The 46,800-nt window shown below is 56.7% G+C and carries 43 protein-coding genes; 16 read left to right on the plus strand and 27 right to left on the minus strand.

Going from position 1 to position 46,800, the window contains the following annotated elements:
* On the minus strand, nt 1-1,337 hold a 1,337-nt coding region (locus VEV40_RS19105; protein WP_414637859.1), incomplete at its 3' end, for a glycoside hydrolase family 3 protein.
* 272 nt (nt 1,338-1,609) lie between these two features.
* Between VEV40_RS19105 and VEV40_RS19110 the strand changes: the two genes are divergently transcribed.
* A complete protein-coding gene (locus VEV40_RS19110; RefSeq protein ID WP_324834654.1) occupies nt 1,610-4,024 on the plus strand; it encodes an ABC transporter permease in 2,415 nt (804 codons plus the stop codon).
* Nucleotides 4,025-4,101: 77 nt separating this feature from the next.
* On the opposite strand, the gene VEV40_RS19115 is transcribed toward VEV40_RS19110, so the two are convergent.
* From VEV40_RS19115 to VEV40_RS19125, 3 genes are read right to left on the minus strand one after another with little or no spacing between them, the layout of a single operon-like run.
* Nucleotides 4,102-5,229 (minus strand): hypothetical protein, encoded by a 1,128-nt coding sequence (locus tag VEV40_RS19115; RefSeq protein ID WP_324834655.1) that lies wholly within the window; start codon nt 5,227-5,229, stop codon nt 4,102-4,104.
* Nucleotides 5,230-5,266: 37 nt separating this feature from the next.
* Nucleotides 5,267-5,563 carry a hypothetical protein gene (locus VEV40_RS19120; RefSeq protein WP_324834657.1) on the minus strand — a complete coding sequence of 99 codons (297 nt, stop codon included), beginning with the start codon at nt 5,561-5,563 and terminating at the stop codon, nt 5,267-5,269.
* A 41-nt stretch (nt 5,564-5,604) separates the two neighbouring features.
* Nucleotides 5,605-6,357, minus strand: a complete 753-nt coding sequence (locus VEV40_RS19125) for an endo-1,4-beta-xylanase (protein WP_324834658.1) — start codon at nt 6,355-6,357, stop codon at nt 5,605-5,607.
* A 250-nt stretch (nt 6,358-6,607) separates the two neighbouring features.
* Here VEV40_RS19125 and VEV40_RS19130 point away from each other — a divergent pair, with 250 nt between their 5' ends.
* The 7 genes from VEV40_RS19130 to VEV40_RS19160 are packed head-to-tail and all read left to right on the plus strand — an operon-like array spanning nt 6,608 to nt 13,119.
* Nucleotides 6,608-7,804, plus strand: coding sequence for a type II secretion system F family protein (locus tag VEV40_RS19130; protein WP_324834660.1), 1,197 nt, complete (start codon nt 6,608-6,610; stop codon nt 7,802-7,804).
* A gap of 10 nt (nt 7,805-7,814) precedes the next feature.
* Complete coding sequence (locus VEV40_RS19135) at nt 7,815-9,440, plus strand: GspE/PulE family protein (protein ID WP_324834662.1); 1,626 nt, start codon at nt 7,815-7,817, stop codon at nt 9,438-9,440.
* Nucleotides 9,440-10,321: a hypothetical protein gene (locus VEV40_RS19140; RefSeq protein ID WP_324834664.1), complete on the plus strand. Its 882-nt coding sequence runs from the start codon at nt 9,440-9,442 to the stop codon at nt 10,319-10,321. Before VEV40_RS19135 ends, VEV40_RS19140 begins: the two co-directional genes overlap by 1 nt.
* On the plus strand, nt 10,321-10,983 hold the full coding sequence (locus tag VEV40_RS19145) for a fimbrial assembly protein (RefSeq protein ID WP_324834665.1): 663 nt from the start codon (nt 10,321-10,323) through the stop codon (nt 10,981-10,983). Before VEV40_RS19140 ends, VEV40_RS19145 begins: the two co-directional genes overlap by 1 nt.
* Complete coding sequence (locus tag VEV40_RS19150; protein ID WP_324834666.1) at nt 10,980-11,609, plus strand: GspMb/PilO family protein; 630 nt, start codon at nt 10,980-10,982, stop codon at nt 11,607-11,609. The genes VEV40_RS19145 and VEV40_RS19150 overlap by 4 nt, the downstream gene beginning before the upstream one ends.
* Nucleotides 11,606-12,226, plus strand: coding sequence for a hypothetical protein (locus VEV40_RS19155; protein ID WP_324834667.1), 621 nt, complete (start codon nt 11,606-11,608; stop codon nt 12,224-12,226). Before VEV40_RS19150 ends, VEV40_RS19155 begins: the two co-directional genes overlap by 4 nt.
* A 5-nt stretch (nt 12,227-12,231) precedes the next feature.
* Nucleotides 12,232-13,119 carry a type II secretion system protein gene (locus tag VEV40_RS19160; RefSeq protein ID WP_324834668.1) on the plus strand — a complete coding sequence of 296 codons (888 nt, stop codon included), beginning with the start codon at nt 12,232-12,234 and terminating at the stop codon, nt 13,117-13,119.
* A 46-nt stretch (nt 13,120-13,165) separates the two neighbouring features.
* On the opposite strand, the gene VEV40_RS19165 is transcribed toward VEV40_RS19160, so the two are convergent.
* Nucleotides 13,166-13,540: an iron-sulfur cluster assembly accessory protein gene (locus VEV40_RS19165; protein WP_324834669.1), complete on the minus strand. Its 375-nt coding sequence runs from the start codon at nt 13,538-13,540 to the stop codon at nt 13,166-13,168.
* A gap of 123 nt (nt 13,541-13,663) precedes the next feature.
* Complete coding sequence (locus VEV40_RS19170; RefSeq protein ID WP_324834670.1) at nt 13,664-14,125, minus strand: helix-hairpin-helix domain-containing protein; 462 nt, start codon at nt 14,123-14,125, stop codon at nt 13,664-13,666.
* A 215-nt stretch (nt 14,126-14,340) separates the two neighbouring features.
* On the opposite strand from VEV40_RS19170, the gene VEV40_RS19175 reads away from it, so the two are divergent.
* The gene (locus VEV40_RS19175) at nt 14,341-14,604 is read left to right on the plus strand and encodes a hypothetical protein (RefSeq protein WP_324834671.1); all 264 of its coding nucleotides are present in this window, start codon (nt 14,341-14,343) and stop codon (nt 14,602-14,604) included.
* 38 nt (nt 14,605-14,642) lie between these two features.
* Here VEV40_RS19175 and VEV40_RS19180 read toward each other — a convergent pair whose 3' ends face one another.
* The 6 genes from VEV40_RS19180 to phoU all read right to left on the minus strand — a co-directional run bounded on the left by VEV40_RS19180 (nt 14,643) and on the right by phoU (nt 21,349).
* Entirely contained in the window at nt 14,643-15,248 is a 606-nt protein-coding gene (locus VEV40_RS19180) for a YceI family protein (protein ID WP_324834672.1), read from the minus strand.
* Nucleotides 15,245-16,393, minus strand: a complete 1,149-nt coding sequence (locus tag VEV40_RS19185; RefSeq protein ID WP_324834673.1) for an NAD(P)/FAD-dependent oxidoreductase — start codon at nt 16,391-16,393, stop codon at nt 15,245-15,247. The genes VEV40_RS19180 and VEV40_RS19185 overlap by 4 nt, the downstream gene beginning before the upstream one ends.
* A gap of 6 nt (nt 16,394-16,399) precedes the next feature.
* Complete coding sequence (locus tag VEV40_RS19190; protein WP_324834674.1) at nt 16,400-17,449, minus strand: type III polyketide synthase; 1,050 nt, start codon at nt 17,447-17,449, stop codon at nt 16,400-16,402.
* A gap of 157 nt (nt 17,450-17,606) precedes the next feature.
* Nucleotides 17,607-18,953: an aspartate aminotransferase family protein gene (locus VEV40_RS19195; protein ID WP_324834675.1), complete on the minus strand. Its 1,347-nt coding sequence runs from the start codon at nt 18,951-18,953 to the stop codon at nt 17,607-17,609.
* A 196-nt stretch (nt 18,954-19,149) separates the two neighbouring features.
* Nucleotides 19,150-20,472 (minus strand): aspartate aminotransferase family protein, encoded by a 1,323-nt coding sequence (locus tag VEV40_RS19200; RefSeq protein ID WP_324834676.1) that lies wholly within the window; start codon nt 20,470-20,472, stop codon nt 19,150-19,152.
* A 205-nt stretch (nt 20,473-20,677) separates the two neighbouring features.
* On the minus strand, nt 20,678-21,349 hold the full coding sequence (gene phoU / locus VEV40_RS19205) for a phosphate signaling complex protein PhoU (protein ID WP_324834677.1): 672 nt from the start codon (nt 21,347-21,349) through the stop codon (nt 20,678-20,680).
* Between the two features lie 467 nt (nt 21,350-21,816).
* Here phoU and VEV40_RS19210 point away from each other — a divergent pair, with 467 nt between their 5' ends.
* On the plus strand, nt 21,817-22,437 hold the full coding sequence (locus tag VEV40_RS19210; protein WP_324834678.1) for a YceI family protein: 621 nt from the start codon (nt 21,817-21,819) through the stop codon (nt 22,435-22,437).
* A 123-nt stretch (nt 22,438-22,560) separates the two neighbouring features.
* On the opposite strand, the gene VEV40_RS19215 is transcribed toward VEV40_RS19210, so the two are convergent.
* The 5 genes from VEV40_RS19215 to VEV40_RS19235 all read right to left on the minus strand — a co-directional run bounded on the left by VEV40_RS19215 (nt 22,561) and on the right by VEV40_RS19235 (nt 28,649).
* Nucleotides 22,561-23,514, minus strand: coding sequence for an alpha/beta hydrolase (locus tag VEV40_RS19215; RefSeq protein ID WP_324834679.1), 954 nt, complete (start codon nt 23,512-23,514; stop codon nt 22,561-22,563).
* 136 nt (nt 23,515-23,650) lie between these two features.
* Entirely contained in the window at nt 23,651-23,956 is a 306-nt protein-coding gene (locus VEV40_RS19220; protein WP_324834680.1) for a carboxymuconolactone decarboxylase family protein, read from the minus strand.
* Nucleotides 23,957-24,205: 249 nt separating this feature from the next.
* The gene (locus tag VEV40_RS19225) at nt 24,206-24,988 is read right to left on the minus strand and encodes an SDR family NAD(P)-dependent oxidoreductase (protein WP_324834681.1); all 783 of its coding nucleotides are present in this window, start codon (nt 24,986-24,988) and stop codon (nt 24,206-24,208) included.
* A 71-nt stretch (nt 24,989-25,059) separates the two neighbouring features.
* Nucleotides 25,060-25,752 carry a VOC family protein gene (locus VEV40_RS19230; protein ID WP_324834682.1) on the minus strand — a complete coding sequence of 231 codons (693 nt, stop codon included), beginning with the start codon at nt 25,750-25,752 and terminating at the stop codon, nt 25,060-25,062.
* Between the two features lie 809 nt (nt 25,753-26,561).
* Nucleotides 26,562-28,649: a PQQ-binding-like beta-propeller repeat protein gene (locus tag VEV40_RS19235; protein ID WP_324834683.1), complete on the minus strand. Its 2,088-nt coding sequence runs from the start codon at nt 28,647-28,649 to the stop codon at nt 26,562-26,564.
* Nucleotides 28,650-28,830: 181 nt separating this feature from the next.
* On the opposite strand from VEV40_RS19235, the gene VEV40_RS19240 reads away from it, so the two are divergent.
* The gene (locus VEV40_RS19240; RefSeq protein ID WP_324834684.1) at nt 28,831-29,250 is read left to right on the plus strand and encodes a cytochrome c; all 420 of its coding nucleotides are present in this window, start codon (nt 28,831-28,833) and stop codon (nt 29,248-29,250) included.
* On the opposite strand, the gene VEV40_RS19245 is transcribed toward VEV40_RS19240, so the two are convergent.
* The 9 genes from VEV40_RS19245 to VEV40_RS19285 all read right to left on the minus strand — a co-directional run bounded on the left by VEV40_RS19245 (nt 29,247) and on the right by VEV40_RS19285 (nt 39,772).
* Nucleotides 29,247-30,233 (minus strand): aldo/keto reductase, encoded by a 987-nt coding sequence (locus VEV40_RS19245; RefSeq protein WP_324834685.1) that lies wholly within the window; start codon nt 30,231-30,233, stop codon nt 29,247-29,249. The genes VEV40_RS19240 and VEV40_RS19245 overlap by 4 nt on opposite strands.
* A 41-nt stretch (nt 30,234-30,274) precedes the next feature.
* Nucleotides 30,275-31,321 (minus strand): aminopeptidase, encoded by a 1,047-nt coding sequence (locus VEV40_RS19250; protein WP_324834686.1) that lies wholly within the window; start codon nt 31,319-31,321, stop codon nt 30,275-30,277.
* Between the two features lie 69 nt (nt 31,322-31,390).
* Nucleotides 31,391-32,992, minus strand: a complete 1,602-nt coding sequence (locus VEV40_RS19255) for a tannase/feruloyl esterase family alpha/beta hydrolase (RefSeq protein WP_324834687.1) — start codon at nt 32,990-32,992, stop codon at nt 31,391-31,393.
* A 49-nt stretch (nt 32,993-33,041) separates the two neighbouring features.
* On the minus strand, nt 33,042-34,082 hold the full coding sequence (locus tag VEV40_RS19260; protein WP_324834688.1) for a glycosyl hydrolase family 18 protein: 1,041 nt from the start codon (nt 34,080-34,082) through the stop codon (nt 33,042-33,044).
* A 235-nt stretch (nt 34,083-34,317) separates the two neighbouring features.
* The gene (locus VEV40_RS19265) at nt 34,318-35,430 is read right to left on the minus strand and encodes a carboxylate-amine ligase (RefSeq protein WP_324834689.1); all 1,113 of its coding nucleotides are present in this window, start codon (nt 35,428-35,430) and stop codon (nt 34,318-34,320) included.
* Nucleotides 35,431-35,558: 128 nt separating this feature from the next.
* Entirely contained in the window at nt 35,559-36,563 is a 1,005-nt protein-coding gene (locus tag VEV40_RS19270) for a hypothetical protein (protein WP_324834690.1), read from the minus strand.
* Nucleotides 36,564-36,675: 112 nt separating this feature from the next.
* Entirely contained in the window at nt 36,676-38,001 is a 1,326-nt protein-coding gene (locus VEV40_RS19275) for a TROVE domain-containing protein (RefSeq protein WP_324834691.1), read from the minus strand.
* An 89-nt stretch (nt 38,002-38,090) separates the two neighbouring features.
* Nucleotides 38,091-38,405, minus strand: coding sequence for a hypothetical protein (locus VEV40_RS19280; RefSeq protein WP_324834693.1), 315 nt, complete (start codon nt 38,403-38,405; stop codon nt 38,091-38,093).
* Between the two features lie 656 nt (nt 38,406-39,061).
* A complete protein-coding gene (locus VEV40_RS19285) occupies nt 39,062-39,772 on the minus strand; it encodes an esterase family protein (protein WP_324834694.1) in 711 nt (236 codons plus the stop codon).
* 57 nt (nt 39,773-39,829) lie between these two features.
* On the opposite strand from VEV40_RS19285, the gene VEV40_RS19290 reads away from it, so the two are divergent.
* From VEV40_RS19290 to VEV40_RS19310, 5 genes are read left to right on the plus strand one after another with little or no spacing between them, the layout of a single operon-like run.
* Nucleotides 39,830-40,705 carry an alpha/beta hydrolase gene (locus tag VEV40_RS19290; protein ID WP_324834695.1) on the plus strand — a complete coding sequence of 292 codons (876 nt, stop codon included), beginning with the start codon at nt 39,830-39,832 and terminating at the stop codon, nt 40,703-40,705.
* A 59-nt stretch (nt 40,706-40,764) separates the two neighbouring features.
* Nucleotides 40,765-42,204, plus strand: a complete 1,440-nt coding sequence (locus VEV40_RS19295) for a TolC family protein (RefSeq protein ID WP_324834696.1) — start codon at nt 40,765-40,767, stop codon at nt 42,202-42,204.
* Nucleotides 42,201-42,506, plus strand: coding sequence for a YtcA family lipoprotein (locus VEV40_RS19300; protein WP_324834697.1), 306 nt, complete (start codon nt 42,201-42,203; stop codon nt 42,504-42,506). The genes VEV40_RS19295 and VEV40_RS19300 overlap by 4 nt, the downstream gene beginning before the upstream one ends.
* 11 nt (nt 42,507-42,517) lie before the next feature.
* The gene (locus tag VEV40_RS19305) at nt 42,518-43,753 is read left to right on the plus strand and encodes a biotin/lipoyl-binding protein (RefSeq protein ID WP_324834698.1); all 1,236 of its coding nucleotides are present in this window, start codon (nt 42,518-42,520) and stop codon (nt 43,751-43,753) included.
* A gap of 2 nt (nt 43,754-43,755) precedes the next feature.
* Entirely contained in the window at nt 43,756-45,882 is a 2,127-nt protein-coding gene (locus tag VEV40_RS19310) for an FUSC family protein (RefSeq protein ID WP_324834700.1), read from the plus strand.
* Between the two features lie 673 nt (nt 45,883-46,555).
* Here VEV40_RS19310 and VEV40_RS19315 read toward each other — a convergent pair.
* The coding region (locus VEV40_RS19315) for a LytTR family DNA-binding domain-containing protein (RefSeq protein WP_324834702.1) at nt 46,556-46,800 on the minus strand (245 nt) is incomplete at its 5' end.

The following is a 46,800-nucleotide window of genomic DNA, read 5'->3' on the forward strand; positions in this document are numbered from 1 at the left end:
GCCTTCAGCGCCTTCAGCGGCGAGGTCGGAAACCAGATGTGATCCTGCCAATGCGTCGCGCCCTGGCCCGGAGGCATGATCGCATTTCCTCCCGGCGGATCTACCTGCGCCGAGCCGCCTCCGGAAATCATTCCCACATCCGCATGGCCGCCGATCACCGCAATCGACTTTACCTTCGCTCCAAGCGGCAGAATCCCCTTGTCATTTTTCAGCAGGACAATGCTCTGCTCTTCAATATGCTGGGCCACGTCGAAGCCATGCCGCACATCGACCACGCTTTTCTCCACGGGATAGTCAACGATGCCCGACAGAAACTCGCCATAGAGGACGCGTCGCGCGTGGTCGTCAATCTCCGACATGGGAACGCGTCCTGCTTCGACGGCTTCCTTCAACTTCGGGCCAAAGTAGTGGTCCATCGGCTCCTCGTTGTCCAGCCCCGCAGCGGAAGCTTTCTCTGTGCTGTGCGTGCCGCCCCAGTCGGAAAGTACGAAGCCCTTAAAACCCCACTCTCCTTTCAGCACATCGGTGAGCGTGTACTTGTTCTCACACGCGAAGTCGCCGTTGATGCGGTTGTAGGAGCACATCACCGCTGCAGGATTGGCAATCTTGATGCCGATGTGAAACGCCAGCAGGTCGCTCTCCTGCAAGGCGCGCTTCGAAATGATTGCGTTCACAATGTTGCGGCCTGTTTCCTGGTCGTTCACCGCATAGTGCTTGATGTCGCCAATTACGTGCTGCGCCTGCTCGCACTTCATCAGGTTGCCGACCATCGTTCCGGCTAGCAGCGGGTCCTCGCCCATATATTCAAATGTGCGTCCGTTGCGCGGCTCGCGTGTCAGGTTCACGCCGCCACCGAGCGTCATGTTGTAGCCCTGCGCCCGCAGCTCGCTCCCTATGACTGCCCCATAATCGCAGGCAGCTTCCGGATTCCAGCTCGAGGCCGCTCCTGCATTTGAAGGCAGCGCGGTCGAGTACCGCCCGTTTTCACCGCTGCTGCGCACGCCATACGCCGCGTCAGACATATAGATGTTCGGAATGCCCAGCCGCGGAACGCCTACCGTCATGCCCGCGCCGCCGTTGGACAGATATGTCAGCGGCGTCTGCCAGTTGGGCACATGCGCCATGCCCGTTCCGTGCAGCAGGGCAATCTTCTCATCGAGCGTCATCTGCTTCAGCACCAGATCGGCGCGCTCGTCCGGCGACAGGCTCTTATTCATCCACGGACGGTCTGCGACGGTCTGTCCGCCATTTCCCTCTTGCGCCATCGCCACGCCCGCCGGCAACAGCAGCGCTATCAATCCCGCCGCGAGCGGCAGGCTTTTTCTAAGCACACCCATCCCCATTGCTTCCCCTCAAATTTCCAATTGCGCGCTCATACTAAAGTCACAGAAACACAACCGTCAAGCTCAAACGATTTACTTAATGATTTTTCTGGAAATGGCTTAAATTACATTGAAGTCAACCGATTGCCTTAAATCATTGTCACATTGATTAAGAATTAAACCCAGTCTCGACCTCAGAAAACCCACCCAAAAAGGCTCTTTCGTCAAGCGCAGCAAACGAAGGATACGCTACTATCGTCCTGCAAATAGCACCCGAGATCGTATTTATGCAAATCTTTCAGGATCTCCGTTATGCCGTGCGCCAGTTGCGCAAGAACCCTGGCTTTGCTCTCACAGCTATCCTGACCCTCGCTCTCGGCATCGGTGCCACCACCGCCGTCTTCAGCGTGGCCTACGGCGTCCTCATCGATCCGTTCCCCTACAAGGATGTCCACACCCTCGCCACGCCGAAACTATGTTCCTCTCAATGGACTCGTTGTGGTTGGGATGTCTACAGGCCTGAGCAGTTCAATGAAATAGTTCAAAAGACCGATATCTTCAGTGGAGTGACCGCCTCCACCATCAGCGACGTAGCGCTCACCGGCGGCTCCGAGCCGCAGCGTCTGCGCGGGAATTACATCACGCCTAATACCTTCGATGTCCTGGGTGTTCAGCCTATCCTCGGCCGCGCCTCTGCCGAAAGCGATGTGCAGCCCGGTCATGGTGAAGTCGCGCTTCTCAGTTATCGCTACTGGCAGGCCCATTTCGGAGGCAGCCCGTCAGTGCTGGGGCGCGTGCTCGATTTCAACGGACATCCTCGCACCATCATCGGCGTCATGCCGCCGCGCTTTCTGTGGCGCGGTGGCAATGTCTACCTGCCCATCGAAATGACCAATAGCGATGAGATACAGGGCCAGAGCTATTTCACCCTTGTTGGGCGGCTGAAGCCGGGCGTGACCGACGCCCAGGCTTCAGCCGAACTGCAACCGGTCTTCAATGATCTGGCAAGAACGGAGCCGCAGCGCTTTCCAAAGGACCTCCGCATTGGTGGCGTGATGCCTTTTGACCAGATGTTCCAATCCGGCCTTTCGAGCACACTTTATCTCTTGCTCGGCTCGGTTGCCGTCCTGCTGCTCATTGCCTGCGTCAATGTCTCCAGCCTGCTGCTCGCCCGCGCCGTCAACCGTGAGCACGAATTCGTCGTCCGCTCCGCCATCGGCGCCACGCGCCTGCGTCTCGTCCGTTACGCTCTCACCGAATCTCTGTTGCTCGCGCTGGTCGCCATGCCTGTAGCTCTGGCCTTCGCGTATGCAGGATTGCAGGCCACTCTACGCATCGTCCCTACTGAAACCATCCCTGATGAAGCCGTTGTCACCATGAACATTCCAGTCCTGCTTGTCTCGATTGGGATAGCCCTTCTTACGGTCATCCTCTTTGGGCTGGCCCCCGCATGGCACAGCGCCAATCCGCGTCTTGCCGCGGCCCTTAGCAGCGTGCGCTCTTCCGGAAGCCGCGCTCAACGCCGCCTTTTGAGCGGCTTCGTCGTGACAGAAATAGCATTGTCGCTGGCACTCCTGACGCTTGCGGGGCTTATGGTGCGCTCTCTCATCGCTGTCGAGAGTATTCCCCTTCCATTTTCGCCAGACCATACACTGACCATGCGCATCCCGCTCACTGAACAGCGCTATCCCACGCCTGAGAGCCACATCCGTTTCTACCGTGAATTGCTTTCTCGCGTCACCGCGATCCCCGGTATTAGAGCTGCAAGCCCGGACTCGAACACACCATTCCTGGGCATCTGGGGCGCCCAGGTGCAGGTTCCCGGCAAGCCTGAAGACAAACGCATCGTCGCGCTGCATCTTGTGAGCCCTGAATACCTGGCCATGTCAGCACGTCATCTCACACAAGGCCATTTCATTGATGATCGCGAAATCGCTGATAAGGCACACGAGGCCGTGGTCACAGAAGACTTTGTCAAACGATATTTCAATGGCGAGAATGTGCTTGGACGGGTCGTACATTTACCCGAACTAAAAAGCGATAAACAATTCGGCCTCAATGACGACGCTTTCACTATCGTTGGAGTGGTCAACAATATGCCCCTCTTCACTATCTCCCGTGTTCTACCTCATATTTTTCTGCCCTACTCCGTGTTTCCCTTGATGGACACGCTGCTGATCTCCACAGACATGCCAGCAGCCAATCTCGCAAATCCCGTCCGCAAGGCCGTTTATTCCATTGACAAAGACCAGCCCGTTACTGACCTCTTCACTCTGCGCCAGCTTCTCGACATGTATGGATACGCCAGTCCACGCTTCGCTCTCGCGCTCTTCGGGACCTTCGCCGCCGCGGCTCTACTGCTCTCGCTTGTCGGCGTCTATGGAGTGCTCTCCTTCGTCACCTCGCAACGCACGCAGGAAATCGGCATCCGCATGGCGTTAGGCGCGAATCGCGGCAACGTCATGTGGATGGTCCTCCGTCAGGCCTGCATGCTCGCCCTGCTGGGCGTCGCCATAGGACTCCCGCTCGCATTCTTCGCCGGACGCTTCGCCAAAGACGAACTCATCCGCACCTCGCAGCACGATCCGGTCACACTCATCATCGCGATCTGCATCCTGCCGCTGCTTGCCGTCGCCGGAACCCTGCTCCCCGCACGCCGGGCCGCCGCCATCGATCCGGCAAAAGCCCTACGCGCGGAGTAACAAGATTCAAGCGCAGTGAGGAATTTCGATTACGTTCCTTTCATTGGTACAGGGTCACTTCGCTCAGAATGACAAATTTATTTATGCGGCGGTAGTGTCCCTAACTTGGCGATGCGGCCTTTCGGGCCGACGATCCAGGGCAGGCTGAGGGCGTTCCAGTTGCCATTGTCGAGCGGCTGCCAGTTTTTGCCGTCGTCATAGCTGATGTCGCTTCCGTTGGTTCCGGCGGCGATCCATGCCTTGGCGTCCGCGTCCCAGGCTACGGCAGAGCGGTAGCCGTGCGGCGGCTTTTCGGCTGCAGTCCAGTGTTGGCCTCCGTCGGCGGTCCAGGCTGCGGTTCCGGCGGATTCGTTGGGCTTGGTATAGTCACCTCCTACGGCCATGCCATGTTGTGAGTCGCGGAAGGCGAGGGAGAAGACGCCGGAGGCATCTGCGCCGCTAGCGAGTGGCACAGCTATATAACGACTGATCGATGGATCTAGCCCGGGCAAAGGTCCTGCACAGTCGCACATAATTTCCGGTTGAGAGATTGGTCCGGAGAACTTGGCGATATAGACGTGTGCACCGCTCTTGCCTCCTGTACCGAACCAGACCGCGTCTCCAAAGATTGCAAGCGATGAATTACTGGCGGCGAAGGCTCCTGTTCCATCGGCTACCCAAATACTGCCTTCTAGCGCCGGGTCTTGTATCCATGTCTTTCCCCCGTCAAGCGTTTTCAAAATTGTGAGCGCCAAGTCGCTTCTTCCGTTTTTATTTCGAACGGCTACAGGGTCGCCTAACAGGATTCCGCGACCGCGTGTGGTGAACACTATCGCGTCCCAGAAACCGTTCTTGTCCGGGTTGGTATAGAGCAGCGTCCAGTGGGAGCAGCCGTCGGTGGTTTTGTAGAGACGGGACTCATCGCCGGGGCCACTGGACATGACGATGGCTGTATTCGCATCCCAGGCCCAGATGCCGCGGAAGTCAAGTTTTTCGGCTCCGGGAGGCATCCCGCAGCTTTGCCACATATAGCCACTGTCCTCGGTGCGCAGGACCGTGCCATTGGTTCCGCTGGCCCAGGCGACTCCACCGCCTACGGCGTGGATGCCACGCAGACTGGCAGTGGTTCCGCTCGACTGCATCTCCCATGGGCCAGATTTCTCAACCTGACCTTGGGCGAGAACCGAAAGAAGAGAGACGGCAGCCAGGATGGCGAGGGCTTTCATGCCAGCAAGAATACGCGATTTCTATCTGATTCTTCGGTTAATGCCCTCTGTTGAAGTTCATGGGGGTCGTGAATGTGCCGGTATCGTAGGTTGCCGAGCTCCAGGGCACACTCAACTTAAATTGAGCAAGAGGATTGCAGCCGACAATGCTGATAGAGAAGGATTCGCTGGCAGATCCGCCTGCCGCTATGTCGCCCAGGGCAAACGGGTAGCTGCCCGGCGGCGTGATCGCCGGAGCGCATGAAGGGCCAGAAACCTGCGTGAGCGTAAACCCGTTGATCTGGGTCGAGTAAACCGGACCCACAGTTCCGTTGGTCGCCTTCAAGGTGACCACGCGCGTATCGCGCTCCCCGGCCGTGGCAGAGACTGAGAATTTCAGCCCATAGCCGGGTAGCTGTGTTGGATCGACAATTCCACAGTAAGCTGGCTTGGTCTGCAGTCCCATATCGAAGGGCAGTGGATAGTCGGTGCGGGCGACCGGGAAGCCGTCGAGCCAGGTATCGTCGTCCGCCATTCCCAGAAGGTGACGGCCTGGAGCTTACCGCTTAACTGTCGAAATGCGTCGAAGTACCTTTTATAGAGCCAGCCCTGCTCGGCCAATACCGACGGCGGAATGTTGTTGCCATAGTTTGAGGTGTTGTCGCCCGCGTTGTAGACGCTCATGTCCAACTCCGTGACCTGCTGATCAATGCCGGGGAAATTTGCGGCCACGGTGTTGATGGCGTTGACCATCGCATCGACGGACGGGTAGTTGATGGCATTGTGCATCTCATGGCCGACACCGTCGATGGGAATGCCACGCGCGCGCAGATCGCCGACTACCTGCACGAGGCAGGCCAGGCGATTGGGATCGGCAGTGCTGTAGTCATTGATAAACAGCAAGGTGCCGGGAGGCGCGTACTGTCGGGCCGCTTTCAGGGCGACGTCGATGTAGCTCTTGCCGAGCACCTGATAGAACGGGCCGTGCGCGAGGCAATCGGGCTGCGAGGGGTCGAGTGGCTCGTTGACCACGTCCCACACATAGACCTTGTTGCCGAAATGCAGCACCTCGTTCTGGATGTGCTCCTGAATGTTGGCGGTGACTACAGCCTGATTTGCAGGAGAGTTTGTGCCGTCGCCAAAATGCATAGGACGGAGTCTGCGCGCCGGTGGCCCAAACGAGGTTGTGCCCGCGGATGCGCAGGCTGTAGTTTAGCTGGTTTGAGCGAAAACCCGCTTCATCGCGTCTCATTCATTAGCGCTGATTAGAGAGAATGTGCGAGGGGCCTGGTTTTCGGGGGGATTTCCGGGCTCCTCAGGGATCTGCTAACACAATCGGGACGGCGGCGCTGTCCGCCCTGATAGTGTTAGCACACCCTAGCTGATATCGTGGAAGAGAATGGCAGAGTTTGTCGTCAAGCTGGCTGATGAACGCGGGCGCGTGCAGGAACAAATCCAGTCCGCCGCGTCCGCCGAAGAGTTGCGCCAGCGCTTCTCCCAGGCAGGCTACTATGTTTACTCGGTTAAGCCCCGCGGTATCACGGGCGGACGAAAGAAGGCAAAACTCGAAACATTTCTTATCTTTAACCAGCAATTTCTGACACTCGTCCGCGCTGGACTGCCGATTCTCAGCTCGCTAGAAATGCTGGCCAAAAACCAGAAAAATCCCGCGTTTTCGGCGCAATTGCAGAACGTTGCTGCACGGGTACGGACCGGCGAATCCATCTCGAGTGCCTTCGATGCCCAGGGCGGATTCCCGCTCATCTATACGACAACGCTGCTTGCTGGCGAGCGCAGTGGCAACCTCGAAGAAGTACTTGGAAGATACCTGTCTTTCCAGCGAGTTTCATTGGCCTTTCGCAAGAAGCTACAGGCTTCTTTGATCTATCCAGCGCTGCTGATTACGCTGGTCTTCGGCCTCTTCATCTTCCTCATCACCTTCGTCGTCCCCCGCTTCGCCCTGCTTTACGATCAGATCGGCACGAAACTCCCATCCATCACGCTCTTCCTGCTCGCCCTCGGCAAAGGCGCACAGCGCTACATCCTTTACGTCCTGCCCGTTTTCGCCCTCATCGCCTACCTCGCCTACCGCTGGAGCAAGACCGAAGCCGGCTCTGACCGCATTGACGGCGTCCGCATCCGCCTTCCCCTTTTCGGCAAGATCTGGCTGAAGTACCAGGTAGCCCTCTTTGCCCGTACGCTCTCAACCCTACTCACCGGCGGCTTGCCGCTGGTGCCGTCGCTCGAAACCGCCGCGCGCTCCATCGCAAGCAAACGTATTGCGAAGGCGGTATTCTCATCGGTAGACAGTGTCCGCGAGGGCAAAAGTCTCGCTCGCAGTCTCGAAAACACAAAGGTCTTTCCGGAACTTTCAACGGAAATGATTGATGTTGGCGAGTCAACTGGCGCGCTGCCGCAGATGCTGAACTCAGTCGCTGAATTTTTCGAGGAAGACGTCCAGACCGCGCTGACCGCATCGCTCGCCCTGATTGAGCCCGCGATTCTGATCGTGATGGGCGTCGTAGTCGTCATCATTCTCATCGCGCTCTATCTGCCTATCTTCTCGCTCAGCCAGGCAGGCACGTTCTCGCGATAAAGGATTTCTCATGTCACAGGCGCCAGCATTCATTCCGGTCGAGCAGGACGAGACATCGCGTGCGCAAGCGTTGGCTGCACGCTACCGCTGCGAGTTTGTCGACCTCAAGAACTTCCGCATCCAGCACGATCTCTTCCGCACCGTGCCGGTCGACATGATGTTCCGCTACAACTTCGTGCCGCTGGAGCAGCAGGAAGACCGCCTCGTCATCGCCGTCAGCGACCCCAGCCGCCTGATGGTGCTCGACGAAATCTCCAGCCTCCTCGGCCAGCGCATTTCGGCCCGCGTAGCCACGCTCTCGCAGATTACCGACCTGCTCAAGAAGACAGAGCAATCGCAACGCGTCCTCGACGAAGCATCCGAGGGCCTGACATTTGACGTTCTCACTGGCGAAGACAACGCCGATGAAAACATTTCGATCGAAAAGCTGACCTCTGAAGAAGACATCAGCCCGATCATCCGCCTCGTTGATACCACCATCTTTACTGCGCTTGAGCGCCGCGCCTCCGACATCCACATCGAAACCTATGATGATTCAGTGCTGGTGAAATACCGCATCGACGGCGTGCTGCAACAGGCCATGGCTCCCATCGCGCGCGAGCATCACTCAACCATCCTCTCCCGCATCAAGGTCATGAGCGAGCTCGACATTGCCGAGCGACGCGTTCCGCAGGACGGACGCTTCCGTGTACGCTACAAGAACCGGCTTATCGACTTCCGCGTCTCTATCATGCCAACCGTGCATGGCGAAAATGCGGTGCTCCGTGTGCTCGATAAAGAATCGATGAGTGAGAAGTTCCGCAAGCTCACGCTCGACGTGGTCGGCTTCGCTGATGACGATCTGCGTCGCTTCCGGCGCTATATCCGTGAGCCTTACGGCATGGTGCTGGTCACGGGCCCCACTGGTTCCGGGAAAACAACCACCCTCTATGCCGCGCTTAACGAAATCAAGAGCGACGAAGACAAGATCATCACCATTGAAGACCCGGTTGAATACCAGATTCGCGGTATCACTCAGATTCCGGTGAATGAGAAGAAGGGCTTGACCTTCGCGCGCGGTCTGCGCTCCATCCTGCGCCATGATCCTGACAAAATTTTGGTCGGCGAAATCCGCGACCAGGAGACAGCGCAGATCGCTATCAACTCTGCGCTGACTGGACACCTCGTTTTCACCACCGTCCATGCCAACAATGTCTTCGACGTGCTCGGACGCTTCCTCAACATGGGTGTCGAGCCCTACAACTTTATTTCTGCGCTCAACTGCATCCTGGCGCAGCGCCTTGTCCGCACCATTTGCGAATACTGCGTGCGCCGTGTGAAGCACGATGAGGAAACGCTGCTCGGCGGCGGCCTTGATCTTGCTGAGTGGCGTAATTTTGATTTCCGCGAAGGCGCAGGCTGCATCGAATGCGGCGGTACCGGCTATCGCGGGCGAACAGCGATCCACGAACTGCTCGACCTTAGCGATCCGATCCGCGAGATGATCCTCGACAAGAAACCCAGCTCAGAGGTTCGCAAGCTCGCCGCAAAGGAAGGCATGCAATTCCTCCGCGAGTCGGCGCTTGACCGCGTCCGGCGCGGGCTGACGACGCTGAAAGAAATCAACAAGGTTACATTCATCGAGGCAACGCGATAGTGGCATTCAATCTTTTTATGCCCGTAACACACCAGCGTCCGCGCCTGGCCTGTGAACTTACGCCCGACGGCGTTGTGGCTGCGCGTCTTATCGATCCGGAACAGACAGCGGCGTCCTTTGCTCCGCTTTTTGCGGGAACGCTCATTCCCAGCCTGAAGACGCCGAACATCATCGACCAGGCCGCTATAGTGGCTGCATTGAAGCGGGCGCTTGACGCGGTGGAAGCTCGAGATAAGCGCTTGACCCTGATCGTCCCCGACGCGGCTGCGCGCGTGCTATTGCTCGATTTCGATACGCTGCCTGCCAAACCGGCTGAAGCGCTGCCCATCGTGCGGTTCCGCCTGCGCAAGCTCATTCCCTTTGAAGTGGATGAGGCTGCGGTCAGCTACCAGATCATGCAACAAAGCCCGACAGAAACACGCGTGCTGGTGACAGCGATGCCGAATGCCGTTCTCGCCGAGTACGAGGAGGCCGTACGGCTCGGCGGATACGAACCGGGCGTCGTACTCACCAGCACCCTGGGCACGCTCGCGGCGCTCATGCAGCCTGACCCTGCTTTACTGGTCAACCTCAACGGCAATTCAGTAACAACCGCGATCACGCGTGGCGACGAACTGCTGTTGCATCGCAGCGTTGAGCTGCCTGTTCAGGAAACGCTGCGCGAAGACGAGCTTCGTCATGCCGTTTCTGTATCAGTAGCTTATTTTGAAGACACGCTCGCCTTCGTACCCGATATTATCTTTTATGCTGGCCCCGGCGGCGCAGTGGAACTGACCCGTGTGCTGGGTCTGGTACAGTTTCGCGTGCGCGACCTTGTTTCCAATGGAAACGCAGTGCCTAAAGGGCTAGTGGCGGCAGTCACAGGAGCGCTCGCAAACTAATGCGCGTCACGGTCAATGTCGCTACCCGTCCTTTCGTTGAGCTGCGTCCCATATACAGACGGCTTCGCGCCTGGATGGTTCTCCTTTTCCTGCTGGCGATTCCTCTGTGGTACGTTGCGCGCAACGAGCAGAAGAAAGCCGACGCAGCTACCGCTCGCGTACGCCAGATGCAGGTCAATGTGCAGAAGATGCAGAACCAGCAGCAAGACTATCAGGGTCTAATGCGCCAGCCGCAGAATGCCGCCGTGCTGACGCAATCTGATTTTTTGAACGATCTCTTCCGCCGCAAAGCGTTTTCGTGGACGGCAACTCTGACGGATCTGGAAACCGTTCTGCCTGCGGGTGTGCAGGTAATGAGCATCGATCCGCAGGTCGCGCCAGACGGCCATGTCACCATACGCATGCGTGTCAGCGGCGAGCGCCAACGGGCCATTGAGGTAGTCAAGAACCTAGAAAGCTCCAAACACTTCGCCTCCCCGCGCCTTGCCGGAGAAGCTCTTGCATCTTCGAGCAACGGTAACCAGCAGGCAACGCCAGTCAACGCGTCAGATAATGTGAACTTTGACATCCTTGCCGACTATCGACCCCTGCCTCTCGACGAAGAACAGCCCCACAAACGCGACAGAGAACCGGAGCAACAGCAGAAGGGAGGTGCGCAATGAACAACGTGCGCAAACTCTTCACGCTGCTCAACCTGCACATCGCGGGTGTAGTGCTGCTGCTCGGACTGAATCTATTTCTGGCGACGCGCCTCTTCGTCGCATGGCATGCGGCTAACTCAGATCAGTCGGCAGATTACGAGGCCGAGCACCTCAGATACGTGCAGTTACAGTCACAGATGTCCCGCCTTGAGGGGCTCCCGCAAAAGGTTGATCAGGCTCGCAGCGACGCAGTCAAATTCTACGAAAAGCGCATTGCAGACAATTACTCGACCATGGCTGGAGAACTGGGCGCCCTCACCAGCAAAGATAATGTGCGCCTTACCCGCGCACAATACACGCCCACGCCGGCCATTAACGGCCTGACCGAGGTGCGGGTCGACGCTGCTCTCAGCGGCGAATACTCGGCGCTGATGCACTTCATCAATGACATCGAGCGCGACAAGAACCATGTTTTCTTCACCATCGACGCGCTCACACTCAATGGCCAGCAGGGCGGTCTTGTCAATCTGCGGCTGCGCATGACCACCTATCTGCGGTCGAGCGGCGACCTGCCGTCTGCAACTGGCGATGAAGGCGCAGTTGCAAGTGAGCAGGCGGCGGTGGCTCCTCAGGGGGCGCGACCATGAAGATCGGCGCTGAAGACAAGAAGAAGGTCATCGCCGCCGGCGTACTCGGCGCAGGTGCGATTGGGGCACTGGTGTATGCACTGACGTTTATTTTCGGCGGCAGTTCCGCACCCGCGCCGCCTCCGGCTGCGCAGACCTCGACCGCCCGGCCAAGCCCCCAACCAGCAGCAACGGCAACAGTGCCTGCAACGGGCGAACACGCAGCGGCCAAAATCTCAAGTAACATTGCGAGTCTCGATCCGACGCTGCACCCGGAGTGGATGGCGCAGGCGGAGTCGCTCGAATACTCGGGCAGCGGCCGCAATATCTTCTCGCAGTTCTCCGCGCCGCCTAAGATCGAAGAGGTAAAAGCACCAGTTCGCCCAAGCAATACTGTTGCCGATGCTCCGAAAGGCCCGCCGCCTCCGCCGCCCATCGACCTGAAATTCTTTGGCTACGAGACGCACAAGGACGGGACACGAAAGGCGTTTCTGCTTCATGGCGATGATGTCTTTATCGCGTCTGAAGGGGACGTGGTTGATCATCGCTACAAGGTTCTGAAGATCGCGCCAATGTCCGTGCAGGTTGAAGACTTGCCGTACCAGAACGCACAACCGATACCGCTTACGCAGAATTAATCCACATGCTTCGCAGCGCCGCCAAATCCGAATCGGGCTACATCCTGCTCACCGTGCTTTTCATGGTCGTGCTGATCCTGATCGCCCTCGCTGTGGCTGCTCCGCGCATCGCTACAAGCATTCAGCGCGATCGCGAACAGGAGCTGATCCATCGCGGAAAGCAATACACGCGCGCCATCAAGCTCTATTACAAGAAATTCGGCCGCTACCCATCCTCCATCGACCAGCTTGAGAACACAAACAACATCCGCTTCCTTCGCAAACGCTATGTCGATCCGATGACCGGCAAGGACGACTGGAAGATCATCCATTTTGGGGAAGCACATGTAAAAGCAATGGGACTGTTTGGCCAGCCGATCCAGAATGGTGGCATGTCAACGACAGCGGGAAGCAGCGTCCTAGGCGGCACACCCGGACTGACATCGAACCCGCTGGGCGGGGCTGCGTCCTCTTCCAGCACCACACCATCTTCCAGCGGCATCACCGGCTCCAGCTCCTCTGGAAGCTCCAGCACCCCGGGAACGATAAATGCTGGTACTAACCCCACCAGCCCATTCAGCAGTACGGGAAGCAGCACCTTCGGCAGCGGCCAGACCATGGGCGGCGCTCCCATTGTTGGCGTGGCCAGCAAAAGCACCAAGGCGTCCATCAAGGAATACAAGCAACAAAAGCACTACAATGAGTGGGAGTTCGTGTACGATCCTGTCGAAGACCTGATGAGCTCCGTGAGTCTCTTCGGAGGAGGGCAAAGCGGATCCGGGAACCTCAATGGCCCCGGCAGTAATGGCACGATGAGTCCTGGTACTCCGTCGAGTCCCTTCAGTTCTGGCCCAGCAGCAAACCCGACTTCTGGCACGAACCCCACGAGCAACCCGCCCACTTCACCACAATAAAAAGGCCTCGCATCGCGAGGCCATTTCCGCTCCCAAGTCGGAGAGATTACACGTTGAACGAAGATCCGCAGCCGCAGGTGCTCTTCGTGTTTGGGTTCTCAAATTTGAACCCTGCCGCTTCCAGCGTCTCAACATAGTCCACAACGCATCCGGTTAGGTACATCAGCGATGTTGCATCGACAAAGACCTTAAGGCCGTCGAAGTTGAAGACCTTGTCCATCATGCCCGACTGGTTCTCAAATGACATGGAGTACTGGAAACCCGAGCAGCCGCCGCCCACTACGCCAATGCGCAGTCCGGCCGGAAGCGGGTCCTGGGTCGCCATGATCTCGCGCACTTTGGCAACCGCCGTATCGGTAAGCGACATGGGGGTCCTTTTGACTTCCGGGGTTTCAGTTGGCATAACGGCTGTAGTTGCCATGTATTTCTCCTGAATGAACTCTGCTATCAGTGTAGCGCCCTGAAGCGGCGCCTACAACACTTGTTATTGGATGATAAAAACCTGACAGTCGATTCAGACCTCCGATGATTGATATATAAGAAGTTAATCTGCCGTAATCTGTCCGGATATACGCCCATACTGCTGTTCCGTTAGAACCCCTTTGGCCACCAGATCATGCGGATGGCTGTAAGGCCGGTTACGTATAATCCTCTGCGCACGTGCTCCGGTGATTCCCGGCAAATCAACCAGCTGCTGTTCCGACGCGGAATTAATATCGACAGTTCCCGCTCCGGGTTTGCTGTTGGATTTCAGCCCTTCTTTTACCCCCGCGGCGATGTCATTCACTTTGCGCTCGGCAGTTGCGGCGGCAACTTTGGCGTCGGCTGCCGCTTGTTGCGCGCCCTGTTTCGCCTGTTGCGTGGCTTGCGCCGCCTGTTGCTTCAATTGCTCGTCGGATTGCTTCCGCGCGCAGGCAGCGAGCCACAATGAAGCTGCAAACAAACACATAGCTACCGCAAGTCGAATTGCCAAGTCACTTACATTCTTTGCCCTATGAAATTTCATTCCAGCCTCCACGTGTGTGGACACAGAGATGGAATCATTTAGAGGCAAAGAGGTTGCCAAATTAGCTTCGCAGCGCGTCACAACCCCTGTTCAACTCAGCCGGAATAGGACTATCATGCTCAATCGAAGCGGCCCCACCTACCCCCGAGCCCGCGCATTTTCGGACCCGCCCGTACTGGGACCGACTCAAAACTCGAATCCCGAAGGTGAGCATCATGCTTATTCTGTGGATCGTATGGGCCGTAGTCACCTGCGCGCTGTTAGCGCTTCTTGCTTATCGTGGCACTCTTACTCGTTACGAGGAAGACCAGCTCTTTCTCGATCCCGCCGAAAACCACCAGCAGGCGGAGCAAACCGAGATTGTGAAAAAGGTCAATCGGGTGACACCGCTCGTCCGCATTATGACGGGCGCCACCTGCGTACTATCCGTCCTCATAATCGGTATTTACGTTTGGGACGCAATTAGCCAGTTCAAGTAGAAACCGGGATGGGCAGGAGCGTCTTTTGCGTTCCCGCCCTACTTCGCTGGGGAAAGCCCTTCCACAGTTCCCCGCGCAACAACATCGATTGTTACTTCCTTGTCCACCTTCAGCAGAAACGTGCTTTCATCTTTCATCCCCCAGGCAACATAAGGTACACCGAACTGCGTTGTCGCAGTCGCATCTGTTCCATTCAACTGCGCCGCCATCTGCAAGGTAAGCGGATGGTCTGTCCCGTGGACATTCAATGTACCCTCTACAGTTAAATTCTGTGTGCTTCCGGCCTTCAGGCTTCCGGAAAACTTCACAGGGTGGAAGAATGCCAGTGGGTATTTCGCGCTTTCGAGCACCTCTTTCTGCATCTTTTCGTCGCGAATGCGGTTTCCACTTTCACCTGTGACCGTGTCGACGACAAATTCGCCCTGCGCCGCGCCTGTCGCCGGATCGAATGTCATCAACCCACCTTTCAAGCGAAACGTGCCCCGTACCGTATGCAGTACGTCGTGCAACGTCCACCGGATTTCAGTTTTCTGCGGATCAAGGTGAATGGTGATCTTAGGCGCTGGAGCCTGTGCCCGCGCTATTATCGCGGCGGCGAAGACAGTGGCGAGCAATGTCTGGTATTTGCGACAGTCCGGGTTCACATGGACGCGCTTTCCGCGCTCGAATGTGAAACGCCTGAAGAAGCGCGCTTCACCATTTCGATGCCATTCCCCAGCAGAACGCGCGACAGGCTCTCCTCACCCATGTGCGCTCGCAAGAGTCCGCAAAATAACCCCGGCGAGGCCGACAGGGCCTGCATAGCTGCGCGGCCTATCCACGGATTAGCGTCCATCAGCAACAATGTCTGCGCGATTCGCCGCGGCATCTGCAGAGTCTTTTCATGCTCGGCCGCGTAAAAATCAAGCGAGCCTTTCTCAAGCGAGCGTCCCAGCAGAGATGCCTGACGGAAACCGATGGCAAGTCCCTCACCTGTAATTGCGTCAACTGATCCCGAAGCGTCGCCGATCAGAGCGACGTTTCCCCTCGCTACGCGTTTCAGCCGGCGGGTGGTTGTCAGAGCACCACGTTCCACCGAAATTTCCTTGTGCGCTGGAAGCCATTCTCGCAGGCAGGGGACCGCGTCAATGACCTGTCGCATACGTGTGGAGCTCTGTCGTGTCACTGCAGCAACGCAGATCTCGTCTCGCGCAACCGGTGTGATATAGACCTGCCCAAGCGCGCACCAGTGGACTTCCACATAATCGCTTGCCGCAGGAATCCGGTAGTGCCGGCGAAACCCGAACCGTTTCGTGATCAGCCTGCCATCGTCGAGGCCTGCCCAGGTGCGTACTCTGGACGACTGCCCATCCGCGCCCACGAGGTATCGATAACTGCACGGCTCATCGCCGAGCAAAACACTTCTTCCCAATGCAACGTGAGTATTCCACCGGATGCGGACGCCAATTTCCTGCGCGCGTGCCGCCAGGCGTGCATGCAACGCTGTTCTGCGCATCCCAAATCCTTCTTCGTTTTCGAAGTCAGCAGTTGCCGAAACCGGCATGTCGTCCGTCCAGCTTACAAAGCGGATACCTCGAAATGACGCGCCTTCATCGGATTCGCAATTCACTCCAAGCGCGGCCAGATCGCGGCGCGCATCTGGCAAAAGTCCTTCACCACAGGCTTTGTCAATCGGTGGTTTCAGTGCATCCACGACCAGCACATCAGCGCCCCGCATCCGCGAAGCGATCGCCGCGGCAAGCCCAACAGGTCCGCCGCCGACAATCAAGACATCACAGGAATTCCTCATTAATACCTACCACTCCAGTAGAAGCATCTCCGCGCAAAAGCCCGGGCCCATCGCCGCCAGAATGCTGCGTGTCCCCGGAGCAGGACGTCTGTGCTTCATCACTTCGTCGAGCACAATAAGCACAGAGGCAGACGACAGATTTCCCACGCGGCGCAGCGCCTCCCACGAAACATCCAATTCTCCATTCCTTAAGCTGAGTGCGTCCGCAGTCGCCTCCAGCACCTTCGGCCCACCCGTGTGCATGATCCATGAGTCGATGTCGGCACGCGTCAATCCGTGCTGCGCTAGAAATTCGTCCACGTCGCGCCCTAGATTTTCCCGCACAACCACCGGCACGTCCGGTGACAGCACGATAGTGAAACCCTTCTCTGAGATCTTCCAGCCCATCACGTCATGTGTATTCGGATAGAAGATCTGATGATTGGCCACAATGCGCGGTCCGGAAGCCGCGACCTTGTCTCCGGCAACCAGAACGGCTGCAGCACCATCGCCAAACAGGCCGGATGAGATAAGGTTCGCTACAGAAAGGTCGTTGCGTTGCCAGGTCAGCGAGCAAAGCTCAACCGACAGTAGTGCCGCAACATGGTCGGGATATGCGCGCACATAGTCAGCCGCGCGCCCCAACCCCGCAGCGCCGGCAACGCACCCCAGGCCAAAAATAGGGTTGCGCTTGATATTCCGCGAAAGCCCCATGCGGTTCACCAGGCGGGCGTCGATCGATGGACTGCATACGCCGGTTACCGAAACAAAGAAGAGTGCGTTGATGCGATCGCGGGCGAGGCCAGCTAACTTTAATGCGCAATCGATCGCCTTCTCGCCCAGTTCCTCCGACACCTCAATCCAGGTGTCATTGGCTTTGCCCCATGTGTCGAGGCCACGATAATCTTCAAGCGGCCGCGAGAAATACCGGCCGTCCACGCCGGTCCGATAGTGTAACCTTTCCAGAAGACCTGATTTTTCGAAGCTCTCGCTCCAATATTCCTTGATGGCCTCAACGATTTCCTGTTGTGAAAAGTAATACTGAGGATAAGCCGTCGCAGTGGCTGCGATTTTCATGCTGACTGAAACCCGCCCTTCATGGTATTCGACACCCGATTTGTTACCGTCTTAGAAATGTAACGGCATTGTCATTCTTTTGCTTGGAAAAATCGCGTATGGGAATGATCAAAGCCTGCGGATGATTCCTAAGTCCAGTAAAAGGCGCGACTTGTCTTCAAATCTTTACTGCTCGGGCCGCCAGCTGCAGCGCATCCTGCCAGAAGCTCTTTGACGAATGCACAACCTCCATGACCTGTCCTATTGCTATAACGAATTGATCAAGGCTCCCTTCGCTGCCGTTCAGCGGAGGCACCGCCTTCAGCACCATGAAATTGTTTCCGCATATCTGCGTCAGGATGCGGTGTTCACGGAACATCCGCATTACGACCACCTGTCCGAACATGGCTGGATGAATCCTGCGGAATGCCTCAAACGAAAGCCGCAAACCCAGCGAACGTGGCTGGCCGAAGACAATCCCGTTGAAGAACCCTAAACCACGGACTTCAGCCACCATCTCGTATTCGGCGAGCGCTCTCCGGAGTGCCTCCCGAAAACTTTCGCCAAGAGTCAGCGCCCGCTCGCCTAGCCCCTCCTGCTCCAGCACCTCGATAGTGCTTAGCCCAGCCCGCATCGCCAGCGAATTCTCGCTGTAGGTAGAAGTATGAACAATCGCGCGCTTCAGAGAGCTGTAAACATTGTCGTACACCTGGTCTGTCATTAATACCGCGCCAACCGGAACCAGGCCGCCGCTTAGTGCTTTGGCCAGAATCACCATATCCGGATCCAGACCGAAGTGATGTGACGCGAGAAATGTTCCAGTGCGATACAAGCCGGTCTGGACTTCATCCAGCACAAAGAGTGTTCCGTACTTTTGACATAGAGTTTGTGCCCGCTGAAGGTATCCATCTGGTGGCAGAACGATTCCTCCCTCGCCCTGAATCGGCTCAAGAATAAGAGCGGCATATTTACGGCTGGACAGTTCGCGCTCAAGCGCATCACTGTCGCCGAAATCGACGAATGAGACCCCGGGCAGCGCAGACCCAAAGCCCTCTGACCAGAAGCGATGATCCATCAGTGAGAGCGCGCCGCATGTCAGTCCGTGAAAAGCATTTCGCGCCGCAAGCAGTCCATCCCTGCCAGTCGTCGCGCGTGAGAACTTGATCGCCGTCTCCACTCCCTCGCTGCCGGAGTTGGCGAAATATGCTTTTCTGAGCCTTCCGCCCGCGCGCGAACACAGCTTTTCCGCCAGTTTGCCCGCACTCGCCGCCACATGGCTCTGTAGCATGGATGGGCCATCGCTCTCCAGTTCCGTGCGCAGTGCTTCTATGATTCGCGGATGGTTGTGGCCGGCGTTGTAAACGCAATAACCGGAAAGAAAATCCAGAATCGTGCGGCCATCGCGAGTGTGCAGCTTCTCGCCCCTGCAGACCTCGTATTCTGCATTCATGTCCAACAGGTTTAGCAACCGAACCCATTGAGGATTGACATGCGCCTCATAGGCTGTTTGTGTAATTGTTTCCAACCCCAACCCTTTCCAAGTACTGCAAAAATCCATATGGATTCGGCTCTTTATCGTTTGCGGACTGAATCAAAGCCGCAACGCAGAGCATCGAAAATTATTTTTCTTGTGTAAGTATGACTCTACAGGAAAAGGAACCGTTAGCGTCATGCTGGCGGCAACAGTGACACTTCCGTTAGCTTTTAGGTCTTGTAGGAAACTATGCCCGTTTCCTCAAATCTCTGGCCGTTCGGCCGACCAACTGCATTGCATCCTGCCAAAATCGATTTGACGAGTGGGCTGTCTCCATGACTTGCTCCATCGCCTCCGCAAAGCGGTCAAGGCCTTCTTCGCTGATGTTCAGCGGCGGCGTTGCCCTCAAAACCGCTGCATTGTTTCCGCATACCTGGGTCAAAATGCCGTGTTCGCGGAACATGCTAGTCACAACCATCTGCCCAAAGATCCCGGGATAGGTGCGGTGCTGGCTAAATACGATCCCAATGAAAAATCCGAGGCCGCGTACTTCGGAAACCATCTCGAACCGGGAAAGCACTTCATCAAGGCGCATGCGAAATTGTTCGCCTCGTCTAAGCGCTCTTGGTCCCAAATCCTCCTGCTCCAGCACTTTGATCGTGCTTAGCCCGGCGCGCATTGCCAGAGAGTTCTCGCCGTAGGTAGAGCTGTGAATCATGGCGTGCAACGGGGAACTATATATGCTGTTATAAATCTCATCGGTCATCAACACTGCTCCAACGGGAACCAGGCCGCCGCTCAGCGCCTTCGCGAGAATGACCATGTCAGGATTAAGAGCGTAGTGGTGCGCAGCTAGAAACCTGCCCGTGCGATACAAACCTGTCTGCACTTCATCAAGCACAAAGAGCGTTCCATGCTTCCCGCACAACTCCTGTGCCCGGCGCAGGTATCCATCCGGAGGCAGAACGATGCCGCCTTCGCCTTGAATTGGCTCAAGAAAAAACGCGGCATATTTGCTTGTGGACAGTTCGCGCTCGAGCGCATCACCGTCACCGAAATCGACGAATGTTACCCCTGGGATAGGCGGCCCGAAACTATCCAGCCAGAAGCGGTTGTCGGTAAGAGACAGTGCACCGCACGTAAGTCCATGAAAGGCATTCCTTGCAGCAAGCAGACCATCGCGACCGGTGGTTGCGCGCGTGAACTTGATTGCCGTCTCGATTCCCTCGCTGCCGGAACTTGTGAAAAAGACTTTTCTGAGCCGTCCTCCAGCGCGCGAGCAGAGCATTTCAGCCAGTTCACCCGCGCTTGCGGCCACATGGCTCTGCAGCATCGAGGGTCCGCTGCTTTCCAATTCCTCGCGCAGTGCTTCGATGATCCGGGGATGATTATGCCCGGCATTGTAGACACAATATCCTGAAAGAAAATCGTGGATGACGCGCCCGTCGCGGGTGTGCAGTTGATCGCCCTGGCAAACATCGTATTCCGCATTCATCTGCGCCTGGTTTAGAAGCCGGACCCATTGCGGATTGACATACGATTCGTATGCCGTATGTTTACGTGCCTCCAAATTGATCCTCAGCAAGCACAGGCGGCAGGGGAGCATAAAGGCCCGGCTCGGGAAATTACGACGTAACGATCTAGGATGCGCAAATTAGTACATACAGCATCATTTTCTTTACGACTTCTTTATAAATTATGTACTGACAGAAAAGAAAGGGGTGGCGGTACAAAATTGAAGAAAAAGTAGACATTCAGCAGTACTAAAGGCACGTTTAATCGATGGCCACGCTCAGTTGGTGTCTCACATCCGAACCACGCACCCAGAAGATCACATCCATTGCGATGTTCGTCGCATGGTCGGCAATGCGCTCAAGGTTGCGCGATATGATGATGGCTTGCAAGGCATGCGCGCTTAACGCGGAGTGGCCCTGAATAAACTTCGTTAGATCTTCATGTGCGATCCGGTTCATGCGATCGATCTCGTCATCCATCGCAAGAACGGATTCAGCTATCTGCGCATCCGCGTCCAGCAGCGATTGCAACGCCGTACGGATCATAAGCGCCGCGCAATTCCTCATCCCATCGATATCAATAGGCAGATCGATAGAATCACAGTCGATCAAGTCCATCGTTCTCGCAGCAATGCTCATCGACTGGTCGCCAATCCGTTCCAGGTCGCCATTAATCTTGATGACCGCCAGAATAAAGCGCAGATCGATAGCCATGGGCTGCTCTTTGGCGAGCAGGTCATAGGCCATTTCGTCCAGCTCGCGTTGCGCCGAGTTAATCGCTTTCTCGTTGTCGCGCACAAACTCGCACAGCCCGGCATCTCGCTGCAGGTAGGCATCGACGCACGCGTCAAGCGCCTGCTGCGAAAGCGCTGCCATCGCCAGGATCTTGTCTTTCAGCTCTGCAAGCTGTTGTTGAAAATGAATGCGAGGCAAGAAAGCGTCTCCTGACATTCAGTATGCAACAGATATGTGACAATTCCGCGAAAACTTGGGCTGCCTGCGTCATGCCTGTAACTGACTCAGCAGGCAGGGTCTGTGGTTTGAAGCCGCTCTGCGCAGTTTGTCTGGCGGCATATCTCTTCTACTTGTCACGTAGTTTCGCCGTCCGCGGCGGAGATGTCGTCGGCGCGGTTAGTCGACAACCCTGAAGTTCCTTAGGGCAGACAAACGTTCCGGATTTCTGGTCACCTGGGCCCCTATCGTATTGTTTGGCCGATGTCACAAATGGGATTCCATCGATCTCAATGCAACTCATGCCCTTGCCGCACGCCGCGGAAAGTCCGAGCCAGCCTTTCGAGCGATCCTCGAGACTGTCACATTTGACAGTGGTTCTGCCCAAGAAAAGCAGGTTTGATAGTGGCAACGTTTTGTTTTATCTTTCCAGCCACGGGGGACGAAACATGCAAGCAATCCGTAATAGTAAGAAGTCTCTTGCTCAGTTCTTGGCCGCTCTGTTCTTCTTCACCGCAGGAACCCTGGCAGCGCAAACTCCTTCAGGCGTCCCCGTCTTCAAGGTCACGCCGGGTGAGAGCAACATCAAGTTCGACGTCGAGGCATCCGTCGAAATCAAAGGAACCTTCAAAAAGTGGGATGCCTCGATGACCTTCACATCGCCCGATGTCACCACTGGCACCTTGTTCATTAAGATCGACGCGGCGAGCGTTGACACCGGAAGTGGCATGAAGAACAGCAAGCTGAAGAGCGACGATTTCTTCGACGTCAAGAACAATCCTTACATCACTTTCAAGTCAACCAAGGTCGTGCAGACCGGTCCTAACACATTCGAGCTTGACGGCGATTTCACCATCCGCGGAGTCACCAAGCAGGAGAAGCTGTCCCTCAACCTCCTAAGCGGCAAGGGCACCGGCCACGGGACCGTCACCGGTACCATGGCTTTCGATCGCAAGGACTACGGAATGAACAGCGGCATCCCTTTTATCAAGATTGCCAACCGCGTCGAAGTCACTGTCAACCTTACAGCAGACCGGGTCAGCGGCCCTCCTCTGCAGTTCAAGCAATAGCCACGGTTCTTTGAAATTCGTTGCCGATCCAGCGCTAGCTAACTCCGGGAAATCGGGAAGTCATAATCTACTCGTATTGCCCGAATCATGGCTTCCCATTAGCGGCCCTGGCAGTAGCGTCCGTCACTGTTTCAGAAACCCTTCCAACTCCAGCCAGTCGGCGAACCTGTCAATCCAATGGTCGGTAGGGATGTTCTGCTTTCGCATGCCAAAGCCGTGGCCGCCTTTTGCATACATGTGCAGCTCGGCTGATTTCTTCGCGCTCGTCCACTTCTCATACAAAGCGACGCTGGCCGGAGCGAGCCCGAGTGAATCATCTGTCGCAGCCGCAATAAACATAGGCGGAGCATCCGCTGGGACTGGAGCATCTTTCGACATTGGACCGCCCGAGTAGATTGGAGCAACGAAGGCCGGCCGTCCTTCAGGCGTGTAACGGAAGGCAACTTCGGCAGCGACCGAGCCGCCGGCGGAGAATCCGATAATACCAACGCGGTCGGGCGAAACTCCCCACTCCGATGCGTGCTGCTTAACGTAAGTGACCGCTGCCAGCCCATCGGCGGCGGACAGCGGTTCAATCTTCACCAGCATCTCCCGAAATTTCTCCCTGTCCTGAAACAACGTGGTGAATTCCTGCGTCGCATCGTCGCCGGTGTGCGCAAGACGATACTTCAACACGAAGGCCGTCACGCCTTTCGCAGCCAGATACTTGGCGACGTCGGTACCTTCGCTGGTGATCGAGAGCGCCATAAAGCCACCTCCCGGGCAGACCACCACTGCAGTGCCGTTTCTCAATTCGGGAGAAGGTTTAAAGACCGTCAGCGTCGGACGAGTCACGTTGGTGACAACATCTGTGTTCCAGACCTTCGAGAAATATTCTTTCTCTGGATAGTTCGCCGGAGCCGAGCCCGGAGCTGTACCAGAGTAGAGAGGAATGACATCCTGGGCAGCGCAAAGTTGCGCCAGGAAGAACACCGCGCAGAGAGTTCGGATAACGAATCTTTTCATAACCGCGAAGTCTACCAGAGCCGGTAAATCGAGCTCCAGGTCGGTGTTGAAATTGAGATCAACGGCGGCCATTCGCCGAAATGCGGCAGTTCAGATGCCCGGCCCTCAGGGCAAGTCCAAACCCTCACTCGAATACATCAGGCTTGAGCCCCATGACTCGTTTTAGACATAGGGCTCAAGCATCTTTCCCTCTGGGGATTTGCTCTCGTTACTCTTTGTACAAGTGCGTCGCGTGGGTGACCGTCGCGTTTGCCCGCATTGCCGCGGAGATTATGGCCGTTTCCGTCAGCATCTTGTCATTTGCTCCGGCCTTGCGCGCTGCTCTCATATGCAACTCAATGCAGTAAGGGCACTGCGTTGTCAGCGCGACCGCCACCGACATCAACTGCTTGTGCAGGACATCGATGGCGCCGGCTTTGAACGCCTCTTCATTGAAAGCCCAGAAGGCTTTCATTGTGTCAGGTGCATTCTCATCAAGCATCTTGAGCTTAGTGAGATTCTTCATGTCAAACATGTGAGTGCCTCCTATTCGGTTTTGTGTAAAACCCTTCCGACCTGGAAGGGTGCGGAAAGCGCGTTAGGTTATACGTTTCAGGGGTGACTCCCCAAAACGCATGGGACGGCAAAATATGATCTGCCGAATTCGAGTGCCATCGCGGAGTTGATTCCGATGATCTGGCTCTGAAGAGCGGGCCACCGAAACCGCCGGAGATCGTCAATACCAATCGACCATCTTCCGGGATTCGCGGCACGTACGCCAACGTTAGCCGCGAAGGTTGGGCGCCCCGAAGGGAGCACCCGTTAATCCGCCGTCAACCATCAATTCGACCGCATTGATGTACGACGAATCCTCAGAAGCCAGGAAAAGCGCAGCCTTCGCGACATCTTCTGGTTCGCCCCATCGGCCCAGCGGGACGGCTGAGGAGAATAAATCATCCACCTTGGCAGACTGTTCGGCCGATATTGAGGCGCGAGAACCGCGCTTCCAGATGGGAGTTTTGGTCGCTCCGGGCGCGACTACATTGACACGAATGTTCCGTGGTGCAAGGTCGGCAGCGATCGCACGCGCCATAGCGACGATCCCGCCCTTCGTGGCCGCATAAGCGGCTACTCCCGCCTGGCCCAGATAGTTGTGCACCGACCCGTTGAAGATAATGCTGGCGCCATCATTCAACAGAGGAGCGGCGGAGTTGACGGTGAAGAAAGCGCCATTCAGGTTGACGTGGATGACATTCTCAAACACCGCTTCGTCCGCCGCGCCGGTGGGAGTCCTGCCGGTAATTCCGGCATTGACGAAGACGATGTCCAGCTTGCCGAAATCCCTGGCAATATCTGCGAAGAGCCGCTTCCGGTCGTCCGCCACGGCAACATCGGCGCGATATCCGCGCGCGTTGGGTCCCAGTTCGGCGACTGCTTCATCCAGCGTCTTCTGGTCCCGGCCGGTAATCGCGACTTCAGCGCCTTCTGCAACAAAAAGGCGCGCAGTGGCCAGGCCGATGCCGCTGTTTCCGCCGGTGATGAGGGCCTTCTTGCCTGTGAGTTTCATGATTCCTCCTTGAAACCGCAATCGAGAACCTCGACATCCCGCTGGGAGCGATGTCAGTCCGGGATGTTTTTTTATTTCGGCAACTCGTTACCCGACTGCTCCGCAACCATGTAGGCGGCGTACCAGTCTGCCCAATCCGCGTCGCGCTGCCCGGTGCGCTTCTCGTGCTCACCGTGGGCGGCCTCCGCGCGCCGAAACGCGCTCGCCAGATCGCTTGCCGATGCGAACGTCGTCGTCGTGGAGTCGATGCGGCCTGGCAGCCGCGCCGTGATTTCCTGGAACAGCCAGCCGTTCCCGTCCGGATCGCTGAATGAGGCAAACGAGCGGTAGCTGCGATGTTCGGGATCTGGGCCCTGGACTCGGATCCGTCCAAACAGGTAGGGCTCGTCCGGGCCTGCATACACGTCGCCGCCACCGTGGAACGTCTCACTGACCTTAACGCCGCGACGGAGCAGTTTGTCGCGGGCGGCTTCGATGTCAGCGACGATCAGATAAAGGCCCTGAGCCGAACCGGGAGTTGCCCCAGTAACATTCTTGCCGAAGATGACCGAGCACCCGGAGCCAGGCGGCGTGAATTGAATCACGCGAAAGTCGCTACCGTTGTCGTAGTCGGCGTCGAGTCGCCACCCAAGACCTGCGTAAAACTCCTTAGCGCGGTCAATATCCGAGACGGGGATAACCACGATTTCAAACTTCATGTCGATTTTTGCGGCGCTCGCCTCGCTGGCGGGGTCAGTTTGGACTTCATCTGTCACATTTGCCATGTCATTTTCTCCTTTTGCATTCAACTGAATGAAAGGCGGGAATTACGGAATGGCAGCGTCAACTGCAGAACTGCTTATCTCTAAAGGCGTGACGTTCGAAAGTAAGCTTAGGACAGATTGCAAGACACTCAATGCGTCATTTAACGACTTAAAACAATGAGCACGAAGGCGGAATGCGCATCAGTGTACACCTGCGATGCAGCGCCACTATTAATGGACGAAGAGATTAGTCGATACCTGCGGTGCTGGAAAGACAATGCATATGAGTTTGCGTTCATGCCGGGTACCGAACAACTAAGCGAGACCATTGAGACTCCACCAATCGGGGCCGGGCAGGATTTTGGCGATATTGGTGCGCTCCTCGGCGATCGAAACCGGTCTCACTTCTTGCAACAATGAGGCTTGACAGCGGTGCTACTCTGAATATGGAAGAGACCTAAGCCCGCGCATGGCGGGCTTTTCTATTGAGTAACGGAAGTAGCTGTAGAAAGAAGAATTTAGAAGAAATGTATCGGGCCCTCGAAGTGGCAAGGATTCAGTTCATTGAAAATTGAGGATGGATTTAGAGACCGCAGCGAATTGTGGTGTTGAAAGCGGCACGAGCTTAAGAGCCCGCCCTTAGCGAAGCCGAATGGTGCCGAAGACGATTCAGGTATATGCGGCTTCAGCAGCCGGGGAAGTTCTTCAGTGCGCCCATGACGTAACAGGAGAAAGGAGCGCACGGTGGCTGACAGCGGAGCGCTGACTCACCCCTCTACAACACCGTAACTACTCATATTTGGAAGAACTTGCAAAAAACAGGGGGTGGGTCATTTCGGCAGCGCAAACGCCACATAAACCCCGCCGATAGGCAATCTGGGGTCCTTGCCGCCTGCAGCAATCACGACATACTGCCGTCCATTCACTTCATAGGTGGCCGGAGTAGCGTTCCCGGAAAACGGTAAAGTGGCCCGCCACAAAAGCTTTCCCGTCGCCTTGTCATAGGCGTGCATCTGTTTGTCGAAGTTGGTGGCGCCAATAAACAGCAGTCCGCCCGCGGTCACAACCGGACCGCCATAGTTCTCCGAGCCGGTGTTCTTCATGCCTTTGGCAGCGAGTTCCGGATACTCACCGAAAGGAATTTTCCAGACGTACTTGCCGGTATTCAGGTCGATGGCGCTCAGCGTTCCCCAAGGCGGAGCAATCGCTGGGTAGCCGTCGGGGTCGAGAAATTTGCGGTAGCCGGTGAAGTTGTACTTCTCAGTCTCGGTCGAACTCCCGGATTCACTCTTCAGCTCGGTTTTATCATCGTGGCCGGTTTGCAAATAGCGAATCAAAGCATCAAGCTGCTCATCGGAGAACGCCGGAAAGCTCGGCATCCGGCCCTTCCCCTGTCGGATGGTGTCCCGAGTCTGGTCGATGGTCAGCGACTTGCCGATGTCAACCAATGACGGGAAAGCCGGCGGCGAGCCGCGACGGTCGTCGCCATGGCAGATGCTGCACTGCTGCTGATAAAGCCCAGAGCCGCTCGCGCCTGAAGATTTGTTCTCTTCAAGGCCCCCTAGCCATGCCATTTCGTTGGCATTGACGTAGATAATCCCGGTGTCGGGATCGACCGCCGGACCGCCCCATTCCGCGCCGCCATCGTAACCGGGAAAAACGATGGTCGGCTTGTCCAGACTGAATGGAACGAACTGCCCCGCACTGCGAAACGTCCGGAACTCCTTCACCGCCCATGCATGGGCCTGCGGCGTGCGCCGGGTAAGCATGTCTTCCGTCAGCGCCTGTCGCGCGTAAGGAGCAGGCATGGTCGGCAGCGGCTGCATCGCCGCCGTGACTTCGCCGGGAACCGTGCTCGCCGGGTATCGCTTGTACTCGACGGGAAAAACCGGCTGTCCATCAACGCGATTAAAGAGATAGATCCATCCCTGCTTGGTGGTCTGTGCAACGGCGTCGATCTTCTCTCCCTGATGCTCGACCGTCACCAGCGCGGGCGGAGAAGGAAAGTCGCGGTCCCAAAGGTCGTGGCGCACGGCCTGAAAGTGCCATAGCCTCTTGCCGGTGTCAGCATCGAGCGCAAGCAGCGTATTGGCAAAGAGATCATCGCCGAGTCGGTCGCCGCCGTAGAAGTCAAAAGCAGCCGAGCCGGTGGGCACATAGACAATGCCGCGCTTGGCATCAAGTGCCATGCCCGCCCAGTTGTTGGCCGCTCCGCTGCGCTTCCAGGCATCTTTGGGCCAAGAGTCGTAGCCGTACTCGCCCGGATGCGGGATGGTGTGAAACGACCATCGCAGCGCGCCGGTACGCACGTCGTAGGCGCGGATGTCTCCTGGCGGACAGGGCAGAGTTTCCGGGTCGCGGCCGCCGACAATGATGAGGTCCTTATAAACAATGCCTGGGCTGGTCAGCGCGATTGAAACCGTCGCAGGATCGCGCCCCAGGCCCTCGCGCAGGTCAACTCGTCCGTTCTCGCCGAACGATGGAATAGGTTGGCCGGTCTTGGCATCGAGCGCGTAGAGGTAGTTCATCACCCCGGCGAGAATGCGCGCGCTGGTGCCGTCTGACCAATACGCCAGCGCGCGCGCGGGCTGCGTTCCGGCAATGCCGCTGTCGAATTTCCATAACAGCTTGCCGGTCGTCGCGTCGAGCGCGATGACCTTCTGCGACGGAGTATAGGAGTAGAGAACGCTGCCAACAATGATAGGGCTCGGCTGAAACACGCCCTTCTCGCCGGTATCGTAAGTCCAGGCGACTTGCAGGTTCTTCACATTCGTCCGGTTGATCCGCGCCAGCGGCGAATAGTGGTCCTGCGCTGGCTGGCCTCCGTAAACGGGCCATTCAGATTGCGATGTGCTTTGAGCACCGGCAAACGCTATGGTTGCCGCAAACAGGGCTATAGCAGATATGGTTTTCGTCATCACAGGCGCATAGAGTCAGCAAATTCGATGAGTGCTGTTGGTGCGACCAGTAGACCGTTCGCACCTGTTGCTGTCAAGCATACCCGCCGCAAATAGCTCTTTCATTGGTCCCGCGAGCGGAGTAGCATGTTTGCCGCAATCTCCTTCATTGCTGAACCGCTTTTTGCCTGGAGGCTCGTCTATGCTAAGAACCCTGCTGCTTCCTGCGTCGCTGCTGGTTGCCGTGCTCGCCGCGGCGCAACAGGAACAGCCCCCCGCTCAACCGACTCCCGCTCAACCGCCCGCATCCGCCACAGCGCAGACAAATCCCGTCAAGCCCACACCAGAAGGGTTGGCGCACGCCAAGAAGGTCTGGGGCTATGATTGCGCCTTGTGCCACGGCGACAAAGGCGACGGCAAAGGCGATGTTGCCGCCTCCATGAATCTCACGCTGAAGGACTACACCAAACCGGACTCACTGAAGGACATGACCGACGGCCAGATATTCGACATCATCAAGAACGGCAAGGGCCAGATGCCGCCCGAAACGGGCCGCGCCAAACCCGATGACATCTGGAACCTCGTTACCTTGATTCGCAACATGTCAAAGAAGACAGATTAGAAATGTTTTTTTAGAAACGCCCCGATCCGCTCGATTTCCTGCTCGCTCAGGCGGAAAGTCATCGCAGGCATGGTTCCGTCTATCTGGTCAGGACGGCGGGCACCAACTATGGCGGCGGTAACCGCTGGATGACGCAGGGTCCAGGCAATGGCGACCACTCCCGGTTCGACACCGTGCTCATTCCCGATCTCGCGCAGCACCTCAACCAGCTTCAGATTCTTTGAGAGCTTCGGCTCGTTGAAGTTTGGACTGCGCTTACGCCAGTCGTCATCGGGAAGGTTCCGCACGCGTTCGGCGGTCATCTTGCCGGTAAGCATGCCCGAGAGCATGGGCGAATAGTTGATAACGCCAATACTGTGCTGGCGGCAGAAGGGCAGAATTTCGGATTCGATATCGCGGCGCAGCATGGAATAAGGCGGCTGTAGCGATGTAATAGGCGCAATTTTCTGTGCGCGCTTCATCTGCTTGACGCTGAAATTGGAAACCCCGATGTGGCGAACTTTGCCCTGTTCCTTGAATTTAGAAAGGGTCTCCCACCCCTCTTCGATCTCGTCTTCGGGATTTGGCCAGTGAATCTGGTACAGGTCAATTGCATCTACTCGCAGGCGCCGGAGCGAATCTTCTACTTCCTCCTGCAACGAGCCGGCCTTCAGGCTGCGATAGATTTTGCGGTCTGGAAACCAGCGCATTGAGCATTTGGTGAAGATATAAGGCTTATGCGAAGAATTCTTGACCGCTCTGCCGACGACTTCTTCCGAATGACCCAGGCCGTAGATGGCCGCAGTGTCGATCCAGTTGATGCCACGATCAAGCGCGCGCTCAATGGTGCTGACAGATTCAGTATCGTCCTGCGCGCCCCAACTGAACTCCCAATTGCCGCCGCCGATGGCCCAGGCGCCATAGCCGACAGGCGTAAGGCGCATACCGGAGTTGCCGAGTTCGCGTGTCTCAAATTTTGCCGTGGGAGAGGTTTCAGTAGCCATGCTCACTAGCATACTAACGCCTGTGAGCCGGCTTGATGAAATTACGGCTCTACCAGGAAACGACCGTCGTGCATGATCTGCTCTTCTTCCACCCAGATGTTGAAGCGCAGGCCCACTACGTCAATGTGCGTCGTCGATGTCCACGACGCACCGGTATGCTCGCCATAAGGATTGCCGAAAGCGATATGAATGCCGGGAAATTTCTCGTCCTGCAGAATATTGCCGATGACCTGCTTCACACCAATATTTGTGCCGATGGCGAACTCGCCGACGCGGTGAGAATTCTCATCGATGTGCGTGTAGGTCCAAAAGTCATCGCGCAGTTGCTTGTTCTCAGAATGGCAATCGACGATGCGGTTGCCTTTGATCTCAATCGTCAGCGGGGCAGTCTCAAGCAGTCCATAGCGGAAACAAAGATAGTCGCCGACAACCCCATCAACCACGAAGATTCCATTGACCTCTCCGGGAGTTGTGAAGATTTCGCCGCCGGGAAGATTGCCCCACTTCTCGCGGGATATGATGCCCGAGGTCTTGAGCCACTTGTACTCGGGATTCAGGTCAGCGCGAATGTCGGTTCCCGCAGCCGTCGTAGCGCGGATATAACTGGCGCGGCGCACCTTCTCAATCACCTTCTGGCTGAGACGGTCAACGAGCGCAAAGTCGGCGCGCATACCTTGGCACATAATCTGCGGCGTGATGTTGACCATGTGTGCGTGCCGCATACGACGGCGGTTGACGACTTCTGTCATCTGCATGCGCGAGCGCAGCTCGTTCTGCTGCACCTGCACGGCGAAGATGCTCACGTCTGATGTCTCCATGTCTTCGAGTACGGCAGCGGGCATGTTTTTCAGCGGACGCGGCGCGAGGTCTTCTAGCACGAAGGCGTTCCAGGCGCAGCCATTAACGGACAACTCGGCGGCAATGGCCGCGGCAATGGTCGCGGTCTCGCGGTCGGTAATCAGGGTGACTTTTTCGCCTGGTTCTATGCGAAGGCAGGTGAAAACGGCGGTGTGTGCTCCCGGTACGAATTCTTCAGGAAAAGGCGTGTCAAGGAGCGCCTGAGCTTGCGGTGTTACTGAATACGTCATTCTTGATAGGTCTTTTCATTAGCCTACCGGAAATCCGCTGAAACAGCACCTTATACTGCCATTTTTGCTCTACGGAGCACATGAAAATGAAGCAGCCAGATTCTTGTTTCCGGAGCCGTTGTACTTTGCCTCCTGCGGATAGACGCAGAGCGGGCGTGTTATCTCAACGTGCCGATGAGCGTTAGTCTTCGCGGTGTCGTCCTCGTCATATTTCATTGCAATGATTGTCGATGGGGCTTTGCCGTCTTCCACCCAGTCGACGAGCGCGGTAAAGATGTCATGCCCGGCGTCGCCTCGTGGCGCAGATTCATCCTGACCGAACACAGTCGCACCCGGTCCTCCTCCGCAGTGCTGCATGCCCGGAACCATATAGAGACGCAGCGACTGCTCCGCTGTCTGACCGCCAACGGTTTCGACGACACTGTTGTAATAGTTGACGGTATTCAGCGCCGCAATGCCGGGGTCGTTCCATCCGTGGTACAGGATCAGCTTGCTATGCGAGAGAAACGGTTTCAGGTCAGGATTCATGGCATCAAGAGCATCGCCGGTTTTCTCGAACGCAAGCCTAAGAGCGTCGTCGATGTTCGCGCTCTTGAAGTCCCAATCGGACTTGCCGTAGACCATGTTGGCAAAGTATCCGGTCACATAGAATGCGCCTGCGCTCTTGCCCTGCTCTGAACCAGTGATCCAGGTCGCCCAGCCTCCGCGACCCTCTTCAGCGCCCGGGAGCAGTCCGGGAAAGATCAGCTTGCCCGAGGCATCGTGCGCGCCGGCGTAGATGGTCTTGAGCGAACCAACCTGGGGCTCAGTAAGGCAGCTATCGGATTCCGTCCCCTTGCAGAGCAGCGTTGAAGGATCGAAGCGGCATTGCCGGGGGTCGTTAAGAACGCCGTCAGCCACTCCGTCCTGAGTATCACATGCAGCGTCTACCGCCTTGCCTATTGCAGGAATTTTGGCGGGTGGAATGTAACCGGCCGCGTCTGTGGTTTGCAGAAACTTCAGACCACCGGTAAGCATCGGCACCCAGTTATTGGCTGGAGCGCCCGCAATGATGCCGTCATAGTCATTGGGAAAACGCTGCGCCTCCATAAGCGCCTGGCGTCCGCCGTTGGAGCAACTGGCAAAGTATGAGCGTTTGGCATCATCGCCATAGAACGCTTTCACCATGCTCTTAGCGTCTACAGTCATCTCATGCACGCCGCGATAGCCGTAATCGACAATTTTCTCGGGGTGACCGAGAGCCCAGTCCGCGCCCGGCGTCGAGTGCCCGGTATCCGTGCTGGCCGCTGCGTATCCCTGGCTCACCGCTGCCGCAAGGCCGGAATAGGCGATATACCCGGCAAATCCGCCATTGCCTAAGCCGCGGAATTTCCCGTTCCAGCCGCGCTCGGGCATCCAGACCTCAACTTTAATGTCGGAGTCAGATGTCGGCTTGAGAGTGGCCAACACGCGGCAAAACGCTGGCACCGTTTTATACAGGCGCGGCGTCTTCTCGTCGGGCTTCATGTTGGGCGGTCTGAATGCGCCAGCCGTTACAACCTCGGAGCTCTCTATCGTGATATTGGGCAGTGACGACTGTTTAAGAGCGGCGCATTTTGAATCGGCGCCCCAAGCCAGCGTTGAGAAGGCAAAGGCGGCAGACAGAAGCAGCAGAACCGGACGATTTGGCATCGTCGCAAGCTTCGCAGAACCACTGCTGCCTGACAAGTGAATTTCGCGGCTATTTGTGACTGGGCAGAACGTTCCAGATCGACGGATCTTCCTGTCCAAGAACCCATGAACAGAAGCCTTCAAGTCCGCGTTGGCGCACTAGGTCGTAACGCTCGCGGAAGGTGCGCTCGTCAGTAAAGAATATCCACTCGCGCATGTCGTCACGGTAGAAGTACGTCCATGCGGTGCGGTCAACCGGATCCCACTCGATCTTGCCGCCGTACGATTTCGCCAGATCGAGCGCGTCCTGTCCGCCAATATATTCAGCGCTGGGATTCGGCTTGTCGTTCTGCGGCGGCCCGGCAAACCAGTGGTAGCCGTAGAGCGGAATGCCCAGCGAGAGCTTCTCCTTGGGAACGACTTTGAGCGCGTAGTCGAGATTTTCTGTCATCCATCCCCAGCCGGCAACGGGGCCCGGGGCCGTCCAACGCGTGTGCTGGTCGTAGGTCATCAGGCAGAGTAGATCGACTGATTTCGCCAGCGCTTCGACGTCATAAGCTCCGCGCCAGTTGGCATAGATCCATTTGGAGAACGCGCTTTGCCCCGGTGCGCCGGGAGCATTGGGCACGGTCGCAATGGATAGCTGCAGATTTTGCTGGTGGAATGCTGTTGCCGTTTCTGCTACAACCTGCGCCAGCAGATCGCGGTCGGTCCAGGCAATGTTTTCAAAATCAAACTGGAAACCGGAATAGCCCTTCTCTTTGCAGATGGCTATCAGTTGGGCGATCATCCTGCGATAGGCTTCTGGTGTGGTAATCAGCTTGTGAAATGGCTCCTGCTTGAATGCCTCGCTTGCCACAATCGGCATCACCTGGATGTGGTGCTGCTTCGCTGCTGCCAGCACCAATGGATCAGGGCCGCCGGAGACCAGGCCCGTCGCATCGACCTCGTACCAGACAGGCACAAGGATATCGATTTTGTCGGCGTGAGCATAAAAAGAGCGGACGCCATCAGGGCTGCGCGTGAGATAGAAAAGGGCTTTCGGCTGCTGGGCATAAAGAGTGAAAACAGAAAAGACCAGAGTGAGAAGGAGGACATGTGTTTTCTTCATTTTGCGGGCCTGATGCAACGATATTATTTCTTTTCTGGGACGGCATCCATCTCCGCCATGGGGCCCAGCATCTCTCTTCAGAGAAGTTGAAGGGAAACTGATTTCCCAGGGCCTCCCGTTCATCTGCAGATGAATGGGAAAAAGTATGGGCTGGCAGGGGGCGCGGGTTTTCGCGATTTCCTCCGCTCGCCGCCGGTGAAGGAGAATCGCGACAGCCGGTGGACTCTCCCAGCCCCTAATTTTCGAAGAGTCCCACTTGTGTCTCTTCCGCCATGTAATCAACGACAGCTTTCAGGTCATTTGTCTCGTCGAATTTGCGAATCTGACGGTCCGCCCCAGTCCCCATTTCCAGGATTTTGCGTATGTAAGCAATCTCTTCATGACTGTTGAGTTCATCTACAACATCACCGATGAGGTCAAGGTATTCGAGAACCAAGTCGCGTTCCGGCACTTCTATTTCTTTGCCAAAATCAATGAGCTTGCCATCTAGTCCATAACGCGCCGCCCGCCACTTATTTTCCATCACCAGCGCGCGGGAGTATTGCCGGTAATCCTGATTGCATGAATGCAGATGATAGAGTTTTGCCACAGTCGCCTGAATGAGCGCCGCTATCGCCAGCGTCTCTTCTGCCCGCATGGGAAGGTCGCAGATGCGGACTTCAACTGTGTTGAAAAATGGATGCGGGCGAACGTCCCACCAGATTTTCTTGGCGTTGTCGAGGCAATTGGTCTTGATGAGCAGGTTGACGAAAGCCTCGTATTCCGCATAGCTCGAGAAACTGTCAGGAATATTCGTGCGCGGAAATTTATCGAATACTTTCGCGCGGTAACTCTTGAGCCCGGTCTTCATGCCGCGCCAGAAGGGCGAGTTGGTCGAAAGCGCAAGAATATGCGGCAGGAAATACCGCAGCGAGTTCATGATCCGGATAGCCGCCTCGCGGTCTTCAACACCGATATGAACATGCAGCCCGAAGATCAGGTTGGCGCGCGCCACTAACTGCAAATCTTCGACGACGCGCTTATAACGGTCATCCGGGTAGATTTCCTGCGTGCGCCAGTCGGCGAACGGATGCGTTGCCCCTGCGACCAGAAGTAAATCGTGTTCACGCGCGAGAGCGATCATCTGCCGGCGCAAATCGAAGAGATCATCACGCGCTTCTTTAACGGTTTTGCAGATGCTGGTGCCTACTTCAACAACAGACTGGTGCATTTCCGCCTTAACGCGCTCGGCGAGGCGGCGCTTGCCCTTCGCTAGCATCTCCGTCGCAATGTGCGAACGCAGATCGCGCGTTTCGGGATCAACGGTCTGGTATTCCTCTTCAATGCCAATCGTGAATGAGGGCCTCATGGACTGGCCGTCCAGGCATTCCACTTCGCGCCTGTCGGACGGACTCCTTTCGCGTTCCTTCGTTGGTGGAAGTGTAGACCGTTTTGTCGAAAACTGACTTGTCTTTTAGGCGATTTTTATGTGGCGCTTCAGGTCTGCGAAACTTCCGCGGCTTTCTTCTTTGGCGCGCGCTTTTTTGCCGGCGCTTTCTTCGCGGGCTTGGCACCTGCGTTCAGAAATGCGCTCCATCGCAGCTCTGGGACCTTTGGCGCGAGTTTGGCATTCTTGACCGCAAGATCAGCCACGGCTCCCACAATCCAATTAAAATTCTTCTGACCGACAGAGTGCAGATCGGCGTCGGGCGCGGGATTCATGAAGTCGATCGCATACGGCACACCATCCTCCACGGCGAATTCGACCGTGTTCAGGTCATAGCCAAGAGCCTTGCAGAGCGTAAGCGCGTCTTTCTCCACGCGCTTTAACAATTTCTTGTCATACTCCGGGGGATTGAGCACATAACGCTGCGCGTGCGGCTGACGCGGATCATACGGCATGATATGGACTTTCTCCTGACCAACGACGTAACAGCGAAAGTATTCATTGAATTTCACCGCCCGCTGCAAGGTCATGCAGAGGTCGCGGCTCTGGTCGTAAGCCCGGAAAAATTCCTCACGGTTGTGCACATGATGCACGTCGCGCCAGCCGCCGCCATCGACCGGCTTGAGAAAGGATGGAAAGTCGACATAGTCAAAGATGCTGTCCCAGTCCAGCGGATACTCCAGATTGCGCATGGAGCGCTCGGTCGTTCCCTCCGGATAATGTTTATGCGGCAGGACCACAGTCGGGGGCACTGCCACCCCGAGTTTCGCGGCCAGCGAATAGTTGAAGAACTTGTCATCCGCCGACCACCAGAAGGGATTATTGATGACCACCGTTCCATTCAAAACGGCATGCTTTAAAAAGGCGCGATAGAACGGGATGTCATGCGAAATGCGGTCAACTATCACCGAATACGTTGGCAGTTTATCAAGATGGATGCCGCCGATCTGCACGAACTCTGCGGAAATGCCGTCCAGATTCATCGAGTTGATCCGCTCAACCAGCGCGCCGGGAAAAGTGTTTTCCATGCCGAAGAGAACACCGATTTTTTTCACAATGCCTTCCTCCCAGTGGAGATGCAATTCTCACACCGTCTCATCTGCTGAGGCAAGTTGTCAGAAGGGTTAGCAGAAAACGGGAACCGAACGAGATTGCCGCTTCCCGGGGTCAGGCATCCGTTTCGGCAGAGCGGACGTATTCGATAACGGCTTCGCTCCAGCCATCGATGTGCGTCCACGCGCCGTAACCTACTCCGTTGCAGTAGCTGGCTACGTTGATCATGTATCCGCGTCCATTCTTTGACGCGGGTACGCGGTCGTGCGACTGCTCATCTGTGATGACGATGATGCGGTCGCCGCGCTCGCGCAGCTCATTGAGCGCATGGCCAAGCTGCGTACCGCTGTGCGGCTGGCTATGCACAATGGCGTCGCGCAGGGCGAAGCCGCGACGCGCCGGGACAGCCGTGAGAGCATCCGAGAAGGCATAGATGCTTACCTCTTCCGCAATCTCACGCAACAACACGGCCAGACCCGCAGCCGCGTCCATGCGCAGCATCTCGGAACGCGCGGACAGCTTCGCATCCATGCTGCCGGATACGTCGACCAGCAAGACTGTCTTGCCCATCAGACGCAACTGGCCGCTGAGGCTCGCAAACATCGCCTGCTCGATCCACGGCTCCCACTGCGGGGCGTGACGTGCAGCAGCGATGAAGCGGAACGGCAGCACGCGCTCGACACGAATCACTTCAAGCGCGTAGCGGACCAGTTCCGGATCAACGCCCGCAGCCTGCATATTGCGCAGGTTGCATAGCAGAGCCAGAGCGCCGAGGCGGTTCTCGATCAGCACCGACTCCCACACTTCACGCTTCTGTTCGCCGCGCGACAAGCGCACCTCCCACGTTTCGGGAGAAGGCAGCGTGCCCTCAACCAACTGACGCCAGGTGAGGGATTGCTCGGCGGTCAACGGCTTGGCGTGCGTGAGAAAAAGCACGTCACGCAATTTAACCGCACCCGCGCGGTCGTACTTGGCAAGAGCATAAGCATCGAACCGTGTGAAGGCCGCAGCCAGACCCTTCTTCACCTGCGCTGACAAGGGCTGACGGCCATCCTTCCAGTAAATGGCTAGGAACTCCGCCAGCTCGTCAGCGCGCTGGATGACACAGGCCAGCGTTTCAGCGACCAGACTGCGATGCGTGGCGTAACGCGCCATCTCACGCACCAGCAATAGCGGTGCGTGGCGCAGCTTCATCTTTTCGCGCGCGTCGACAGCGAGCGCAGCCACCTTTTCCGCCTCGACCTGCGGAACCAGTGCGGCAATGCGTTCGGCGATGGTCGCGCCGTCCTCGTAGAACTGACTCTCCCACAACATGCAGGCCAACACGGAACGCCGCAACTGCGCTTCCGCGCTGATAGCAACAGCAGGCGCGCCCTCGTGCGTGCGCAAAGGTGCTGCACTGAATCCGAGTTGACTGAGTTTCAAAATATTCAGGCGCATGGAGCGCCTTCCTTTCAAGATGCCAGGTAATTGCAGCCCTGTTCTCAGCCGGCATCATGTTAAAACCGGAACAGAGTCAGACAATATGGCTACTCACTGTCGTCTTCGCTTTTGCTGGTGAGCCCAGTTGTGCCGCCGAAGCCTGCGCGCGGGTTCACCTTCTTCAGCTCGATGACGAAGGCCATCTTCTCCATCTCATAGAGAGTCGGCACGAGTTTGCTGAGGTAGTCGCTGCAACGGCTGACCGGAAACGGTACCAGGCGTGGCAACTCGTTAAAGTAGCCGCAGCGAATTTCCTCTTCATTCTCGGAGTAGCCCAGCAGGATGCTGGCGTAACGACAGGTGCGGCAGAGCGACTCCTTGCCAATTGCAGTGCCGTTACGCACAGTAATGCTGAAGGCCATAGCGTGTCTCCTTGCACACGGTTCGGGGTTCAAGGTTGAAAAACAAAACCGTAAACACAGTTAAAGGGTGCGTGCCGGGGAATATCCGGAACGGGTGTGTGCCGAATGTTCTCCCCAGAGAACTTGACCGCAAAGCGGCCGTGGGAATTGAACCCACCCCTTTCGATCCGAAGTAACCCATTCACTCGCCACCGGCACAGTGAGTGTTCACGCCAGGGAAAAGTCGTATGCGGCTATTGCGGTTTCGAACCGCACCCTTTCAGGTTCTGACCAAAGAAGTATCCGCACACTTCACCACTGGCGTATATCTGCATTCGCGAGGGAACGGTCGCTATTGCGGCGTGGTCGTGTCAAGAAGTATCCGCGTGCTACACCACTCGCTATTGCAGGTAAAGCTTTGCCCTAGATCGCGTTAAAGTCGGTTGTCCGGATTTAGCAGAGGAATACGCGGCGCTATGATTTTGCGGTCGCGAGCAGAGTCCATGACGAGCCGACGAGGCTATCTAGCCTTGGCTGCATCAAGTGTCCGAATTGGAAGATGGTAGTCATGTACAGCTTCCTCTGCCTGAAAGATGGTCGCACAGGTCACACGGAAATTTCAAGTGGAAATCAGAAATTTTTTTATTTGTAACGGTTTCAGATACGAATACAAATATCTACAGGTAAATATTCATCATTCGCCCCCACGTTGGCCAATCGTGGCTGTTCCATGAGTCCCAGATATAGAGGTTATGCGGAACTCCTTTTTCCCCTAACAGCCGTGCCATGAACTGGTTGTCGCCCAGGCACTGATCGTCCCATCCGGTAGCAAGAACATAGGCATTGTGACGATACCTATCGAGATACCACGAATCCCCCATGTTCGGGATGTAATGCGGCGGCGTGTTGAAGTACACATCGTTGTCGTAATAGCCATGCAAAAAGCTAGTCTGGTCGAAGGCTCCGCTCATCGAAAGGAAGCCAGTGAATCTATCGGGATGCCGCAGGGCGATATTCACCGCGTGATAGCCGCCGAAGCTGCATCCCAGGCTGATGAGGTGTGGAGCATGGTTTTTTAGCCGAACCAGAGGCAGCACCTCTTCCATCACGTAGTTCGCATACTGCACGTGCCGGGCAATTTTCCAGCGCGGAGGAACGTTACGGTTGTACCAGCTCTCGGCGTCCACGCTGTCTACGCAATAGAGTTGCAGCTCGCCGTTCTCAATCTTGTGCGCTATAGCGCCGACCATGCCGCGATCTTCAAACTCGTAGAAGCGCCCCTGCGACGTAGGAAAAACCACCGCAGGCACTCCGGCGTGTCCGAAGACCAGTAGTTCCATGTCGCGGTCCAAACGCCACGACCACCATTTGTGATATTCACGGTTCATCGTCGTTCACATTCCTGATACTGTAGCAGCAAGGCCCGCGCAAATACGCAGCAGCCGATGAGAAAACGTAGAGGAAACCGCGGCAAGTTGGCAACAGAGATTCAAGATATTTCCATTACCGCTCTAGCGCCCGGCGCTCCCATTTTGCCCGCGCGCGTCACACTTCACCCACAGTTTCACAGCCGCTTTTTGCCGGACGACCGCGACATCACGGTCTATGTCCCTCCACAGTATGAACAGCAGCCGGAACGCCATTTCCCGGTCCTCTATTTGCACGACGGTCAGAACCTCTTCGATCCAAGCACCTCGTTCATTCCCGGACGCACATGGCGCGTGGCCGAGACGGCTGATGAAGCCATTGACGCCGGCGAAGTAGAACCGCTGATCATCGTCGGCATCGCCAATACAGGCGACCACCGTCTCGCCGAATATACCTATGTACCGGACTGGAAAATGGGCGGCGGGGAAGCCGACAAATACGGCAGGCTCATCACCGAAGAGCTGATCCCCTTCATCAACGCCAACTACCGCACGATGCATGGCCTTCGACACACAGGAATGGGAGGTTCATCACTGGGTGGCCTGGCTACGCTTTATCTGGGCCTGAAATACGCCGACCGCTTCAGCAAGTTAGCCGTGCTTTCGCCCTCAGTATGGTGGAACCATAAGAGCATCATCGGATATGTGAATGAAGCCCGCCCGACCCACCATCCCCGCATGTGGCTTGATGTAGGCAAAGCGGAGGGCAGGCGCACCCTTTCTGACGCCGACCTGCTGGAACGGCGGCTGAAGGCCAATGGCTGGCGTCTGGAATCAGATCTGCATTATGAGCGCGTGGATGGTGGAACGCACGACGAAGCCTCATGGGCGGAACGTGTCAGGCCGATGTTGCGGTTTCTTTTCCCCGCCTCTAGACCTGACACGCTACTCTGACATTGTCGATAGCGCTCTCATGCAGCAAAATGAAGTGCAGTCGTTTTTCGTAAACCCTCATGCTGAAATGTTTTCGAGAGATTGCGGCAGCCTGCGTCTTTTTGCTGAGCGCTTTGAGTATCAGCGCCCAGAATGCGCCTTCCACTCCCGATAAAGTATGGCATGGCCCTGCAGAACAGTCTCTGAACAAGCAGCTTTCATCGCTGCCCGATACCAAATACAGTCTTGACCCGGCAAAGGCATACACGTTAGGGGAACTAGTCGATCTCGCGGAGCAGCACAATCCCGAAACCCGCCTCGCGTGGCAGCAGGCCAAGTCGCGCGCTGCTGCTCTGGGAATTGCCCGTGGCGCTCTCTTCCCTACACTCGCGGCGGTGGTCATTGGCAACACGGCCCGAATACAGATTCTGTTTAATTCAGATTACTTTCGGCAGACATACGGCACGTTTGAGCCGGAACTCCACGTTGAATATCTGATCTTCGACTTCGGCGGACGCGGCGGAGCAATCGACGCCGCCAAAGCCAATCTGCTGGCGGCCAACCTGTCCTTCAACAACACCCACCTGAAGATCATCTTCCAGGTCACTTCCGCTTACTACCGCTTATTGAATGCAATGGGGCAGATGGACGCCGCGGAAGCCAGCCTCAAGAACGCTCAGGCAGTCGAGGAAGATGCGCAGGACCGTCTTACCCACGGTCTTGCCACTAAACCCGACGTGCTGGAAGCAACGGCTGCGCGGGCTCAGGCGCAGTATGACCTGCAAACAGTCGTCGGCGCGGAAGACATTGCACACGGTGATCTTGCTACAGCAATGGGGCTGCCTCCGCAGACGCCTTATCATGTGCAGGCCGTCAACGAGCTTAAAATGCCGGGTGAACTGGCTGAATCGGTCGATGCGGCCATCGACCGCGCTTTCGAGCAGCGTCCGGACCTCAAAGCACAACTGGCTCAGTTGCGAGAAGCCAGCGCAGCTATCAAGCAGGCAAAGTCGCGCATCTATCCAACGCTCAGTTTCAACGGCGACGGCGGTCTGATCCATCAATATGGACAACAGGCGCAACTGCCTCCCGGCTATATCACCTCTGAAACATGGAATGTAACTCTGGGTCTCCAATGGACTATCTTTGACGGCGGGCGCCGCGAGCATGAAATTGCGCAGGCAAATGCTGAAAAGGCAGCGACGCTGGCGCAAATCAATTCGCTGCGAGATCAGATCGCGAACGAGGTGTGGACAGCTTATTCGAATGTGCAAACAGCACAGCGCCAGCAGCAGGCCGCTGCGGATTTGCTCGCCGCCGCCGACCAGTCGTATTCAGCAGCGCATGAATCATATGGTTATGGCGTACGTAACCTCCTGGATGTCGTCGCCGCGCAAAAGGCGCTGGCGCAGGCGCGTTCGGAAGACGTGACTGCACGCACACAGCTTTTGCTGCAAGTTGCCGCTCTGGCGTTCAAAACGGGCGACCTGCTGGCAGTACCGCCAAAGGCGGGTCCATGATGAAGAACGAAAAGGGAGGAAGCTGTCTCGTGCCCCTCGCTGAGAAAAAAATTAAAGGCTTGCCGGCGCTGAGTACCCTGGCTTTGCTTGTTGGTTGTGAGCGCGCACCGACTTTCAGCATCTTAGGGTCGTTCTTTCCGGCCTGGCTATTTTGCATTCTCGCGGGCATTCTGCTGGCATGGGGCGCGCACTGGCTTTTTGCCCGGATTGAAATCGAAAAGTATATCCAGCCGTCAATCCTTGTTTATCCCTGCATAGCGGCTTTTTGTTCCTTCGTTCTGTGGCTCGTCATTTTCAGTTGAATCGAGAAACTATGGCGCTCATCGAATCTGAAGAAAATCGCCGCCGCATCGGACGCATCATCAGCGTCGCCTCGATTTTGCTCGCCGCTATTACGGGCCTGCTGGTGCTACACACGGTTAGCGAAAACCCGCGCACTGACGACGCCGAAGTCTTTGCCAACTTTATCGGGGTCGCGCCAGTCGTCAGCGGCCCCATCGTCAAACTGAATGTGGTCGACAATCAATTGGTGAAGCAAGGCGACCTGCTCTTCGACATCGATGAGCGCCCCTACGCCTATGCTCTCGAGCAGGCAAAATCGCAGCGCGCTTCGCTTGAAGGCCAGATCGTCGATACGGGCCGCACCATCGCGTCACAAACCAGCGCGGTGGACGTGGCAAAGGCTAGCGTCAAAAGCGCCGAGGCCAACGTATCGCGGGCTGCCGCCGCCGTCGATGAAGCCAAAGCGGACGTGATCAATGCAAAAGCGGCGGTGGACCGCGCTGATGCCGAAACGGCATACGCCACCAACAACCTGCATCGTATTGAACCGCTGCTGGCCAAGCAGTTTGTCACCGTTGACCAGATCGACCAGGCAAAAACGCTGCAAACCACGCGCCAGCAGGCCTCCGCGCAGGCCCGCTCTCAACTCGCCCTGGCGCAGGCGCGGCTTGATTCGGCGCAGGCGCAATATAAGCAGGCTGAAGCACAGCTTGAGCAAAGCAACCAGCAGGTGCAACAGGCAACGCACGCCGTGACCACCCTCGAACCCCTTACCGCACAGCGCACGGGACGTACTTCCGCAATCGATCTGGCCCAATACAACCTCGACAACTGCAAGTTCATTGCACCCTTCAATGGCCGCGTTACCAACCTCACCATTTCAGAAGGGGCCTATGCGCATACAGGGCAAGAGATATTCACGCTTATTGATACGCGGACCTGGTGGGCCGTAGCCAATTTCCGTGAGACGCAATTGCACCACATTCATCCAGGCATGAAAGCAGATGTCTACGTTCTGTCGCGCCCCAACATCCGCTTCAATGGAGTTGTCGACAGTATCGGCTTTGGCGTCACACCCGACGCTGATGTCGTAGGACGCCTGACGCAAGGACTGCCCGACGTGCAGCGCACGCTCAACTGGGTGCATCTGGCGTCGCGCTTTCCCGTGCGCGTCCGTATCGAAGCTGCCCCCAATGATCTATTCCGTCTGAGCGAATCGGCAGTCGTTGTCATTCACGGCGAATCTTCACCGTCAAAAGCAAACTAGCTATGGCGACCGCGACCCTCACTGCTCCGGCGAACCAGGGCTTCACATCCTGGGCCTGGAGGTTCCTGAAAAACGAGCTCACTCCTTATCCGGGCCGCGGCGTCATGGTTGCACGCATTGTGATCTCCGTCACGATCACCATGCTCCTCATCATGACCTTTCGCGTGCCTGGCGGAGCAGCCGGCGCTCTGATTGCGTTCGTGATCTCTCGTGAAAATCTGGTCTCCACAGCAAAATCTGTCGTCGGAGTTGGGGCTGCCCTGATCATGGCCGTCGCCTTCGTGCCCATCGGCGCCAGGATGTTCGCGTCCATTCCCATCACTCACTTTTTCTGGGAATGCTTCAGCATCTTCCTCATCTTTTTTCTTATTCGCACGCTGGCGAACTTCGCCGTGGCCGGCATTATCGGGTTAATCGGCACGGGCGTCGTCGGCGTCTGGTATCTGCCCGGCCCGGCTGAACACAACATAGAGCAGACGCTGTGGCAGGTCCTTTCACCAGCCATCGCCGCAGCCGTCACCATCGTGGTCGAGGTGGTCTTCCATGCCTTCCAGAAACATGACCAGATTTTTATTGGATTGAATGCGCGCTTAGAGACACTGGAAGACCTACTCACCTGCTATGCCGCCGATAAGCCGATTCCTAAAGAAATCACGGGCCGGCTCACCCAGTTTGCAACCATAGGAGTGGGCACGCTGCGTCGTCTGCTGGCGCGCGCCCGCTATACACGCACTTATCGCGCGCAAATGTCGGCTGTGATTTCGCTCACTGGCCGGGCCATTGATTTCGCCGCGGCCATGACGCATACACTTCCCTATGTTTCCGCGTCTGACAGCAAGCTCGCGGCAAAACTGGCAACTGAACTTGCCGAAGTCCGGCGGTTTCTCATCTCCGGCGAGAAGCCGCCTATTCTTGAAACGGAGGCAACGTCCTCGCACGATTCCCTGCTGCGCGAGTTGGAAGGGATGATCGCCCTCATGCCTCGCGTCGTCGAAGGCTCGGCGTCGCTCGAAGCTTTTCGCGCCCAGGCTTATGAACCTGAGCCGCAACAAGGCATCCTGGTGCCGGACGCATTCACCAATCCTGACCACCTGCGTTTTGCCTTAAGCGGCTGCCTCGCAGGAACGCTGTGCTACATCGTGTATGTATCGCTGTCATGGCCAGGACTGGCTACGTCAGTGACCACCTGCGTCCTCACAGCGCTTTCCACCATTGGCGCGTCACGGCAGAAACAAGTGCTGCGCGTCGTAGGAGCGGTCATCGGCGGATTCATCTTCGGTCTCGGCGCGCAGATTTTCATCCTGCCCAACATCGATTCCATTACTGGATTCACGCTGCTCTTCGTTGCCGTTTCCACCGTCGCCGCCTGGGTGGGAACATCGAGTTCCCGTCTCTCCTACTGCGGACTGCAAATCGCCCTGGCCTTTTATCTGATTCATCTCAACGATTTCACCATCCAGCGCTCGCTTACTATAGCCCGCGACCGCACCTTGGGTGTGCTGCTGGGAATCGCCATGATGTGGCTGGCCTTCGAGCGGTTGCAGCCTACCAGCGCCACCGACGAAATGGTGAAAGCCTTCAACAAAAACCTGCGGTTGCTTGCCGAGTTGGCCGTCTACAGCATTCGCCCGCACGACGCCGAGGCCATTACCTCAGCGCGCCGCCTTCGCGACAAAATCTATGCGAATTTTTCTGCTGTCAATTCCCAGGCGGACGCCGTGCCCTTTGAATTGGGCGCACTTCGCGTGCAACATATGGCCGCGCGTGACCGCATCCGCCGCTGGCAGGCCGCCCTGCGGACGGCGTATCTGCTGCAACTCGCGCTACTGCAGTACCGTGTGTTCGGCTCGACAGAAAAACTGTCCGCCCAGGCCGAGGCTCTTCTGCAGGATTTCGACCAGTCATGCGCCCAGACACTGAACGACATGGCCACTTACCTTGATGCTCAACGATCAAAGCTGCCAATGCCGCCAGGGATCCAGGCTCCAGCGCTGCCCTCAGACCTGGCGGGCAAAACTGCAAGCCACATCCTGCCTGCCAACCTGCACTCTATCGCGCATGAGTTGCTCAAAATTCTGCAACGTCTGCGCGAACAGATGCTCGCGCAGCCTCTGTTCGCCGCGGAATAATGTCGCGTAAAATGAAATTGCAGTACGGCCCATGCGAAAGTGGCGGAATTGGCAGACGCACCAGACTTAGGATGTGTCCTCGCCCCTCGCAGACAGTTGCAACAGCCTGCAAGATCTCCCCAAGTTATTGAAAATTATCGATCGCGTTTCACTTGCCTCGCAGCGCCTCGCACCCAATTGCGAACGCAACTGACACCAGAATTGCACCATCAAGTAACGCAGTGACCTGGTGCTTCTTACGAGAATCCCGACATCTCCAAAAAAGAAATTGCCAGACGCTAGGGTGTTAGTCGGTATCTATCTTGGAAGACGGCGGTCGTCTCGGTCTCAGGTGTTTACTCTTGAGTTATTTCCGGGTGGGCGACCAACCGGGCGCAACTCGGTCGATGAACGCTATTGCCCTGTTGGCAACATCCGACAAATGCACTTGTCCAGAAAGTCGACGATACGGCCAAGTCGCAGAGGCCCGTGATGTAGACGAACCAGCGACGTGTGTAGAAGTCAGCAGGGTTAGCCGGTAACTCTTTGAGGATCGGCCTTCATATGGTCGTGCGGCTTCTTCGTCGCATACTTATTGGGTCCAATCCTTCAGAGAATGGATCGCTAGGCAATTGGGTCTATTTTGTCGCGACCATCGATCCATAGTGATGCGCCGAGAAAATGGGCGCTCCGCTTATCCGCAAAGCCATTCCGTTCCTACCCACAGTTGAGCTAGATCTCTGAGGTTGTGTTTGTATGTACGCGTGACCAAGTACTCCTTCCCGCCTCTTACACGCAGCTTGGATTCCCCCGTCGCTAGAGGCCGGATCACCTCAACGGCCGAGATATTCACGACGACCGATCGGTGGATGCGAATAAAACCGTAGGGCTTGAGCTTATCGGCCATGGACGAAAGGGATTCGTGCACCAGATAGTGAT

The organism is Alloacidobacterium sp., assembly GCF_035631355.1.
Taxonomy (GTDB): domain Bacteria; phylum Acidobacteriota; class Terriglobia; order Terriglobales; family Acidobacteriaceae; genus Alloacidobacterium.

What these genes read in the sequence shown, in the direction of transcription:
- VEV40_RS19110 (WP_324834654.1), top strand. Translation starts at nt 1,610, where the DNA reads ATGCAAATCTTTCAGGATCTCCGTTATGCCGTGCGCCAGTTGCGCAAG.
- VEV40_RS19115 (WP_324834655.1), bottom strand. Translation starts at nt 5,229, where the DNA reads ATGAAAGCCCTCGCCATCCTGGCTGCCGTCTCTCTTCTTTCGGTTCTC.
- VEV40_RS19125 (WP_324834658.1), bottom strand. Translation starts at nt 6,357, where the DNA reads ATGCATTTTGGCGACGGCACAAACTCTCCTGCAAATCAGGCTGTAGTC.
- VEV40_RS19130 (WP_324834660.1), top strand. Translation starts at nt 6,608, where the DNA reads ATGGCAGAGTTTGTCGTCAAGCTGGCTGATGAACGCGGGCGCGTGCAG.
- VEV40_RS19135 (WP_324834662.1), top strand. Translation starts at nt 7,815, where the DNA reads ATGTCACAGGCGCCAGCATTCATTCCGGTCGAGCAGGACGAGACATCG.
- VEV40_RS19145 (WP_324834665.1), top strand. Translation starts at nt 10,321, where the DNA reads ATGCGCGTCACGGTCAATGTCGCTACCCGTCCTTTCGTTGAGCTGCGT.
- VEV40_RS19150 (WP_324834666.1), top strand. Translation starts at nt 10,980, where the DNA reads ATGAACAACGTGCGCAAACTCTTCACGCTGCTCAACCTGCACATCGCG.
- VEV40_RS19155 (WP_324834667.1), top strand. Translation starts at nt 11,606, where the DNA reads ATGAAGATCGGCGCTGAAGACAAGAAGAAGGTCATCGCCGCCGGCGTA.
- VEV40_RS19160 (WP_324834668.1), top strand. Translation starts at nt 12,232, where the DNA reads ATGCTTCGCAGCGCCGCCAAATCCGAATCGGGCTACATCCTGCTCACC.
- VEV40_RS19165 (WP_324834669.1), bottom strand. Translation starts at nt 13,540, where the DNA reads ATGGCAACTACAGCCGTTATGCCAACTGAAACCCCGGAAGTCAAAAGG.
- VEV40_RS19170 (WP_324834670.1), bottom strand. Translation starts at nt 14,125, where the DNA reads ATGAAATTTCATAGGGCAAAGAATGTAAGTGACTTGGCAATTCGACTT.
- VEV40_RS19175 (WP_324834671.1), top strand. Translation starts at nt 14,341, where the DNA reads ATGCTTATTCTGTGGATCGTATGGGCCGTAGTCACCTGCGCGCTGTTA.
- VEV40_RS19185 (WP_324834673.1), bottom strand. Translation starts at nt 16,393, where the DNA reads ATGAGGAATTCCTGTGATGTCTTGATTGTCGGCGGCGGACCTGTTGGG.
- VEV40_RS19190 (WP_324834674.1), bottom strand. Translation starts at nt 17,449, where the DNA reads ATGAAAATCGCAGCCACTGCGACGGCTTATCCTCAGTATTACTTTTCA.
- VEV40_RS19210 (WP_324834678.1), top strand. Translation starts at nt 21,817, where the DNA reads ATGCAAGCAATCCGTAATAGTAAGAAGTCTCTTGCTCAGTTCTTGGCC.
- VEV40_RS19215 (WP_324834679.1), bottom strand. Translation starts at nt 23,514, where the DNA reads ATGGCCGCCGTTGATCTCAATTTCAACACCGACCTGGAGCTCGATTTA.
- VEV40_RS19220 (WP_324834680.1), bottom strand. Translation starts at nt 23,956, where the DNA reads ATGTTTGACATGAAGAATCTCACTAAGCTCAAGATGCTTGATGAGAAT.
- VEV40_RS19225 (WP_324834681.1), bottom strand. Translation starts at nt 24,988, where the DNA reads ATGAAACTCACAGGCAAGAAGGCCCTCATCACCGGCGGAAACAGCGGC.
- VEV40_RS19230 (WP_324834682.1), bottom strand. Translation starts at nt 25,752, where the DNA reads ATGGCAAATGTGACAGATGAAGTCCAAACTGACCCCGCCAGCGAGGCG.
- VEV40_RS19235 (WP_324834683.1), bottom strand. Translation starts at nt 28,649, where the DNA reads ATGACGAAAACCATATCTGCTATAGCCCTGTTTGCGGCAACCATAGCG.
- VEV40_RS19240 (WP_324834684.1), top strand. Translation starts at nt 28,831, where the DNA reads ATGCTAAGAACCCTGCTGCTTCCTGCGTCGCTGCTGGTTGCCGTGCTC.
- VEV40_RS19245 (WP_324834685.1), bottom strand. Translation starts at nt 30,233, where the DNA reads ATGGCTACTGAAACCTCTCCCACGGCAAAATTTGAGACACGCGAACTC.
- VEV40_RS19250 (WP_324834686.1), bottom strand. Translation starts at nt 31,321, where the DNA reads ATGACGTATTCAGTAACACCGCAAGCTCAGGCGCTCCTTGACACGCCT.
- VEV40_RS19255 (WP_324834687.1), bottom strand. Translation starts at nt 32,992, where the DNA reads ATGCCAAATCGTCCGGTTCTGCTGCTTCTGTCTGCCGCCTTTGCCTTC.
- VEV40_RS19260 (WP_324834688.1), bottom strand. Translation starts at nt 34,082, where the DNA reads ATGAAGAAAACACATGTCCTCCTTCTCACTCTGGTCTTTTCTGTTTTC.
- VEV40_RS19265 (WP_324834689.1), bottom strand. Translation starts at nt 35,430, where the DNA reads ATGAGGCCCTCATTCACGATTGGCATTGAAGAGGAATACCAGACCGTT.
- VEV40_RS19275 (WP_324834691.1), bottom strand. Translation starts at nt 38,001, where the DNA reads ATGCGCCTGAATATTTTGAAACTCAGTCAACTCGGATTCAGTGCAGCA.
- VEV40_RS19280 (WP_324834693.1), bottom strand. Translation starts at nt 38,405, where the DNA reads ATGGCCTTCAGCATTACTGTGCGTAACGGCACTGCAATTGGCAAGGAG.
- VEV40_RS19285 (WP_324834694.1), bottom strand. Translation starts at nt 39,772, where the DNA reads ATGAACCGTGAATATCACAAATGGTGGTCGTGGCGTTTGGACCGCGAC.
- VEV40_RS19290 (WP_324834695.1), top strand. Translation starts at nt 39,830, where the DNA reads ATGAGAAAACGTAGAGGAAACCGCGGCAAGTTGGCAACAGAGATTCAA.
- VEV40_RS19295 (WP_324834696.1), top strand. Translation starts at nt 40,765, where the DNA reads ATGCTGAAATGTTTTCGAGAGATTGCGGCAGCCTGCGTCTTTTTGCTG.
- VEV40_RS19300 (WP_324834697.1), top strand. Translation starts at nt 42,201, where the DNA reads ATGATGAAGAACGAAAAGGGAGGAAGCTGTCTCGTGCCCCTCGCTGAG.
- VEV40_RS19305 (WP_324834698.1), top strand. Translation starts at nt 42,518, where the DNA reads ATGGCGCTCATCGAATCTGAAGAAAATCGCCGCCGCATCGGACGCATC.
- VEV40_RS19310 (WP_324834700.1), top strand. Translation starts at nt 43,756, where the DNA reads ATGGCGACCGCGACCCTCACTGCTCCGGCGAACCAGGGCTTCACATCC.